The following is a 57,671-nucleotide window of genomic DNA, read 5'->3' as shown; positions in this document are numbered from 1 at the left end:
AAGCACAAAAAGCATTGGATCAACAAGGACTAACTGCCACGACATATGAAGATTATCATGATCTTGTTAATGATCCTAATGTTGAAGTTGTCGTATGTACGGCAAATAACGAAGCTCATTATGAAATCGTTATGGCTGCACTAAAGGCTGGCAAGTTCACATTTTGTGAAAAACCATTAGCACTCGATGCTAAGCAATGTATGGATATTATTGATTCGGAAAAGAAACTTGGTCGTCGTATGTTGCAAGTTGGGTTTATGCGGCATTATGCACCTGAATACGTTCAAATGAAGAAAATGATTGACGATGGTGTCATTGGAAAGCCTTTGATGATGGATCAACGTCATTATAATCAAACCCAACCCGAAGAATATGATTCTTCACGGTCAATTATTGAAACTGCGATCCATGAAATCGACATTGACCATTGGTTAGTAAATGATGATTATGCAAATATTCGGGTATTTAGTCCAAAGCAAACCCGTCATGTTCAAAATGCAAAAATTCAAGACCCGCAAATTGTCATGATCGAGACTAAGACAGGTATTAACATCATCAACGAAGTCTTTGTTCGTTGCCAATACGGGTATGATATTAAGTGCGATGTTATTGGTGAAGAGGGTGTTCTTGAATTACCAACGGTTCCACAAGTTGCGACTCGCTTGAACGCACAATACAGCACCGCAATTTTAACGGATTGGAAAGCTCGCTTTGAAAGCGCATACGACATTGAATTCCGGGACTTTATTAATCATGTTTCGCAAAATGAATCACCTGTAGGTCCATCAGCTTGGGATGGTTATATTGCTGCTGTGACCGCTGATGCAGCACTAGAATCACTTGCCGAAGATGGTGCTAAACAAGACTTAGACTTCCCAGCAACACCAGAATTTTATACCGAAAGTGAAAAAGTCTCCGAATAACTGAGCAACATTGTTTTACGCGGGAGGAAATAAAATGGGTAGAACAAGAAAGCCATTGCGAGCTGCAATTATTGGCCTGGGGCGATTAGGATCTCGACATGCACGTCATTTAGCAAATCAGGTCCAGAATGTTGAGTTGGTAGCCGCTTGTGCTCTAGACGAGAAACAACTGAAGTGGGCCCAAGATGAGCTCGGCGTTAAGACGACCTACACAAACTATAAAGATATGATCGATACAGAAGACCTTGATGTGATTTTTATTGTTGCGCCAACACCATTTCATCCAGAAATGACAATTTATGCCATTAACGCTGGACTAAGTGTTTTTTGCGAAAAACCATTAGGGCTTGATCTTGAAAAGGTTGATGAAATGGCAGAGGTCATTAGGTCGCACCCTGATCAAATCTTTCAGAGCGGTTTTATGCGTCGGTATGATGACTCGTATCGCTATGCTAAGAAAATTGTGGATGATGGCGGGATTGGCAATATCATTTATATGCGTGGATACGGGATTGATCCAATATCTGGCATGAACAGCTTTACGAAATTTGCCACTGAAGCGGATTCTGGCGGTATCTTTGTAGATATGAATATTCATGATATTGATCTGATTAGGTGGTTTACAGGACAAGAGCCTGTTCAAGCTTATGGGCTAACTAGTAATATAGCTGCCCCACAGCTTGCTGACATTGGTGAGTTCGAAACCGGTGTTGCTCAGTTGAAAATGGACGGCGGTGTTATTGCAACATTAATCGGCGGTCGACATGCTGCTCATGGCAATCAAGTTGAGCTTGAAATAATGGGATCAAATGGTTGGTTGCGAGTCGGCGAGCATCCAGACTTGAATCGAGTCACCGTATTTAATGAGAACGGTGTCGTTCGTCCATCACTTCAGAGTTTTGGTGAACGCTTTGACGATGCATTTACTGATGAGGTGCAAGATTTTGTGCATAACGTTATTGTTGGAAAGCAGCCGGAAGTAACAGTAGATGATGGTATCAAGGCGTTGAGGATCGCCAAAGCTTGTCAACAGTCTGCCGATGCAGGAAAGCTAGTCGATATTCGGCTATAAGGACAGACGTTAGCTTGGTTAGAAAGAAGGTATCATAATGGACGTTAGCGGAAGTACTGATAGGAAGAGCAATTCACATACGGGCTTTCTTTGGTTAGCAACATTTATAGCCGCAATGGGATCGTTGCTCTTTGGATATGACACAGGGATTGTTAATGGCTCCTTAGAATTCATGGCAGTAAAGGGTCAACTTGATTTAACTGCATTTCAGCAAGGTATTGTTTCGTCTGGACTAACGCTTGGTGCAGCATTTGGGGCAATTATTGGTGGACCTTTTGCGGATAAAATTGGACGAAAAAAGATTTTAACTATCTTAGGTATCATCTTTTCAGTCGGAGCATTAGGCTGTGCTTTTGCAACAAATATTACTATTTTAATTGTATTCCGGTTTATCTTGGGTTTAGCAGTCGGCTCAGCATCTGCTAACGTACCAGTTTATATTGCCGAAATTGCACCGACTGAGTTACGGGGGAAAATGGTCACTACTGCGCAAGTGATGATTGTTTCTGGCCAATTTGTTGCCTTTGGTGTCAACGCAGCCTTAACTCCTTTAGGTGCAGAAAATGCTGCAATTTGGCGCTGGATGTTAGGATTAGGAACGATTCCTGGTATTATTCTTTGGATCGGAATGTATCTTATCCCAGAATCACCAAGATGGTTGGTTTCGCAGGGAAAGATGGATAAAGCATTAGGCGTATTACGTCGAATTCGTTCAGCTGCTAGTGTTGAGTCTGAAATGAAAGAGATCCAAGACAAGGATAAAGCAGACAAGGAATTAAATGCGGAGCAGGCAACGTTCAAGGAATTAATTAGCAAACGATGGGTTGTACAGATTTTAATTACCGGTGCGATGTTGGGAATTATTCAACAGTTTGCTGGTATTAATTCTATTATGTATTACGGTGGTAAGATCATCCAGGAATCTGGGTTTGACACTACTGTCGCTGCGATTTTGAATGCAGGTAACGGATTTTTGTCAATTGTTGGTGCTGTTTTAGGAATGTTCACGATTGATTGGTTAGGTAGGCGTAACCTAGAGTTTGCGGGGCTAACAATCTGTGGAATTACGTTAGTTGCTGCAGGGGTTATTCATACTGTTGCGCCTAATGCAAGCTGGGCCGGAATAACGATTGTTATTTTGGTTTATCTATACATTATTTTCTTCCAAGGAACATTGGGACCAGTTACCTGGCTAATCAATTCAGAAATCTTTCCGCAAAGATATCGTGGAATTGGAACTGGTATTACCATCTTTGTATTATGGATTGGTAACTTCATCGTCGGGTTGTTATCACCAGTATTACTAGAATGGAATATGTCGAATACATTTTATATCTTTGCCGTTTGTTGCGTATTAGGTATTATCTTTGTTGCATTACGGGTACCAGAGACTAAGGGTGTACCGCTTGAAGAAATTGAAAAGTATTTCCGGACTAAGTATGATAAGTAGTCATCGTAAAATGACTAACATATCGAGTGATGGATACGTAACAGTGATCATATAACGTCTAAAAGAACGTTACATGGAATTATTTCCATGCGGCGTTCTTTTAGTTTCCATAGATGATTTATTACAGTTAATCTAGAAATGCTGTCGTATCAGCACCACAAGATTGGTATTGCTTAATCAAGCCTAACTTTTTAAAAATAGTTTCCTGGTAGGCGATCTTAGCGTTCCACTCTACGGTTTCTAGAATCCGAGTCGCTTCGTGTAGATCAGAACAGGTTATTAAAACACCATGACTATTTAGAAGGAAGATATTCTCTAACGCACCGTCACCAAGTGCGGTTAGGCTCTCGTGAACTTGATCTGCTAGTTCTTGAGAACATGCTTCTTTATAAGGTAAACATTTAATCTTGCCTAACTTCTGATTAACAGCGGTAATTTCAGTTACATTAGGCATGTCTTGACCAATCGTTGCCCAAAACATCGATTCTTCGGCGTGAGAATGATAGACAACTTTAATTCCTGGATTGGCTTCATAGGCACCGATATGCATATTAATTTCACGGGTCAAACGACCGACGCCATCAATTTGTTTGCCAGTTTCAAGATCTACAACTAGAATTTGCGCACCAGATAGCTTTCCAAACCAAGCCTCAGACATAAAGGTTGGTGTCATGATTAAGTAATCGTGATGCTTCTTGATCTGAACGGGACCATAATTGATGTCACGTGGTGCCGTTATTTTCACAGAAATATTGCCACCAGCTACATTCGTGTTCTTACGATTAAACATTTCTCGAGCGACGCTAGCTAAATCACGTCGTTCAGCTTCAAAAACATACGCTTCAGTCATTTTTACACCCCTTAACTTATTGATTATGACGATTTGCGTTTCTTGCTCTCAACATTTCTTTTCGATATTGAGCACGTTTGGCTTTACGCTTAGCATCGAATTTTCCAAATAGAGATTGGTTGCCCTTAAAATAGATGAGTTCGCTAAGTCCCATTACAAGCAGACAAGCACCAATACTGTTTGTACTCAATGCTTCGATAAAGAGAACGACATCGATAAATAGTAATACTGACCAAAACAGCTTCTTTTTGACTTCGTTATTCGTTAGTCGCAATCTGATCACCGCTTATTATCTTTTGAAATATTACTAAAGTTCATGCCGTCTAAGTCATCAAGCTCATCTTGCGAATTAGAATTATCTGAAGATGGCTTAGTTGTGCGACTGAAATCCATATTATCTAAGTCATCTAAGTCAGTGTCTGAAGAGGATGCGCTACTTACAGGAGTAGATACATTGGATGATGTTGCTTCGGTCACACCACTACCTGCAAGAACGTAGCGTTGACTTGGGAGTTTTGCCTTGTTCTGGTCAATGTATAGCCAGATAAATCCAACCAACCATAGAATTGAGAGCCCGATTGCCCACCATTCACCAGTGAACGCCTTTGCGAAGAATAAGCGAAAATCTGGACCTTCAAATGTAGACCAAGAGAGTTGTTGACCTGCGTGAACTTTAACAGTACCAGTTGATTTGGCTAAGTTGGTAATGATTGGTGCAAAGTAGGTTGCTCCGTATAGAAAGACTGGGGTAGTGATGAATCCTAATACGAGCATTCGTAATAGGTTGGCGCCAGTTAATAGCAATGCGGCGACAACGAACGAAAGATTGATGATACCCGCGAAAGGTAAAACAGTATTACCAGGCAAGATCATTGCAAAGATGAGCATGATCGGGACTAAAATTACGACGGTAACCCAAAGCTCGTTTCGCCCGGCAAGAATTGGCCAATCTAAACCAATAAAGACCTCACGACCGTTAAAGTGTTTCTTCATGAAGTCACTCATCGCATCGGCAATCGGGGAAAGCGCTTGCATAAATAACTTTGAAATCATTGGGAATAAAGTCATTGCGGTAGCCGCTTGAATGGCAAGGTTTAAAGACTTGGAGACTGAATATCCAGCACCAAATCCTAATAGCACACCAATGATTGCACCCATGACAGTATTATCACCGAAGACACCGATCTTTTTCTGAAGTGCTGCTGAATCAAACGGTCGATTCATAACAGGAATGAAATCGAGCAATTTATTGAGTGGTTGCAAGATTACGGCAAATAATGTGACAAAGTGTGGGACTGTTACACCGGGCATACCAGTTAAGTCTTCAATATGACGTTGCCACATGTCCCCTGCTTTGAGTTCCAAAACAATTTGGATGCCGGCGACGATAAAGCCATAAAATACGTTGTGAGTGAAATATAAGACGACAACATATGTGAAAATCTTGTTCCAAACATTCCACATATCGACATTTAATGTTTTTGTCCATTTAAATGTGAGCATAATAAAGTTTATGGCAAGTAATAGTGGGAAAAATAGAAATGCGGACTTATAAGACCAAGTGATTGCTGCGACCCCAGTCCAACCAGCATCGATGGCATTTAGACTAAGATGGAAAATTTTGGACATTGCCTTAGCTGCTGGAGAAATTGAATCCATCATGTAATTAACGACCAGTGTCATACCGCTAAAAGCGACACCGAGTGTTAAGGCTGCCAGTACGGATTTCTTGAGCTTTAATCCAGCGATCGTTGCAATAATAAACATGATTAACGGAACGAAGACTGGGCCACCTAAGTTAAGAACGTAATTGACAATTGTTTTTAACACATCCATAAATGAACACCTCCTAAGAATGAATATGGTTCATTGATTATGCTTGCATGGCTTTTAATGCGGCGATAATATCGCGATAAGCAGCTTCCGGATTCTGGCCTGTAAATATTGGCAAACCGTTGACTGAGGCGATATGATGTTTATCGACGATTGCTTGAATTTCTTCGTTTGGTCGAGCAATCCAAACATACACATCATAATTCGCTAAAATATCAGGTAGCTTCTTGAAATCAGTTGCTTCGACTTCGACGCCGGTAATGTGATGATCGTCAAAAAAGTCAACAATGTGCTTCACGACTAGTTCGCTGGAAGCAACTCCGCTCCCACATGCAACAATAATTTTTGCCATAATAATCTACTCCTTTTGAATTATTTGAACTTTTTCGATAGATAATTGAACATCTCTTGCGGGTCAGCAATTTTTGTAAAACGTGTGACGAATTCCTGATTCTGAATTAATGCCATGAATTTCTGCAATAATACTAATTGATCATCTGACTTGGTGATACCAAGGAAAAAGAATGTGCTAGCTTTTTCCTCAGTGTTATAACCCATTTGTAGCATCTGAATAGGTGCCTTAGTCGTCACGACACACACAAATGGTTTGTTGATATTCTCTGGGTTTGCATGTGGTAACGCAATTGAGATGTAATCACTAACAACTCCTGTCGGAAATTCATCTTCACGTTTATTCAGCGCTGCTTCGTACGATGGTTTGACCCATCCTCGTGAAAGTAATTTGGCGGCAACTTGCTGATATAAGTCAACACGGCTTTCAGCATCGAGATTCAGAAAAATCAAATCGGATTGAATCATATCTTGATCGTTCATAACAACACCTTCCTAGCATTTGTAAGCGCATACATTTAGTTCTGGTAAAAAGTAATTGTGATTAATCACTAAAAAAATAAATTGATTTAAGCCAGTATGCTAATATGTTAGTAATCGTTAATACAACATCTCAAAGCAAAATCATATTGCCCCACCAGCTCTTATCAACAATCAGTATATGGTGGCGTTACGGCGTTTTGTAGCCAATTCGACGTAACATGAAACTCATTCAATTTTTTCTGGTTAATTGTTCAAATTAAGCTGAAAAAATTCAGAATTGTTCAATTGGAGGGTAATATGGTAAGTCGAGATGATCGTGTTTTACACATACTTAAGATATTGAATAAGCATCCGAGAATCAGTGTAAAAAGATTAATAGAACTAACAGGCGAAAGCGTCTCTACTATGAGGCGAGATTTGATTGTTTTAGAACAGTCTGGAAAGGTGAAGCGAACGTTCGGAATGGTATCGTTACTGGAAGATACTAATATTGAGTTTGCGTCTCCTTTTCGGTATCGGACGCATGTTGAGGAAAAAAAGGTGATTTGTCGATTGTTGGCGAAGCATGTGATTAAAGACAATCAGGCGATGTTTATCGATCCTAGTACAACCACAGCGTATTTGCCTAACTATCTAACGGAGCGGCAGAATATCAAGGTGATTACGGATAATCTACAATTTGCTGTTGCGGCTAATCAGATGACTAATCTGACACTTTTCTTGACTGGAGGTTCACTACGGCCTAACTCTAACTCGCTATTGGGAAGTCATACGATTCAGGATATTGGCATGTTTCGACCACAGTTAGCGATTGTTTCGTGTAGCACGCTGGACAATACGGGTGCCTATATTGCAGATATGGAACAAGCGGATGTCAAAATTGCGATGATGAGAAGTGCTCGTGAAAGTATCTTGGTTGCTGATCATACGAAGTTTCAGTCTGATAATTCTGACTATATTCAATTAGCAAAATTTCCAGCATGGTCAACAATTGTGACTGATGTTGCACCTGCTGATCATTTTTTGAATGAAATGAAACGACTAGGTGTAAAAGTAATTTATCCAAAAGCTAAGTAGGTAGTAATGGAATGACAAAAGTACCGGCCATTATCAACATGAGTTTGACCCATGTTGATAATGGCCGGTACTTTTATTAGAATCAACGATCTGCGCTAGGAAGCTTTTGATAATATTGCTTATATTTTCGGTAAAAGAAAGTTTTATTCTTGATGCCAACTTGATCCATGATGGTTGCAATTGGAAGCGACGTTGAGGTGATTAGGGTGTGGGCTTGGATTAAACGTTGACGAGTCAATACCTCACTGAAGGTTTGCCCAACTTCTGATTTGAAAACGTTGCTCAAATAATTTTTATTATAACTGTAACGTTGGGCCAGTTCATTTAGGCTAATTGTTTTGTACTCTTGGGCAATGACTTTTAGAATTTTGATGGTTAATAGTTTCGTTTTATTCTCTTGATGTGGTCCAGATACCGGATATTCACGAACCAGTTGAACAAGTAAAATCGATAGATACGACTTAATGATGCTATTTGAAAAATCATTATTAGAGTAGTATTCTTCGATGATTCTATCTAAGGTTGCTTGTACTTCTTGATTCCGTCTCTTGGTAAAAATCAGATAATCACGGTTCTTATTCTGCTTATTAATAACCTGACTAAGTAAAAAGTCATAAAAGATATTGTTACTCCTCCTCAAATCATTCAGCAAACTAATACTAATATTCTTAGTCCGAAATAAAATATTGATCAACAAATCATCCTCACCCAGCGCTTTAATGGAATGTGTAGAGCCGTTATCCAGGAGTAACAAATCGCCAGTGTTGAGTGTAATCTGCTTTCCATCAACGATCTCGGTGGCGCTCCCTTGTAACATATAATTCATTTCCAAAAAGGTGTGCGTGTGGGTTGGATAGTCAGCATAGCGATTGTGACGACTGATATAGATGTCCTTGTTTCTAAAAAAATAATTGCTTAGTACGCGTCCGTGTTCCTTTTGAGAGAGCTCCTGGTTAATGGCATAGGGGGGCATATCCTCGACGAAACGATGAGACGCTTTTTGTTTTTCTTCAATTAACGTTGGCTGCTTCAAAAAGTTTAAAATACGTGTGTTCATTCACAATCCTCCCTGTAAATATGATACCAATGAACCTCGTAAGAGTTATTGTAGCATCTTTATGGTGGCGGTTACAATGTGTTTGTAAACAAATGAAGCCGCTTACTAAAGGAGGGTATTTTAAATGAGTAGTAACAAAAAGGAATCGCACGGTTCAACAATTGCCGTATCAATTACTAATTTTTTGGATTCTGGTTCAATTGTTGCTGGTGCTAGTGGTTTGACTTTATGGACGAAAGCATTGGGATTATCAAGCTTCCAAGTTGGTTTATTGGGTGCTTTGAGTGCCAACGCGTTTGGTTCAGCGATTGGGGCCTTGATTGGTGGGCATCTATCAGATAAATATGGTCGAAAGGTGATCTACACCTACGATATGTTGGTCTACATGGTCGGAACAATTATCATTGCAGCATCTGTTAACTTTCCAATGCTGTTAGCTGGCTTCCTGATTACTGGGATTGCGGTTGGTGCTGGTGTTCCTGCATCGTGGACTTATATTTCAGAAACATCGCAATCAACTAATCGGGCACAGAATATTGGTATTTCACAATTTGCTTGGTCGTTGGGACCCGCAATTATTTTCGCAGCCGGTGTTGCGTTATCGCCACTAGGTGTCATGGGTAATCGGATTTTATTCATTTTCTTAACGATTGTTGCCTTTATTGCATGGCGTCTGCAAAGCAAATTGGACGAATCACAAGTTTGGGTTGAACAGAAACAACATGAACGGGCGACTGGTGAAAAGCCACATCCTTATCGTGATTTATTCTCAAATGCCATTAACTTAAAGTCATTGTTCTTCTTGATTGGTGTTTATATGTTCTGGAACTTGGTTGCCGGGGCAATGGGCTTCTTCATGCCATATGTCTATGAAACTGCCGGTGGATTGACAAACTTACAAGCGAACTTATTACAGGCGGTTCTCTGGGTCTTTACTGCGGTTGCTACCTATGTCGGCTTTGCTCGCTATGGTGACCGTGCAAATCACCGGATCTTCTTTGGTGTTGGTGCCGCGATGGCCGTTGTTTCTTGGGTTGTCTTAACCTTCGCCGGGATGAACTGGACTAGCCTCTGGATCTTCGTTGCTGTTTGGGGAATTTCAGCTGGTATTGGTGCACAAGCATGGTACGCCTTATGGGCAACTGAATTATTCCCAACGAAATATCGTGCAGGTTCTCAAGGTGTTATGTTCTTCGTCGTTCGTGGTTCAGCTGGTATTTGGTCAATCATCTTCCCAACTATCCTGACAACGATGGGCTTCAAAGCCGCCGGAACATTCATGATCGGATTATTGCTTATTTCGTTGATTATTGGGGTTATTTGGACACCACAAACACGTGGTAAGTCACTCGAACAAATTACCAAAGAACGTTATGGTGATGAATTTGAAGATGAAAAGCAGTCAACAACGAAAACAACGATTAATACCAATGCTACTGGAGATGCAAAGTAATGAAATCATATATTGCAGTTGATATTGGTGCTTCCAGCGGTCGCTTGATGCTTGGACAACAAAAGCAAGGTCGATTGACGCTACAAGAAGTTCATCGTTTCTCCAATGGATTCGCGATGAAAGATGGGCATGACCGCTGGGATGTCGACCATTTAATTGATGAGATTTTTAAAGGCCTGGAAAAGGTCAAACAGATGGGCATTAACGACGTTGAGCTGGGGATTGATACTTGGGCTGTCGACTATGTCTTGGTTGGTGAAGATGGCCATAAGTTGGAAGATCCAATTAGCTACCGTGATAAGCGTACGCATAATGCAATCCAACAGTTAACGAGTGATCTACCTAAAGAGTATATTTATGAAAAAACTGGGATTCAATTCCAAGATTTCAATACGCTCTACCAACTTTACAAGGAAAATCATCAACTGTTAGCGAAGACGGACAAGATTATGATGATGCCAGACTACCTGGGTTACGTTTTGACCGGTAATGCGGTTACTGAAATTACGAATGCTTCTACGACCCAGATGTTGAACTTGCGGGTTGGCTTATTCGATAAAGATTTGTTAGGCAAAGTCAACGTGTCACAAGATCAATTTCCACGACTAGTTGAATCTGGTTCAATTCTAGGAAACGTGAGCCACAAATGGCATAACCAGTACGATATTCCGGAAGTGGAAGTCGTGACGGTCGCCACTCATGATACGGCCTCCGCGGTTGTCGGAACGCCAGGTGAAGGTGATCGGTGGGCCTTCTTGAGCTCTGGGACTTGGTCGTTACTCGGAACAGAACTGAACGTGCCAGAAAACGGGCTCCAAGCATTTCATGAAAACTATACCAACGAATGGGGCGCATATGGGACGTACCGCTTCCTGAAAAACATTATGGGATTATGGATTGCGCAATGTGTGCGTCATGAATTGGACGATAAATATAGTTTTGGTGAATTAGCCAAAATGGCCCAACAAGTCAAGCCGTTTCAACAGTTCATTGACATTAACGACGACCGCTTCACTAATCCAGACAATATGGTTAAGGAACTTCAGGACTACTGTCGTGAAACGAAGCAAATTGTTCCGGAGACGCCAGGTGAAATCTTCCAGGCCATCTATTCTAACTTATCGTTGTTCTATGCTAATGAACTGTCTAAGCTGGATCGAATTCTTGGTTACCATATCGATACACTCAATATTGTTGGTGGTGGTAGCAATGTCGCGTTGATGAATCAGCTAACGAGCACACTGGCCAATATTAAAGTTGTTGCTGGTCCGAGCGAAGCAACTGCGGTCGGAAATATCATGGTTCAGATGATCGCTAGTGATGAAGTCGAAAATATTAGTGCGGGACGTCGGCTAATTGCGGAATCGTTCGACTTGAAACGTTATCTGCCAGAAACCAATAAGTATGGCGATATTTTAAAAGAGTATCAACAATTTTTAACTCATAAAGCTAAGGAGATGGTGTAGATGGTTCGGTTAGGACAAGTGATGTACTTGCATAAGGATGCCTACGAAGAATACGCCAAACGGCATGCGGAACTGTGGCCAGAAATGAAGACAGCGCTCAAGGAATATGGTGCGACGAATTATTCAATTTTCTTAAATAAATTAACTGGTCAAACCTTTGCCTATTTGGAAGTACCCGATGAAGCGACCTATAACAAGATTGCAGAGACAGATATTTGCAAGAAGTGGTGGAAGTATATGGAACCACTGATGGACACGAATGAGGATAATAGTCCGGTTACTACTGATTTACAAGAAGTCTTTCATTTAGATTAAATCTAGGAGGAATTACTAATGGTTAAAACTGATGAAGTCGAAAAAGCTTATCAAGTCGCAAAAGAACGTTACGCCGAAATCGGTGTCGACACTGAAAAGGCCATGGAAGCCTTAAAGAAGGTTAAGTTATCGGTCCATTGCTGGCAAGGTGATGACATTCATGGTTTCCTGAATCCTGATCAAGAATTAACTGGTGGGATTGGCGTTTCTGGGGACTATCCAGGGATTGCACGGACACCTGACCAATTAACGGGTGATTTACACGAAGCACTGTCATTAATTCCAGGGAGTCATAAAGTGGCTTTGCATACTTTGTATGCGGTTACAGATAAGAAAAAGGACTTCAATGAAGTCGGTCCAGAAGATTTCAAGTATTGGGTAGACTGGGCTAAGCAAGAAGGCATCGGCTTAGATATGAACCCAACCTTCTTCTCACATCCAATGGTTAAACACAACTTTACGTTAGCTAGTCCTGAAAAATCAGTACGGGACTACTGGATCGAAGTTGGTAAGAAATCACGGGAAATCGCTAATTACTTTGGTCAAGAACTGGGACAACAATCAGTTAACAACTTCTGGATTCCAGATGGTTTCAAGGATAACCCAATTGATAAGCAAACACCACGTGAACGCTTAATTGAATCCTTGGATGAAGTCTTCGCTAAGAAGTATGACGAAAAGAATACGATTGAAGCCGTTGAAGGAAAGTTATTCGGGACTGGGATCGAATCCTACACGGTTGGTTCTCACCTGTTCTACAACAACTACGCCATTAGTCGGGGCAAGCTCTGGACGATCGATGCTGGACACTGGCACCCAACTGAAGATGTCTCTGACAAGTTCTCAGCCTTCATGCCATTTGGTAAAGGCCTGATGTTACACGTTTCACGTCCTGTTCGTTGGGATAGTGACCACGTTGTCGTCTTTGACGAAGCCTTACAACGGATTACACGTTCATTGGTTCGCGATAATGAATTGGAACGGACCAACATTGGTTTGGACTTCTTCGATGCCACTATCAACCGGGTTTCTGCTTGGGTCATTGGTGCACGGGCAACCCAAAAGGCCTTACTCCAAGCAATGTTAGCACCAATTGATGACTTGAAGAAAGCTGAATTGAACTATGACTTTACGAAGCGCTTAGCCATTACTGAAGAATTGAAGTCCTTCCCATTCGGCGCTGTCTGGGATGAATTCTGCTTGAAGAACAATACCCCTGTTGGCACGGATTGGCTTGATGAAATTCATAATTATGAACAAAAAGTTCAATTTCCACGGGACAAGAAGACTGTTAACGCATAATCACGATTGATCAAGAATTCAGCCAGATTCAAAAATTAAGAAGAGAAGGTAATTAATATTATGACAGCATTTATCGATTCACCATATGTACGCAATATGGCTAAAACAACAGAAAATTTATATCGGCACGGTTGGGATGAACGTAACGGTGGTAACGTCAGTCTTCGTTTGACGAAAGAAGAAGTCGAAGCATACACCGGCACCGACAAAGTGTTACGTCAGATTTCAATTGACTTTGATGCGAGCGAACTTGCAGGCAAGTACTACCTGGTTACAGGAACTGGTCGTTACTTCAAGAACATGGTCGAATTTCCAGAACGCGACATGGGCTTGATTCGGATTAGTGAAGTTGGCAACAGTGTTGATTTAATGTGGGGCTTTAATGACGGCGGCGAACCAACGAGTGAATTCCCATCACATTTGATGAGTCACATTGCTCGTCTAAAGAAAGACCCAGATCAACGGGTCATCATGCATTGTCATCCAACTAACTTAGTCGCAATGACTTTCACGATTCCGCTATCATCCAAGCGTTTCAGTCGGACACTCTGGAAGATGCATCCTGAATCAATCGTTGTCTTCCCTGAAGGTGTGGGTGTTATTCCATACATGTGCCCAGGGACCAACGAAATTGGTGAAAAGACCGCTGCTAAGATGGCAGATTACCGGGTCGTTGTATGGCCACATCACGGCGTCTTCGCAGCTGGTGATTCATTGGATGAAACCTATGGATTAGTTGAAACGGTTGAAAAGTCAGCATTGATCTATACGACGATCCGCGCTCAAGGCGGCGAAGTCTTACAATCATTGACTGACAAGGACTTCCGTGACCTCATCAAGCGCTTTAACTTGAAGGCTAATGAAGATTTCTTAACTCCGGATGCAGTTGGGGCAACGGTTGACTAGACTTAACTGAAAGAGGATGACCATCGTGACTAATAACCAAACGCTTGTCCAACACGATTGGTTGAAACGGTGGGCCTTCCTCGGGTTATCACTCCTGATTAATTCGGTCGGTCATGCGCTAACGGTTGTCATGAACCTCGGCAGCGCAGTTTGGACCGCTTCAGCAGTAAACCTGTATCACTTATGGCCATTGAGCTTACAAGCAACCTTATTTACTTGTGGTGTCGTGGTGGTGATCATGAATGCAATCCTAATCCATCAAATTATTTGGCGGCGAATTATCGGTAACTTATTGTTCACCTTACCGTTTAGTGTCTTAATTCAATGGTTTACGGGATTGATTCAGCGAACAGGGATTACAGCGTTACCGCTAGGAATTCGAATAATTATTGATGTCTTCGGTGTTCTGTGTGTCGCACTTGCGACGTCAATCTATCAGCGTGCTAACTTAATCTTGCATCCCAATGATGATTTTATGCAGATTATTCGGTTTCGGTACCTCAAAGGCAATGCAACGATCGCACAGATGGTTCATTACATTCCACCAGTGATCATCATGGTGATTACTTTCTTAATAAGTGGTCAGTTATGGGCCGTCAATGTGGGCACTGCAATTTGTCTGTTCTTTCAAGGAACGTTCATAGGTTATTTCGATAAACACGTCTTTCTTAATTTAAAGCATTATGGCTTAGATACGATTCAGCGTGATTAAGTATCAATGGGGACCTAAATCTCAATCAGAGATTTAGATCTCTTTTTTCATCAGATGCGATGCCAGTAGCAATAGTGGAGGAATGGAGATGCAAAACGAACAAGCAGACTTAGATAAACGGCTTCAAAACGCGGTTTTTGGACTGCCATTATTAAAACCGGATGAGCAGCATCGGTGCCTAGGAACTTTTAGTGAACGAATCGAGCTACGAATTTCTTTTGCAGAAGCGCTACGCTATGACTGTACGCAAGCGCTACATGCGATTCTAAAAACTGATGCAACTTATCAGTTATTACTGAATGGTCAACTTGATATGGATATTATGGGACGGTATATTCGCCTGGCTAACCAGTATGACATGTTGTTTGCCATCAAAAATAGTCAATATTATCACACTGATCCGGATAGTGCGGCGGTGATCTTATGTGCCGACCACGCGCTAAATCGCGATGAAGTCGACGTCCTCGCCCGCTATCCAAAATTAAAGTAGCACAGGCACAAAAAATACGGGCCGAAGTTTAACAGACTTCGACTCGTATTTTGATGTGGGCAAATGTTGCGTTTGTTCTGATGCTTGTCGCTACGGCCTAATGCCAATGCTGTCACTCGGAAAAATAAAAAGTGGTTTTGTCCTCGAGCATTCAGCAGGACAGCCCGCAACCAACTATGATTTCAAAATCGCCTCAATATCCATCCCCAACGCTTCCGCAACGCGGGTCCCATAGTTAGGGTCAGCGCCGTAGAACTGTTTGATTTCCAGCTCTTTAACACCAGGAAGCGTCACTTGGCCCAGACCATCGCGAATGGTAGCAATCAGACGGTCTTGCTCTGCTGGTGTCATTAGGCGATAGAGGTCACCAGCCTGAGTCGTGTAGTCGACTTGATAGTGATAAGGACGCGCACCAGTCGTCCCCTGGACCTGATCAGGTATGATTTCCGCGTCTGGGACTTCTTGCGGGCCACGGCGAGAATTGGGTTCATAGTTCACCTCGTCGCCTTGATTGTCAGCTTTCATGAAGCCATCGCGTTCGTAATTGTGAACGGGGACGACGGGCTTGTTGACTGGCAAATCTTCAAAGTTGGCGCCAAGACGGTAACGCTGGGCATCTTTGTACGAGAACAACCGGCCTTGTAGTAGTTTATCAGGGGAGACCTCAATGCCAGGGACTAGATTAGCAGGCGACATGGCAGCTTCCTCAATATCCGTAAAGTTATTGGTTGGATTCTCGTTAAGCGTCAATTTACCGACTTTAATCAGTGGATAATCATGATGAGAAACGACCTTAGTCACATCAAAGATATCCCAGCGATAATGCAGGCCTTCTTCATATGGAATAATTTGAACATACAAAGTCCATGACGGATAATTTTGTTTTTGAATCGCGTCATATAAGTCATCTTGTAAGTAATCCACGTTTTGAACCATTGCCTTTTTAGCGGCTTTAGCGGTCATATTCTTGACACCTTGATCAGAAATGAAGTGATATTTGACCCAGAACTGTTGATTATCCTGGTTGACCCACTTGAACATGTGGGAACCGTAACCGTTCATGGTGCGATAGGATGCTGGCAAGCCGCGGTCGCCCATCAAATAAGTCACTTGATGCAATGATTCAGGTGAATGTGCCCAGAAATCCCACTGCATGTTTTGAGTGCGGCGATTAGTCTTAGGATCACGTTTTTGTGAGTGGATGAAATCAGGAAACTTCAGGGGATCATTGACGAAAAAGACCGGCGTATTGTTGCCGACAATATCGTAATTACCCGCTTGAGTGTAGAACTTCAAGGCAAAGCCGCGCACATCGCGGACCGTATCCGGATAACCTTTTTCGCCAGCAACTTGTGAGAATCGTAAAATGACCGGGGTTTGTTTACCAACACCATTGAACAAATCCGCCTTCGTGTACTGACTCATGTCGTTTTCCAGCTCGAAGACGCCCTTAGCGCCGGCACCCTTTGCATGGACGACCCGTTCTGGAATTCGTTCACGATCGAAATGGGCAAGCTTTTCTAGCAAATCGTAATCTTGTAATAGTACTGGCCCACGGTCGCCAGCAGTTTGCGAATGCTGATTGTCAGCCCATGGTTGTCCAGCTGCAGTGGTTAAATCCGATGGCTTTTGATTGGTCATAATGACGCACTTCCCTTTCATTAATCAGATTAATTGTGTACAATTTAAATGTACTACGATGATTGTACGTATTCAATCAAAGTGAATGGGTAAGATCATGATTTAAGTAGCAGCTGGTCATAATGACTAGTCTTCAGTGAATGACGGGGGTCAGTAGCCGCCAAGATGCGTCATTTTTGGTACACCCGCCGCGGTTATACTATAATGAGGGTCAATGAACAAGAATAATTATGGAGGCGATAAGATGAGCACAATGGATAACGAACGCACCTACCGATATGTGATTATTGGTGGTGGGATGGTTGCTGGTTATGCAATCAAAGGCATTCGGCAAGAAGATACTAAGGGATCGATTTTAGTCATTTCACAAGAAGCTGATGTTCCTTATGAACGACCAGCATTAAGTAAGAAGTTATGGTTGGATGATGAATTTACCGAAGAGAATATCCGCATCGGTGCTGAAGATTATCCCGATGTGACGTTTGAATTTAAGACGAGCGTTCAAGCAATTGATCGAGAAGCCAAGACGATCGCGTTGGATGATGGGCAGACGATTCATTATGAACAATTATTGTTAGCGACCGGCGGCGAACCTCGTACGCTCAAGGGTCCCGATGATCCACACGTTCTTGTCTTCAGACAGTGGTCAGATTATCGTAAACTTCGTAAGTTTAGTGGTCCCAACAAGCGGGTCGTCATTATTGGTGGCGGCTATGTCGGTACCGAACTAGCGTCATCGCTAACCCAAAATGACACGCAAGTCACGATGATTTTCCCAGAAAAAGCACTGGGTGAGGGGAAATTCCCTGAAAAGATTCGGGCGGAATATGAAGCAACCTTTAAAAACAATGGTGTTGAACTACTCAGTGGTCAGATGGTCGAATCATATCAACGTGAAGGCGACCACCTGACAATCACGACAAAGGACGGCTCAGAAATCGCCGCAGACACCATTATTATTGGTTTAGGCGTGACACCACGGATTTCATTAGCTGAAGATAGTGGCCTGGCATTAGCCGATGGTGGCGTCAAAGTTGACGGTTATTTACAGACCAGCGATGAGGCTATCTGGTCAGCTGGTGACATTGCCTCTTATCCAGATCAAATTCTAGGCCGGCAACGAATCGAACACGTCGACCATGCGCGTAATTCTGGTGAACTGGTCGGACGGAACATGGCGGGGGCGCATGTCCTTTATCAGCATACGCCGTACTTCTATTCCATGATTTTCGATATTTCATGGCAAGCTGTCGGGACGATTAATCCGGAATTGCAAACTGTTTTTGATGATCGCGATAACGGGACGATCGTCTACTTCTTAGATGACGAGCAGCTTGTCGGCGTCTTGATCTGGAACGTTAAGGTTGATCTAGATGATGTCCGAGACTTGCTGGCAAATCCACCGGCTGATAACAAGACTTTAGTGGGCTCGATCAAAGAACAGTAATCCACTTTGGATATAAGCTGCTGAGTAATTGCCCAATGATTGAAATTACGAGTTAGGCTCAAATTAAAAGCTAAATCGTCAAAAAGAACTGGCTGCAAACGGATTTCCGCTTGTAGCCAGTTCTTTTAACATAGCCAATTCTAGAGTGCATCGATGAAGTTCTTGGCGATTTGTAGTGGTCGGGTGATGGCGCCACCGACGACCACGGCGTGACAGCCGAGGTCTAAGCAACGTTTCATCTTGGCCGGCGTGTCAACTTTGCCCTCAGCGATAACGGGGTGTGACGTTGTCTTGAGGACCGCTTTCAGATAAGCAAAGTCATCATCGGCAATGTTGGCGCCCTTAGTTGCTGGCGTGTAGCCGTGCATGGTGGTGCCAATGATGTCGAAGCCGAGCTCGTCTGCTAAGCGAACGTTTTCGAGCGTATCTGTATCTGCCATTAACAGGGTGTCTGGAAATTCAGCCCGCATCGTCGCAACGATGTCAGCGAGCTTTTCACCATTCGGTCGTGGTTGTCCAGTCACATCGCATGCGACCGCAGCACAGCCGGTTGCAGCGACAGCCCGCATCTCTTTAATAGTTGGGGTAATGTAGACCGGTGAATCGGGATAGTCTACTTTGTTGAGGCCGATAACCGGTAAATCAACTTCGTCTTGAATCGCTTGGATATCAACGATGGAATTGGCACGAATACCGGCGGCCCCAGCTTCCTTAGCAGCAAGCGCCATTCGCGACATAATGAACGAGCTATGCAGTGGTTCATCTGGCAAGGCTTGGCACGAAATGATTAGTGAGCCCTTTACTTGATCTAGGAATGTGTTTTTCATAAAAAAGACCGCTTTCTACTATAAATTAGGATTAGTTTTTGAAATATTTTTCGTAAATTGCCTTGGCGCCCGCTTCCATTTCTGGGGTTGGTTGGCTCATTGGCTTCTTGACGACGCCTGCATCAACGCCCAGGTGCTTCATCACTAATTTCAGAGTTGGGTAAATGTCGTTGGCAATTAAATCAGTAATCATATCGTTACTGATATGTTGTAATTCACGTGCCTTTTCAATGTCGCCAGCTTCAAAGGCATCCATTTCAGCCCGGACTCGTGGTGCGTTCAAGTTATAAGTTGAACCAATGCAGCCATCTACATTCAATGCTAATGCTGGTAACAACATTTCGTCAAAGCCAGATAAGATCAGCTTATCAGGGAAGGCATTACGAACACGTTCGAGTAAGTAGAAATCAGCGTTCGTGTACTTAATTCCGATAATCTTTGGATTTTCAAAGAGTTCTGCGAATTGATCAGTAGTTAGGGCAACCCCTGTTAAAGCTGGAATGGAGTAAATCAGTAACTTGTTATCCACGTCTTTGAGGATTTCGTTGTAGTAATTTTTAATCTGTTCAAATGTAAAGTTGTAATAGAATGGCGTTACAGCTGATAATTTTGGATAGCCAAGGTCAGTTGCGTATTTGGCAAGTTCTTTAGCTTCCTTTAAGTTTAGTGAACCAACTTGGGCCACCAAGTCAATTGCACCATTGGCTTCGTCATAGACAGTCTTCATAACCTGTTTCTTTTCGTCAGTGTTCAACATGAAGGCTTCGCCAGTACTCCCACAGACGTATAACCCATCGACTTTGTTAACATCAATGTTGTAACGAACTAAAGCACGAATGCCATCTAAATTAATGTTACCGTCTTTATCAAAGGCCGTCATTTGTGCTGCATATAATAATTTTTTAGTCATAATTATAAAACTCCCTAAACTTAGATTCTTGATGTGATTTGTAATAATCATTTGGAAATTCAACCGCTTACAGGGAGTACTATACCGAGTAATAAAAATTATTGCAATATAATATTTTGGTAATTATTATCATTTTCACCGGAAAACGCTTACATATCAATAGAACGCCTGATATTAAATTTCTTTTCCGGTTGATACAAAAATAATTATTGTGGTATCGTAAGGCCATTCATTGCAATTAAGAATGGTGAGGATGATGATTATGACTGAATTATTTTTAACATTTGATATCGGGGGAACCTCGATTAAGTATGGGCTAATTGATCAACAATTACAGCTGAGCCATCAAGGTAAGTGTCTAACTGAACAGAACAAGGATGGTTTTATTCTTAAACAACTATTGAAGGTGACTGCTAGTTATCAAGCACAGTATCCACTGACTGGTATTGGGGTCAGTACGGCCGGCATTGTCGGTGCAGCTGGAGAGATTCAATACGCTGGGCAAACGATTCCAGGATATCAAGGGACCCCCATTAAAGCTGCGCTAGTAGCACAATCTGGACTACCAGTAGTCGTTGTTAATGATGTGGATGCTGCGCTGCTAGGCGAACAACTGACTGGTGCTGCAAAGGGAGCGACGTCCGCATATTGTGTTGCGCTAGGGACTGGTATCGGTGGCGCATATGTTGAAAACGGCCAATTAATGACTGGGGTGCATGCGACAGCTAACTCGATTGGGTACATGTTATACGATTCAAAAACACAGACGAATTATGAACAACGGGCTTCAACGCTGACGCTTGAACATCAGTTAAAACCATATGGAATTAGCGTTAAGGACGCTTTTAGTGAAGCAAAGATTGGTCATGCGCCTTATGACCAAATGATCAAGACATGGGCAGAAGAAGTTGCGACGGGGATTGCACCAGTTCTTCTGTTGTTCGATCCAGAAGTACTATTACTTGGTGGTGCAGTTTCGTTGCAAGGACAATATCTCGTTGATTTGTTAACTAATGCACTAAGTCCGCTGTTACCACCAAAATTAATTCAGACCAAAATTCGGGTTGCGAAATTAGCCGATAAAGCCCAATTGTACGGGGCTGTGGCTGGTTTGTATAAGCAATAATTATTTTTATTTAAAAAGAAAGCGTTTACAACTATCGTTTTGTATGTTAAGTTAATAGCGTAATAATCATTTTAACAATTCAACCGCTACTAAAATTGTGCAACTAGTATTCACAGACAAGGCAGGTGCCTTGTGTGAACACCTAGTTTGCAAGATTTTGAGTAGCGGTTTTTTATTTAGGTAAATTTGAAAGGTGGCTTTATATCATGCAGGTTGGAATCAACACCGCTGTTTATGAAGATGAAGTTAAGGCGGGGGCAAGTCAACTTGATTGCATTAAAACATTAGTTGGGCGAAATGAGATTGGCGCTGTGGAAGTTCGGGGTGAATTCTTTAAGCCAACGACTAAGGACACCGAGTTAGCAGCGATTAGCCAACTGTGTCGAGATAATCATTGGGATCTGTACTATTCAGTTCCAGAAGAACTGTTTGGCCCGAACGGATATAATGCCAGTTTGCAAACTAATCTGGACATGGCAGCGAAATACCAGATTAAATCATTGAAGTACAGTTTGGGGAAAGTCTCCTTGATGTCATCATCAACCTTGTCGCAGTTACGGCAACTCCTGAAGAGTAGTCAGACACAGGTCACGATTGAGAATCAACCAAATGACAATGGTCAGTTAGCAGTCGTTGAAACGGCCCTCGACTGGATCAAGCAACAGAAGTTACCGCTGGGATACACTTTTGACTCCGGTAACTGGTATTGGATCGATCAACAGCCGGAGCCAGCATTTACAACGCTAAAATCTGCCATTACAGTTTTTCATCTTAAAGATATCAAGAATCAAAATACGGTGATGTTGGGTGACGGTGACACTGATTGGCGGCAATTATTAAAAGCGCTGCCTGAAACAACTCCTGTCTTCATTGAATACAATATTCAGAGTCAAAATTTACCGGAACAAATTGCGTTGGTCCAACAAGCGTTAAGTTAGCGAGGTTCAATCAATATGAATTATCTTTTGCAATTGGTTTTAATTTTAGTGCTAACCAAGTTGGGCGCACATCTGGCTAATAGATTTAAATTACCAACTGTGATTGGTGAATTGTTGGTTGGTGTATTAGCCGGACCAGCCGTCTTTCATATATTGACGTATGGCACGTTTATTCATTATTTTGCAGAAATCGGTGTCATTATTCTGATGTTTATTGCGGGACTTGAGGGGGATTTAAAACAATTATTCCATTACTGGAAACCCGCATTGACCGTTGCAACATTAGGTGTAATTTTCCCAACTGCGGCAGCCGTTCTCCTGTGTGTGGGCATGTTCGATTTCTCGTTAAAAACGGCGCTTTTCTTGGGACTAATTCTGAGTGCCACTTCGGTCAGCATCACCGTACAAGTACTTAAGGAAATGTCGTACCTAAATACACGTGAAGGGGCCATCATTTTAGGCGCTGCGGTTGCGGATGATATTATCTGCGTCGTCTTATTAGGAATCAGTACGAGTTTGTTTGGAACTGCCAGTACGCAAAATTCATCGATTATTGGCATGGTCGTCCCCAAAGTGTTGTTCTTTGTGATCGCGATCGCATTGGCTAAATGGCTCGTTCCAGTCTTTCTAAAGATAGCTAGCAAAATTCAATCTTCTGAGAATGTGACGACTGGCGCGTTAATCCTTTGCTTTGGCTTTGCATTCTTAGCAGTTGAAATGGGAATGAGTGACGTGTTAGGGGCCTATATTGCGGGGCTTGCAATTTCAGAGACTAACTTTAAGGAACAATTGGCCGCTAAGATTGAACCGATTGGTTATGCCGTTTTTATTCCAGTGTTTTTCGTAAGTATCGGACTCGAAATTACATTTAAGGGCATGCAAAATGATCTTATATTTATTGGATTATTGCTATTTGTTGCCATCTTAGGAAAACAAATTGGTGGTGCAATCGGTGGCAAATTATTTGGATTGACTTGGAATGAAGCCAATATTGTCGGGGCTGGAATGGTTTCACGTGGTGAGATGGCATTGGTTGTTGCGAATGTTGCCGTCTCTGCAGGCCTGATTGACCATAACCATTACACGGCAATGATTGTGGTAACCGTCATGGCAACACTCATTGCACCGTCAATGCTCAAAGTATTCATTCAACGTGGTAAGCGTGTGGTATCAGGGATTCAATTAAATAAAACAAGTGAGGCGAAATCATGAGTAAAGTTGGATTTGGAGCTCTAAATTGGATTGTGTTAGGAGCTTATTTATTAGCAATGCTGGGTGTTGGGGCGTATTTTACTAGAAAAGCTAGTAAAAATACGGATTCGTTCTTTAAAGCAGAAGGACATATTCCAGCATGGGCAGCCGGGTTCAGTATTTATGCAACAACGTTAAGTGCGATTACATTTATGTCGACGCCTGAACAAGCCTTTTTAAGTGATTGGGCGTACGCTATCGGAAGTTTTTCAATTTTAATCATTATTCCTATCTTAATTAAGTTCTATATTCCGTTCTTCCGTAAGTTGAAGGTGACGACGGCGTATGAATATTTGGAAGAACGCTTTAGCCCAGTAATGCGGGCCATCAGTAGTTTGTTATTCGTTCTGTATCATATTAGTCGTGTGGCGATTGTGATTTATCTGCCAATTATTGCAATTACCTCGGTTTCAAATATCAATCCAATTTTGATTGCCATCGTCGTTGGTGGTTTATGTATCCTATACACCTTCTTAGGTGGGATTGAAGGGGTTATCTGGAGCGATGTTATTCAAGGTTTCTTACTACTTGGTAGTGCCTTGTTGATCTGTGTACTCGGTATTTTCTACATCAAAGGTGGTTTTGGTACGATCGTCAACGATGTTGTGACGAACCACAAATTCATTTCTGGTAATGATTTCAATATCGGTGATTTATCCAAATTCGTCCCATTGATCTTAGCTGGTCAAATTTTCAACAGTCTCTATCAATACACTGGTAGTCAAGATGTTGTTCAACGTTACCAGACGACTGCAACGATCAAAGATACGAACAAGTCGATGTATACTAATGGTTGGCTAGCGCTGATCACAATTCCGCTATTCTTCGGAATGGGCACGATTTTATATAGTTTCTACCAACATAGTGCCAGCTTACCGGCCGGATTTAACACTAGTGCTGTTGTGCCATACTTTGTGATTACGCAAATGCCAGCTGGGGTTGCTGGGTTAGTGATTGCCGGAATCTTTGCGGCTGCTCAATCAACAATTGCTTCAAGTTTGAACGCGATTTCGTCATGTGTGATTACTGACTTCAAACAACGGTTCTTTAACGACAAGTTCAAGAACAGTAATGACGTGACATTGGCCCGTGGCATTATTATTCTAGCAGGTTTATTAGGGCTTGCAGTTGCCATTTACCTCTTGATGGGTAATGCTTCGCAGATTTGGAATCTCTTCTTATCGGTTACTGGTATCTTCGGTGTTCCGATTGCTGGGATCTTTGCAGTTGGGATCTTCACTAAGCGCGCTAATACGGTCGGCGTTTTAACTGGATTAGTCTTGAGTGTGGGATTATCATTCTGGGTACAAGCAATGAATATCTCTTCATTATTGGTTGCCTGTGTTGCGTTTGTCTCATCCTTCATTCTAAGTTACGTTATCAGCTTGTTATTCCCAAGCCATAACCATGATGTGACTGGTCTGACAGTATCAACGATCAATGAAGCCTACACTAAAAAACAGTAGTCAGTAGGATGCGTCATTATTTGAAATTCATTTCTGATGTCATTAACTGACAGTTATTAAAGCCGAAGACTCGATTATCTCAATGTTGGGAGATAGTCGAGTCTTCATGGTTCGTATTGTTGACAAATCGATAGTTTAAAAGGGGGTCATTACATGAAGCTTGAAACATTGGTGCTACACACGCCAGAAGGTGAGCCGTTTACCATGTGGCGTTACCAGCGCGACCAATTTACGTTATTTCCAGATGAACGGCAGTGGCCACTGGCCTTGATATTTCCAGGTGGTGGCTTTGCCGGTTATTCTGAACGTGAAGTTGAAGCCGTGGCGCTCAAGTTCTTGGCCAAAGGATATCAGGCAATTGTCGTTAAGTACAACTTAACCGCGGACGGGCCATTTTATCCGACAGCGGCGACGATTGGGTTAACCGCCTTGAGCTATGCGCAACAACATGCTCAGGAGTGGGACGCTGACCCGCACCATATTACTGCAGTTGGATTTTCTGCCGGCGGTCATTTAGTTGCGGTGATGACGGCCTTGGGTGCTCGTGCTGACTTCTTACAACAGCATGGATTTAAGTCTAAAAGTATACTGCCATTTGCACAAGTTCTCAGTTACCCAGTGATTGACTTGACCCTGGGCTTTCCAACTAATCATGCTGATTTAATGGCGGTTACGACGGATGAGACTTACTGGCATGCTCAGAGATTGGTGACTGCCCAAACGCCGCCGACTTTCATCTGGGCAACACGGACTGACGAACTTGTTCCGGTCGTGAATAGCATTCAATATTTGAATGCGTTAGTTGAACATGACATTCCGTTTGAAAGTCATATTTATGCATCGGGTGTTCATGGATTGGCTTTCGGTGATTTGGCAGATTCACGATATTGCCATCCCGAAGATTTGGCACCGCAAGTTCAGAACTGGTTTCCAATGATGTTGCGCTGGCTTCGCACACAGTATGCCAGTCAGAATCCAACCGAAATTTAGGAGGTGGATCAAAATGAAATATGAGCAAGTCTCATTAGCGACACCCCACGGCTTTGCCTTCAAGCTAACTTGCTATTGGAAAACGCAATTAAAAGAAGATGCTGATCCGCGTCAGTGGCCCATCATTTTAATCTTTCCCGGTAGTGGTTTTGTTCAGATGACTGAACGAGAAGCGGAACCAATTGCGCTCGCGTTTAGTGCACAAGGGTATCAGACTGTAGTCGTCGATTATAATTTGTTGGATCGTGGCCCGATTTATCCCAATGCGATTGACGTTGGTCTGACGGCCTTACAATATGCCCGAGATCAAGGTCCTAAGCATTATGGCGATGCTCACAAAATAATCCTCATGGGCTTTTCAGCCGGGGCGCACGTTGCGGCATTAACTAACGCGTTCGGTAAAGATGAATCCTATCTACAGGAGCACGGGTTTGGCTCGGAATCGCTAACCTCAGCGTTGCAAGTCTTGGGTTATCCGGTCATTGACTTGGCGGCCGGGTTTCCAGCGACTCGGGATGAGGCAGTTAAGATTAGTCCAAATGAGCGCTATTGGGCGACTCAAAAGTTAGTGACGGCAGCGACTCCGCCAACTTTTATTTGGAATACGTGTGCGGATGCAGTTGTCCCGTCATATAACAGTTTATTGTACGCGACAGCTTTGGCTCAGCATGGTGTTGACTACGAGATTCATACTTTCACGCATGGCAAACACGGGCTATGTTTGAGTACGGTAGAGACGAGTCGCTACAATTATCCAGAAGATATTGAAGTCCGAGCTGCAGAATGGGTACCGTTAGTCTTGAGTTGGCTGAGTGAGATGCTTGGCTTAACACATGTCGATCTGAAGTAAGTAGGTGAGTAGATGCAACGTGAGCAAAATGACTTAGATGCCCGTCTTCAAAATGCGATGTTCGGCCTACCAGTCTTGAATCCAGATGAACAGCACCGCTATCTGGGAACATTCCATGAACGAATTGAACTGCGCATAACGTTTGAGCAAGCGCTACGCTATGATTTTACCCCAGCACTGATAGCGCTATTTAAAAATCCAATTACCTATCAATTGTTACTGCACGGACAACTAGATATGGATGTTATGGGACGCTATATTCGATTAGCCAATCAGCAACAAGTCCGCTTTGCAATCAAGAATAGTCAGTTTTATCATCACACTGCCAGCAGTAGTGCCATCATATTATGTACGGATCATGCTATTGATCGAGAAACAATTGATGCACAACAACGGTGTCCTAAAATTGTCCAACCGTAATCAAAATGAGCCCCTTAACGGCGGCTCATTTTTAGTGTTTACCGAATTTATTATCCGTAATCAAATCAATCGTATGGTTCATTTGGTCGCGGTACTGGGCGTTCTCCAGCAGCATTGCGGCAATGATATCCAGTTCATAGGTAATGGCAAATTGGGAGTTAACAAAGCGCGAGTTGTTCACAAATTTGCTGTTTTTGACTAGCAAAGTGAGGTCACTGAGTTCGGCCAACCGGCTTTGCTCATCGGAAGTAATGGCGATGACCTGCGCGTGTTTCTTCTTCGCTAATGCGACTGAGCTATTCACTTCGATCGTGGCGCCAGTAAGTGAGATGGCTAAGATCACATCGCCGGGTTGCATGATACCACCACTAATGTACATGATATGGGTGTCCGTCATCGAAAAGGCGGCGATGCCCATCCGAATCAGACGTTGGGTCATCTCTTGAGCCGTATAGCCTGAGCTGCCTAAGCCATACAGATAAACCCGTCGCGCCTTGGAGATTAAATCGACGGCAGCGTGAAGGTTGTCAGAATCAAGCCGCTCACGGGTCCCACTGAGAATTTTTTGATAATAACTATAGACTTGATCTGCAACAGTGTCCTGAGTGCTGACCGTCGCGACTGGATTGCTAGGACTTTCTGCTAGCAAGATTTTAAAGGCATAGAAACTCTCACACCCCATTTTCTTCACAAAGCGGGTGATCGTCGCATTACTCACATCAGCGTCCTTAGCGAGGCTCGAGATGGTCATTTTTTGAACTTGTTTCGGTTCCTGAATGACTTTTAAGGCCACCTTGCGTTCTTGCCGTGAAAGCGAGGAGTAAGCTTCTTCAACTGTGTTTACGATACTCATGATTGAACTCCTATCATATTTCTCTTATGCTAACGCTACAATAGCATAGTTTGAGTGGAATAGGAATGATCAATGATGCTCAATATTGGGGGTGAAATGGCCATCTCCATGAGAAAGTTTTTGAATTAGAGCACGTACAATCTTGGGATGAAATCGAAAGTTAGTCTTAGGGGCTAGCTGTCAGTTAAGAAGTAGTCAGTGGTGAAGATGATGGCTGGGAATATGGATGATTGTTGATTTCAGATTATAGCGTCTGATTATCAGGATGAAATTAACTGTTTATAATTTATACTGATAAATTCAAAAAGCGCTTTACTTATTCCATGAATTCACCGCTCGACTTGAATGAATGCTGATGAAACTAAGCATATCATTACTGGCTTTTGTTATAATAGGGTGTGAGATATAACAGTCAAAACTGATGGTTTAGAAGTGCCATTAAGCGTATTTTTAGCCGCAGTGCGTGACAATGTGGTAAGAAAGCAATTACTATTAGCAGGAGATCGATAGTAATACGGGTGAAGAAGAAACATGGAAAATAAATATCAAAAAGTTAAGGATTCCTTGCGTGAGGCAATTCTAGCAGGCGAATATGCCATCGATGAAAAGCTGCCAACAGAGTCAGAGTTGATGGCGCGTTTTTCAGTATCGCGATACACGATTCGGCGGGCTGTCGGTGATCTTGAGACGGAACACTATATTTACCGAATCCAAGGTGGTGGGATGTTTGTTCAAGACTGGCGGAAAGACTGGTCCACAGACAACAACAGCAAGATCATTGGTGTGATTGCGACCCACGTGGCTGATTACATTTTCCCACAAATTATTTATGGGATTGACCAAGTGATTTCAGATGGCGGCTATTCGCTATTGCTGGGGAATACCCATAATAATCATCAACGGGAACGCAAAAACCTGATTAATATGCTGAATAGCAACGTTGCTGGCTTGATTATCGAGCCGACCCAGAGTGCGCTGGATAATCCGAATATGGATCTGTATCAGGAAATCAAGGATGATGGGATTCCGGTACTCTTTATTAACGCCAGCTACCCTAATTTGGATTTTCAGGCAATCACGACCAACGACCAGGATGCTGAACAGCGTATGATCGAATACCTGTTTGAGATGGGGCATGAGAGTATCCTGGGCATCTTTCAGGTGGATGATATTCAAGGCGTGCACCGGATGAATGGCTTTGTTAAGGCCTATCAGGAGCAGCCCGAGATTTCATATAAAAGCAATATCTTAATGTATCAGTCCGGTGACAATTTTGATAAGCTCGCCCAACGCTTGGATGCTTATTTGCAAAACCCGTCCAGGCCGACTGCAATCGCTTGTTACAATGACCAATTAGCGATTCGCGTGATGGACTATCTCAAAGGTCGCGGGCTAAAGTTGCCAGCAGATATTTCAATCGTGGGATTTGATGACTATCACATGTCTCAATATATGAGTCCTGGCATTACAACCATGAACCACGAGAAGACGACAATGGGAGAAGATACGGGTAAGCAGATGCTACGCCTATTGAACAAGCAACCGGTCGAGTCGATCAAATATGATCCGCAATTAATTGTTCGTGACTCGGTCGCCGATTTAAACTAATTGGATAAACGATCAGCTAATCGTCTTAATCAACTTATGATTAAGGCGATTTTTTCGTCATGTTAAAAAAATAATGAGCGAAAAATACTGTTAACAATAGGGTTAGGCTTGTTATTCATACGAATAAATTAATTTGTTGTTGATTTATACGGATAAATATATTAGACTGTAGTTGTTCGAAAATGAAAGCATTTTTAAATATTAGTCATTAATCAGCGACCGACGCTGATTATATTTAACCCGTAATTGAAAGGGCTTTCTAAATCATTTGCAATTATTCAACAAATCCATATACGAGGAGGAACAACTTTGGATAAGCAGAAAAAAGTCTCAAGTAAATTTATTTTCTTCTTTGGTTCGTTTGGTGGCATTCTCTTTGGTTATGACATTGGTGTGATGACCGGGGCCTTACCATTTTTGAAGACTGACTGGGGATTGACCAACGCGACTCTGGTTGGCTGGGTAACCTCAGCAGTGATGTTCGGTGCGATTTTTGGGGCTGCGATTGCGGGCCAGCTTGCTGATAGATTGGGACGGCGGCGCATGATTCTGATGTCGTCATTGATCTTCGCAATCGGTTCGATTCTTTGTGGGTTTTCACCAAATAACGGGACCTACTATTTGATTGGTATGCGGATTTTCTTAGGACTTGCAGTGGGTGCGGCATCTGCCCTGGTTCCTGCATATATGTCAGAAATGGCGCCAGCACGATTACGTGGGAGCCTGTCCGGGATCAACCAAACGATGATTGTTTCTGGGATGCTGATTTCTTACATTGTCGATTACGTCTTAAAGGATTTACCAGAATATTTATCCTGGCGTTTGATGCTTGGATTGGCAGCGGTTCCAGCAATTATTCTGTTTCTCGGTGTTGTGAAGCTGCCAGAATCACCACGGTTCTTGATCAAAGCGGATCGTTTGGATGAAGCACGGCAAGTCTTATCCTTTGTTCGTAAACCAGATGAAGTCGATGCTGAAGTCAAAGCGATTCAAGCAACTGCTCAGACTGAAGCCAGCAACTTAGAAAAGACCTCTTGGTCAACTTTATTTAACGGTAAATATCGTTATCTTGTGATTGCGGGTGTCGGTGTGGCTGCCTTCCAGCAATTCCAAGGTGCGAACGCGATCTTCTATTACATTCCACTGATCGTCGAAAAAGCGACAGGGAGTGCCGCCAGTTCAGCGTTGATGTGGCCCATCGTTCAAGGAGTTCTCTTGGTTCTTGGCTCACTGCTCTACATCTGGATCGCTGAAAAATTCAATCGGCGGACATTGTTGATGTTAGGTGGATCAGTCATGGCCTTGTCATTCCTCTTACCAGCCGTTATCAATAGCCTGGTACCGAATGCTAGTCCGATGATGATCGTTGTCTTCTTATCAATTTATGTTGCTTTCTACTCATTCACTTGGGCACCACTGACTTGGGTACTGGTCGGGGAAGTCTTCCCACTCGCAGTACGGGGACGTGCATCAGGCTTAGCTTCTTCATTCAACTGGATTGGTTCATGGGCAGTCGGGTTATTATTCCCAATCATGACAGCCTCAATGTCACAAGAAGCAGTCTTTGCCGTCTTCGGTGTCATCTGTGTCTTAGGGGTGTTATTCGTTCGCTTCTGTGTTCCCGAAACACGTGGTCATTCACTTGAAGAGATCGAAGCAGCCGGCACGAATCATCACAAACAAGCACCAGTCCAACAGACGAGTCATTAATTAGGAGGCAAGTTAGATGAATTTAGTTGAAACAGCCCAAGCAATCGAAGCTGGCCAAGTTTCTTTAGGAATTGAACTTGGCTCAACACGAATCAAAGCCGTTCTGATTACGGATGATTTCAATACGATTGCGTCAGGTAGTTATGTTTGGGAGAACCAATTTGTTGATGATATTTGGACCTATGCGTTAGAAGACGTCTGGGCCGGAATTCAACAGAGTTACACCCAATTAGCGGCGGACGTTCGTAGTAAGTACCATACGAGTTTGAAGCATATCAACGCGATTGGTATTAGTGCCATGATGCACGGGTACCTAGCGTTTGATAAACAAGAAAATTTATTAGTCCCATTCCGGACTTGGCGTAATAACATTACGGGTCAAGCCGCGGATGAATTAACCCAATTGTTTGATTTCAACATCCCACAACGGTGGAGTATCGCGCATTTATATCAAGCGATTTTAAACGATGAAGAACACGTCAAACAAGTGGATTTCATTACCACGTTAGCTGGGTATGTGACCTGGAAATTGTCTGGCGAAAAGGTGCTGGGCATTGGTGATGCATCCGGTGTATTCCCAATTGATGAAACGACCGGGACGTACAATCAAGCGATGCTCACTAAGTTTAGCCAGCTCGATAATGTAAAGGCTTACCCGTGGGATATTCACGAAATTTTACCGCAAGTCTTACCAGCGGGTCAGGTAGCTGGAACTTTAACGGATGCCGGTGCCAACTTGCTTGATGTGAGTGGCACGCTCGAGGCTGGTAGCGTGATTGCGCCGCCAGAAGGGGATGCCGGTACCGGGATGGTCGGAACCAACAGTGTTCGCAAACGTACGGGTAATATTTCAGTCGGGACTTCGGCGTTTTCAATGAATGTTCTGGACAAACCGTTGTCCAAAGTCTATCGCGATATTGATATCGTGATGACACCTGATGGTTCGCCGGTTGCCATGGTGCACGTCAATAACTGCTCATCTGATATTAATGCCTGGGCTTCGATTTTTCGTGAATTTGCGGCTCGGTTAGGTCTGGATCTAAAACCGGATCGGCTGTATGAAACGTTGTTCTTGGAATCGACCCGCGCTGATGCGGATGCTGGCGGTTTAGCGAACTATAGTTATCAATCTGGTGAGAATATCACTAAGATTCAAGCGGGACGGCCCCTATTTGTACGGACCCCCAACAGTAAGTTTAGCTTGCCGAACTTCATGTTGACGCAATTATACGCTGCGTTTGCCCCACTACAACTGGGAATGGACATTCTAGTGAATGAAGAACATGTTCAGACGGATGTCATGATTGCTCAAGGTGGCCTATTCCGGACACCAGTGATTGGGCAACAGGTCTTAGCCAATGCGCTGAACATTCCAATCACCGTCATGAGTACCGCTGGTGAAGGTGGACCATGGGGTATGGCAGTTTTGGCCAATTTTGCTCGCCGGTCGGGTGAGACCAGCCTCGAAGACTTCTTAGATCAAGAAGTCTTCAAGAAACCTGAAAGTATGACCTTAAGTCCAGAACCAGAACGGGTCGCTGGGTACCGCGAATTTATCCAGCGCTATCAAGCCGGCTTGCCGGTCGAAGCAACCGCTGGCCAAGCCATCAACGATTAGAGAAGAGGATTAATTGAATGCTAGAAGCACTAAAACAAGAAGTCTACGAAGCCAACATGCAGCTCCCAAAGTTAGGGTTAGTGACCTTTACTTGGGGCAACGTCTCGGGCATCGACCGGGAAAAAGGCTTGTTCGTCATCAAGCCATCTGGCGTCGATTATGACGAATTGAAACCAAGTGATTTAGTTGTCGTTAACTTAAAAGGGGAAGTCGTGGAAGGGGATATGAATCCTTCCAGCGATACGCCGACCCATACAGTGTTGTATAACGCTTTTCCAAATATCGGCGGCATCGTTCATACCCATTCACCATGGGCCGTTGCTTATGCTGCCGCACAAATGGATGTGCCAGCAATGAATACGACTCACGCGGATACATTTTATGGTGACGTGCCAGCTGCGGATGCCCTGACGAAGGAAGAAATCGAAGCTGATTATGAAGGCAATACTGGTAAGACGATCGTGAAAACGTTCAAGGAACGGGGACTCGATTATGAGGCAGTACCTGCTTCGTTAGTCAGCCAACACGGTCCGTTTGCTTGGGGCCCGACGCCTGCCAAAGCCGTTTATAACGCCAAAGTGTTGGAAGTTGTCGCGGAAGAAGATTATCATACCGCCCAATTAACGCGGGCAAGCAGTGAGTTACCACAGTATTTATTAGATAAGCATTATTTACGTAAGCATGGTGCCAACGCTTATTACGGTCAAAATAATGCCCATTCTAAGGATCATGCCGTTCGTAAATAATAAGTGATTAATTAAATTTTAAAAACACACAAATAGATGAGGAGTGCTTAATTATGTTATCTGTACCTGATTATGAATTTTGGTTTGTTACCGGCTCACAACACCTGTATGGTGAAGAACAATTGAAGTCCGTTGCTAAGGATGCGCAAGATATCGCTGACAAGCTGAATGCCAGTGGTAAATTACCATACAAAGTGGTCTTCAAAGATGTAATGACGACCGCTGAAAGCATTACGAACTTCATGAAGGAAGTTAACTATAACGATAAAGTTGCTGGTGTCATCACCTGGATGCATACGTTCTCACCAGCTAAAAATTGGATTCGCGGAACGGAACTGTTACAAAAGCCATTACTGCACTTAGCAACACAATACTTGAACAACATTCCTTATGCTGATATTGATTTTGACTACATGAACTTAAACCAAAGTGCGCACGGTGATCGTGAATATGCCTACATTAACGCCCGGCTTCAAAAGCACAACAAGATCGTTTACGGCTACTGGGGCGATGAAGACGTTCAAGAACAAATTGCACGTTGGGAAGACGTCGCGGTCTCTTACAATGAAAGCTTCAAAGTCAAAGTCGCTCGGTTTGGCGATACGATGCGCAACGTGGCCGTTACTGAAGGCGACAAGGTCGAAGCTCAGATCAAGATGGGCTGGACCGTTGATTACTACGGTATTGGTGACTTAGTTGAAGAAATCAACAAGGTATCGGATGCCGATATTGACAAGGAATACGCAGACCTAGAATCTCGTTATGAAATGGTTCAAGGCGACAATGATGCGGATACCTACAAGCATTCTGTTCGGGTTCAATTAGCCCAATATCTTGGCATTAAGCGGTTCTTGGAACGCGGCGGCTACACTGCCTTTACCACGAACTTTGAAGACTTGTGGGGCATGGAACAATTACCAGGTTTAGCTTCACAATTGTTGATTCGTGATGGCTATGGCTTTGGTGCTGAAGGTGACTGGAAGACCGCTGCTTTGGGCCGCGTCATGAAGATTATGTCACACAACAAGCAAACGGCCTTCATGGAAGACTACACGTTAGACCTACGCCATGGTCACGAAGCCATCTTAGGGTCACATATGTTGGAAGTCGACCCATCGATTGCAAGTGACAAGCCACGGGTTGAAGTTCATCCATTGGACATTGGTGGTAAGGCCGACCCAGCTCGGTTAGTCTTCACTGGTTCTGAAGGGGACGCCATCGATGTGACCGTCGCTGACTTCCGTGATGGTTTCAAGATGATCAGCTACGCAGTTGACGCGAACAAGCCAGAAGCTGAAACACCGAAGTTACCAGTTGCTAAGCAGCTTTGGACACCTAAGATGGGCTTGAAGAAGGGTGCCCTCGAATGGATGCAAGCTGGTGGTGGTCACCATACCATGCTTTCCTTCTCATTAACTGAAGAACAAATGGAAGATTACGCAACAATGGTTGGCATGACCAAAGCATTTTTGAAGTAATGTCAACGTCACAAAATGGTTGTGGTTGCTACTGGCAATCACAACCATTTTTTATTAAGAGTGGAGTGATCGATATGATCAAGAGTGAAAAGGCCAAAATGTTGGCCGGCGAATTATTCAATGTGTATGATCCAGAGCTGGTCAGCGAACGAGCAGCTGCACGCCAACAAGTCGAAGCGTTTAATCAGTTAGGCGAGACGGATCCGCAACAAAGCCGAACGATAATCAAACAGTTATTTGGCGCAACCGGCGAGAAAGTCGAAGTTCACGCGACCTTCCGCTGTGATTACGGCTACAACCTATACGTTGGCGAAGACTTCTTCGCGAATTATGACTGCGCGATTTTAGATGTGGCACCAATCCATATCGGCAAACATTGCTTGTTGGGACCCAAAGTCCAAATCTATTCCGTTAATCATCCGGATGACCCGAAGTTACGCCGCAATGGTGCGATGGGAATCGGCAAGCTGGTCACACTGGGCGATGACTTATGGGTTGGCGGTGGCGCCATCATTTGTCCAGGTGTCACCTTGGGCAATAATGTGATCGTCGCTGCTGGCAGCGTCGTTACGAAATCATTTGGCGATAATGTGGTGATTGGTGGCAATCCGGCGCGGGTGATTCGGGAGTTGCCGGCGGAGTAATCGTGCTGTGAATTTGTGAAATTAAGCAGTGATTAATTTTTAATCATATATTTGAGGTGCGGAGATGGCTAGTAGACAAACTGATATTGACGCTCGTGTTCAGAATGCGGTGTTTGGTTTACCATTGTTAAAACCAGATGAGCAGCACCAATGCTTAGGCACATTTTATGAACGAATTGAACTTAAAATTACGTTCAGTGAAGCGTTAAGATATGATTGGACGGATGTTCTTGAACAGCTGATCAAAAAGAATATCAAGTACCAAATGTTGCTTCATGGGCAACTCGATATGGATATTTTAGGGCGATATGTGCGATTAGCCAATCGGTATGAGCTGTTATTTGCGATAAAAAACAGTCAGTATTATCGTCATACTAAGGATAGTGCGGCAATTATACTGTGTGCTGATCATGCATTGAATCGTGAACAAATTGACATTATGTCACGATATCCCCGGAAATAGGTACTAGGTAGAAATAACGTGCTAAATTTTAAAGGACCTCCCAAGTCACACGACTTGGGAGGTCCTTTACGTCTTATTTTTGATTATTCGTTATTTCAATGGCGTCCATTTCCAGTTTTCAACTTCAGGAATATCAGTACCTTCAGCGCGAATATAATCATGATGCTTGTCCAAGATGTCGTTCATTTCTTGAATGACGTGCGCACCTTTTTCGGCATAAGCAGGTGTTGCTAATAATGCAGCTTTGACTAAGTGGAAACGGTCAAGTTCATTACGAACACGCATGTCGAATGGGGTGGTAATGTCCCCTTCTTCACGATAACCATGAACATGTAAGTTGTGGTTATGACGATCGAAGAAGAGTGTCTTTACTAAGTCATCATAGGCATGGTATGCGAAGATGACTGGCTTATCCTTAGTGAAGAAGGCGTCAAATTCGGCATCTGATAAGCCCCGCGGATCATCCTTCTTCAGCTTCAGAAGATCAACAACGTTAATGAAGCGAATCTTCATTTCAGGGAAGCGTGCATGCAGGATTGAAACCGCAGCTAAGCTTTCGGTTGTTGGTTCGGAACCAGCAGTTGCAAAGACCACGTCTGGTTCTTCGCCGTTATCAGTGCTTGCCCAGTCAACGACACCCAGACCATCGCGAACTAAGTGTTTAGCTTCGTCCATCGTGAACCATTGTGGACGAGGGTGCTTGCTGGCAATAATCAAGTTGATTAATTGCTTACTTTGAATTGCCTTGTCAAAGGTTGCAATCAACGTATTGGCATCGCCTGGAAGATAAGCGCGTACATATTCGGTCTTCTTTTCGGCCAAATGTGAAATGATACCTGGATCTTGATGGGAGTATCCATTATGATCTTGCTGGAAGGCCGTTGATGAGGCAATCACGTTCAATGAAGGCACATCAGCCCGCCATGGAGTTTCTTCGTGAGAATTCCGTAACCACTTGAAATGTTGCGTCAACATTGAATCCACAACGCGTAAGAATGATTCATAACTTGCAAAGAAACCGTAACGACCAGTTAAGTTGTAAGCTTCCAACATCCCTTCGTCCATGTGTTCTGACAACATGGAATCAATGATCCGGCCTTGAGGGGCTAACAAAGCATCGTTAGGCTCATGGATTGGTTCCATCCATTGCCGCTTAGTATCTTCAAAAGCAGCGCCTAATTTGTTAGACAAGGTTTCATCAGGGCCCCAACCACGGAAGTTCTTGTTATCCTTATTTAATTTAATCAGATCACGGATGTACTTACCAAGCTCAGTCATATCTGAGCCATCTTCCTTGCCATGATCCTTGTTATCCAAAGCATAATCATCAATATTTGGTGTAATTAAATCTTTAGTTAACTTACCACCGTTGGTAACGGGGTTGGCTGCCATTCGTGCTTGGCCTTCCGGAATGATTGCCGCAATTTCTGGTTTTAACGTGCCGTTTTCATCAAATAATTCTTCTGGTTTGTATGACTTGAGCCAGTCAACCAGCTTGTCGGCGTGTTCCATATGGTTACGATCGACAGGAATTGGAATTTGGTGGGCCCGGAATGAACCTTCAATTGGTTCGCCGTCCCAGCTCTTAGGGCCAGTCCAGCCTTTAGGTGCCCGGAAGACGATCATTGGCCACTTAGGACGAGATTCATCATTGTTATCCTTGGCATTCTGACGAATTGCGTGGATTTCTTCAATGACTTTATCCAATTCTTCAGCCATGAGGTGATGCATCTTAGCAGGATCCGTTCCTTCAACAAAGTGTGGATCCCAGCCGAGGCCTTTGAAGTAGTCTTCTAGTTCTTCATGTGATTCACGTGAAAGTACCGTTGGGTTAGAAATCTTAAAGCCGTTTAAGTTCAAGATTGGTAAGACGGTCCCGTCAGTAATCGGGTTGAGGAACTTGTTAACTTGCCAAGAAGTTGCCAATGGGCCAGTTTCGGATTCGCCGTCACCAACAACCGTTGCTGCAATTAAACCAGGGTTATCAAGTACCGCACCAGCACCATGCAGGATTGAGTAACCAAGTTCGCCACCTTCGTGGATTGAGCCCGGTGTCTTAGGATCGGCATGGGAAGCAACCCCACCTGGGAATGAGAACTGTTTGAATAAGCGCTTCATCCCAGCTTTATCTTGTGTGATCTTAGGATAGGTTTCAGTGTAAGTCCCATCTAAGTAAGAGTTTGAGACCATGACTTGACCACCGTGACCAGGACCTTCGATGTAGAACATGTTGAGTCCGTACTTATTGATTGCCCGGTTCAGATGGGCGTAGATAAAGTTTTGACCCGCAATCGTGCCCCAGTGGCCGATTGGGTGGACTTTAACATCAGTTGCCTTTAAGGGTTCCTGAAGTAGTGGATTGTTCAACAGATAGAGTTGACCAACTGAGATGTAGTTCGCTGCGCGCCAGTATTCATCAACACGCTTTAAGTATTCATCTGAAGAGTAATCAACGGATTTGGATTTAATTGCTTCACTCATTATTTTGCAACTCCTTTGCAAATATTTGTTTTATTTATCATTACGGTTATTATGATAGCGGTTTCAAACATAAAGTCAAGTGGAATTTGGCAAATTTATGTGGTGCGTATTAAAAGATGCTCAGACTCACCGCCCAACAACGGGCTTGTCTAAGCATCTTTTTTGATTGATTATTTGCCGCTGATTAATGAAATATCGGCCAAGCGGATCTGTTTTGCTAAGCGGCTATCTAGTTGATCGTCAGTGATGATTGCATCAACGTTATCGATATCAGTGGTCTTATATAGTGCGTTCTTTTCAAATTTAGTGTGATCGGCCAAAATGACCTTCATTCGGCAATGAGCCATCATTTTTTTGGAAACTTCAACTTCCTCGATGTAATGATTGGTAATACCAGCTTGGAGGTTGACGCCGCCACAGCCAAAGAAGCCAATATCAGCATAGAGATTGTCGATGTTGTCTAACGTGATTGGCCCTGATAGAGAGCCTTCACTTGTTCGCATTGTGCCACCTAGTAGAACGAACTGAATGTCTTTAACGAATTGCAATGAATTTAAAACAAAAGTCGAGTTGGTAATTACGGTTAAATTAGTTAGTTGACTGTGCTTGATTTTTTCGGCAACTTGAAATGCGGTGGTGCCGTAATCAAGAAAGATAGATTCGCCGTCGTGGATAAGCCGAAGTGCATTAGTAGCGATTTCTTTCTTTTCAGCGACAGCTTCATGCTGTCGCTTTCCATACTTGGTTTCGTTAACGCTTTGCGGTGTCGTTGCACCACCACGGATTGCTTGGACTAGTCCTTGCTTATCAAGTGTATAGATATCCTTACGAATCGTTTCACGTGAGACATCAATTTCTTTACTAATATCCGTGATTTTGATCGTCCCCTGCTGCCTCAATTGATCTAGGATGTATTTTTGACGCTGCATAATTTCCATCGGGCTTAACCTCCCCAAAAAATAAAGTATTTTCTATTTGTAATGATATCATATATTTTGCATTTATTTGCAAGATGTTTATCTAAAGTGAATAAAATTCTTAATCAATCGTCACATATGAAAGCGCTTAACGAATTATTATATATGACTTTGTGAATGCAATAACTTGGTTTTTATGACGTATATTGCCTTGCCAAGTTATCGTTGCAAAGAACGATTAAAAAGTTTTTTAAAGAAAAGTATTGCAAAAGATTTGCAAAATGATACAATTTGAATTGTTGAAAGCGATTACATTAAACATAAACACGAAGGGAGCGACTTATTTTGAGTGAAAATCTTGTCGAAGTAAGTGATTATTTAAGAGATCAGCTGATTTTCTTGCATACTTCTTTTAAAACGTCGAGTGATCTATTTACTGCTATTAATAAAGCAGCTCAGGAAAATGGCTTTGTTACTGATCAGTTTTTGCCAAAAATTATTAAGCGGGAAGCAACTTTTCCAACTGGTTTGCAATTAGAACATCGGGGAGTCGCAATTCCCCACACTGATGCAGATACGATTAATAAAGAATTTGTTGCTGTGGTCATTAATGATGAGCCAATTGAGTTTAGCCGGATGGATGATCCAGATCAGACTGTAGGTGCAAAGCTAGTCTTTGTACTTGGATTGAATAAGCCACATGCCCAATTAGATATGCTTCAAGCGTTGATGGGAATCATTCAAGATAATGAGTTAGTAAATTCATTGGAAAATGCGAATGATGCTGATCAAATCCATCAGCTATTAAGTTAAGACAAAAATATATTATATCAGGAGAGATTATCATGAAAAAATTAAATGTATTAGTAGCTTGCGGTGCCGGAATTGCAACATCAACGGTGGTTATGAAGAAGGTTGAAGATTTATTTGCAGAGAATGATATTGATGCTAACTTGATCCAAATCAAAATTGCTGAAGCTGCTTCCAAGCAGGATGATGCAGATATGCTGATTTCAACGACTGTATTGCCAACTGAATATAAGATTCCAGCAATTAAAGCAATGGGATTCTTAACTGGCCTTGGCGTTGATAAGCTGCAGGATGAAATCTTAACTAAAGCTCGCGAAATTCAAGCACAATAATTAAGAGCTAGGGTTTTAAGCAGGAGGATGCGTTATGAAAGTATTATCTGATGTTGTTCAAAGCATCATTAATGTCGGCCCCAGCGTTATGCTTCCCATTATCATCTTTATTGTTGGGTTAATCTTTCGAGTTAAACCGGGTAAGGCATTAACTTCTGGGATCACGGTTGGTATCGGGATGATTGGAATTAATTTAGTTATCAATTTATTGACGACTAGTGTTGGCCCTGCCGCACAAGCGATGGTTAAGCGCTTTGGGTTTCATCTGACAATCATTGATGCTGGATGGCCGGCTGTTTCCGCTGGGACATGGGCACAGCCAATCTCAGCGATTATGATTCCAATTATTTTAGTTGTTAACGTTGGTTTGATCCTATTAAATCTCACTAAGACACTAGATATCGATATTTGGAACTACTGGCACATGATTGCAGCAGCTGCTACGGCATACGTTGTGACGAAAAACTGGTGGTTTGCAATTATCTGCGGGATTATTTATGAAATCGCCGTCTTGGTCATTGCCGATAAAACCGCGCCAAAAGTTGCTGAATTCTACGGTCTGGAAGGGATTAGCTTCCCAACTGGGTCTGCCGCAGCCTATGGATTACTTGGTATTCCGATTGGCTGGGTTGTCAGCAAAATTCCTGGAATCAGAAAATGGGACGTTGATCCACAAACGATTCAGAAGCGTTTCGGGGTCTTCGGTGAACCCATGGTTATGGGGATTGTAATTGGGATGTTACTTGCTGCTTTGGGTGGTTATAGCGTACCAAATATTTTGAAGCTTGGAATGTCAATGGGTGGTGTTATGTTCTTAATGCCACGGATGGTTAAGATCCTAATGGAAGGGTTAATCCCAATTCAAGAAGGTGCTCAAAAATTACTTCAGGAGAAGTATGGGAACCGTAAGATTTACTTAGGGATGGATGCCGCACTTTCGACTGGATCACCAGCGACTTTAGCAACTGGGTTATTAATGGTACCGATTACGTTATTCTTAGCGATCATTTTACCCGGTAACCGCGTATTACCATTCGGTGATTTAGCGACAATTCCATTCTTTGCGGCTTTAATTGTTCCTAGTCGTAAAGGAAACATTGTGCATTCAGTACTCTCTGCAACTATCGTCATGGTATTTGCATTATTGATGGCAACGGACTTCGGTCCAACGTTAACTTCGATGATGCACGGGATTGTAGCCTTCCCTAAGGGCGCATCGGAAGTGACCAACCTAGATACTGGTGGTAACATCTTGAACTGGTTGATTTTGAAACTATCACAATTAGTACAGCCGCTATTTAATTAATAGAGATTATCCGTAGAAAGGAAAATAGATTATGGATACTGTAAAAACAAGTAAAACTGATGAAGCAAACGGGACAAAGACTATGGAAGCCGTTGTTAAAACGGAATCTGGTTATGACAATATGGAATTAAAGCAAATCCCAATTCCTGAAGTAACGGGTGATAAAGTATTACTGAAAGTTGCTTATACTGGAATTTGTGGGACAGATATTCATACTTTCAAGGGCCAATATGCAAACGCCGTAACGCCATTAGTTTTGGGCCATGAGTTTTCAGGAGAAGTTGTTAAGGTCGGACCTGATGTTACAACATTGAAGCCAGGTGACCGAGTAACTAGTGAAACAACCTTTGCAACGGATGAAACGTGTGTCTATTGTCAAAACAAGGAATACAATCTGTGCCCTAATCGTGTCGGAATTGGAACTAAGGCAAACGGATCGATGGCCAATTACGTGTTAACACGTGAAGAAAGCGCCCACGTATTACCAGACAACGTGTCCTATAAAATGGCCGCAATGTCAGAACCGTTAGCTTCATGTGTGCATGCCATGTATCAAAAGACTCCATTCACTTTACATGATACTTTGTTGATTATCGGACCAGGACCAATGGGCTTACTTTCATTGCAGATTGCCAAGGAAATTGGTGCATTTGTAATTGTATCTGGGATTACTAAGGATGCTGATCGGCTACAAATCGCCAAGGAATTAGGTGCAGATATTGTTGTAGATACTCAGAAGGAAGATCTATCTAAAGTTGTAATGGACGCAACGGATGGTATTGGTGTTACCAAGGTCTATGACTGTTCTGGGGCAACGCCAGCTGTTAACGCCGCTTTACCATTAATCCGTAAGGGCGGGACTTTCCAACAAGTTGGTCTATTTGCAAAACCAATGAATGAATTAGATGAACGTTCAATTATTCAGCACGAAATTACCTACCGTGGTTCTCGTTCACAAAACCCATATGACTGGTCAATTGCTTTACATCTTGAAAGCAAGGGTGCTATCAATCAAGACGCAATGATCACAAAGGTCTTTGATCTGGAACATTGGCGTGATGCGTTTGACGCGATGATGGCCGGTAAAGAGCTTAAAGTCATGATTGCTTCTAATCCAGATGACCCAGATTTAGCAGATTAATACCAAAAAATAATTTAGTTGATTCCAAAAAAGAGAAATCGTTGCGATTTCTCTTTTTTGTCGTGGACTTTTTTAGATGTTCTTATACAAGTATTTGAACAAGTCGTTTTTACTATTCAATTTATATAAATTAGTCAGCCAGTCCTTTTGCTGCAATTGTTTCATCAAATCGCTAATGAATGACAGATGTTTTTCGTAATCGATTGGTGCTAGTCCGATAATCAACCGGACCATTTTTTGATCATTAATAACGGGTAGCGGATGATCGAGTAAGAAGAAAGTTGCGCCCAGACTATTCACCCCATCTCTTGGGGCTGCGTGCGCTAGCATAACCCCAGATCCGATGACCATGTAAGGACCATTGGTTTCAGTCAAATTAATGATTTGGTCAACATAGTTTTTCTCAATACTATAATCTTCGAGTAGCGGTGATAATGAGGCTCGCACTGCCTGTTTCCAAGATTTTTGATGAGTTAGAAAACCGACGTGCTCCGATGGTAGCAGTTTAATCAGTTCTGATAGGTTCTCTTGGGAATTAGCTAACAACGGCTCTTGAGTTAACTGGTTGAGGTAATCATTTAGAGCTAGCTTAAGACCCATTGGATTACGGATCATGGCGTAGTTGCTAACAATATCTAACAGTGTATCTACATTGAAAATTTTTAGTGTGTCAGAGGTTGCCAACCCGGCTTTGATGATAGCGTTGTCGATGATCTTCCATTCCAGACTAGAAGGAAAGGCAGATACCGTGGTTATGGGAATATCACGACGAGCTTGCAGCTTTATCGTACTGATGACTAGTTGAACATTATCCAAGTCAGAATTCTCGTATTGAAGTACGTTCATCGGACTCGAAAAGTGAATACCACGATAGCGACTTTCTAATTGCTGGAGTAACAGGCGACTTGTACCAATACCACTAGAGCAAACAACAAGTACTTCATTTTGTGTTGAGGGACTTGTTTTTTGTTCTCGAATGGCCCCACCAAAATAAATCGCAATTAACGCAATCTCATCGTCGGAGAGTGGCTGATGGATATATTTTTCAAAAGGAACGACTACTTTACGAGTAATTTCGAAAGTATGGTGATAGTGCTGTTGAATATCTTTCAAATCAGGATATTCGAATGGCATATTGTAATGAGCACGATAATAGGTCGAGAGCAGGTGAACTGTTAAGCTATCACTAATAGATTTGATGGAAACATGTGCCCCAGAAAGATGATTGAAATTAGAAATCATTCGGACGGCAAAGGGTTTTAGTTTTTGAATTAACTCATCGTTCCAATTGACGTGTGAAAATTGACTCGAATTAATCAATTTGACCAGATAGTCTGCTTCACTACTATTGCTGATATGGAAATCATTTAAAAAGCTCTTAGCCCAAATATGATCCAAAGTCAGGTCCTTTGGTGCTACTGCTGAAGTCGTTAATTGGTTAGTCACATTTTGAATGTTATTTAAATACCAACGTAGAAATAGCTGGATCATTGTAGAGGCATCGTCGGTCAAATACTTTCCGGTAATCCGTTCGAAGAGCTTAATTTGTTTGCTAATGACGGTTGATTTAACAAAGGAATCGTCGATTCGACTGATAAGTGGTTTTAACTGATTAGCATGATCGTAGACCCATTTACGTATCGCTACTGGAGAGCCGGTAATGATTTTCCCGGATTCTGTATTAGCCACTTTTAACTGATAGGCAACTAGCTGGGTGCGCAGAAGCTTGGTGTCACGGATGATTGTATTTCGGGAAACGTTGAATTGACAGGTTAAATCGGCTAATGAGCGGCCATTGGAATTTAGAATACTGAAAGCCACGAGTAGTTGACGTTGTGTAGCCGTCGTCGTTGCAATCTGGTTTGACGCATCGGTTCGGGCCGTCTGTTGGAGAAATCTAACAGTATCCTTTGGAAGATAGTAGCCTAACTTTTTAACATTAGTTATCGGAAACTCTGAGTGTTGATCGAGTTCATCATTAACTTTGTTGATGAGATAAAACAGACTGCGACGCGAAATATGTAGATGTTGTTGTAAAAAATCAGCGGTAAGGTAGCCATTTGCTGTTAATAAGACAGCTAATAACTCGTTGCCGTGTTTTCGTTTACTAAAATTGAGAACCAATTGAGTCGCTCCCTCGAACTGAAATATTAAAACACTAAAATACCAAGACACTAAAGTACCAAGATACCAAAGTACCAAAGTTGCACTATTGCTAAAATCATTGTTGCACTTGTGGCGAATTTGTTCAAGTCTATACTGATCATTGTTAGATAGATATGAACCAAATAGAAGGGAGGACAAAACGATGCTTTTGGATTTATTGAATGTACAAACAGTCCAGGTCGTAGAAGGCACCGATATGGATTGGCAGCAAGCAATCAAATTAGCAGCAGAACCATTGCTTAGTAATAAAACAATTGAGAAAGAATACGTTAGCGAAATGCTGAACGTTGTGAAATCTGAGGGCCCCTACATTAACATTGGTCCCAAAATTGCACTAGCTCATTCCAGACCAGCTGGAAATGTGCACAAAATTGGCTTATCTATTTTGAAGACGAATCATAGCATTAATTTAGTTAACAACGATCACCCAGTCAATTTATGGTTTGTATTAGCGGCTGTCGACAATAACAGTCATTTAGCAGTTATTAAAGAACTAATGGAACTGCTGACAGACGAAACAGCAGTCGCTGATATGCTGAATGCAACTAACGAATCTGAAATTTTGAAGATTATTGCGCACGAACAGGAATTACAAAAATAGGAGGGTTCTATTATGAAATTTTTAGCCGTTTGTCAAAGTGGTCTGGGAAGTAGCTTTATGGTCCAAATGAACATTCAAAGTATTTTGAAAGATGAAAATGTTCAAGAAGATATTCAAGTAGATCATTCGGATGTGGGTAGTGTGGGCGCTGATTCTGCCGATTACTTCTTTGTGGAATCAACACTACAAAGTGCCTTGGGTAGTATCCCAGAAAACAAAGTGGTGTTACTGAAGAGTTTAATTGATAAACAAGAGGTTCGTGATCATGTCAATAAGATCTTGGATCAAGAAAACATTGCCCATGACTAGCGTTTGAAAGGAGGAGGACCACATGAAAACTGTACTGAACTTATTTGTTGGTATTGTGACGCAACCGTCCATTTTAGTAGCGCTCATTGCGATGTTAGGACTGCTGCTGCAAAAGAAGAAAAGTACTGAAGTCGTACAAGGGACAATTAAGACTTTTGCAGGATTTCTTGTTTTAACCGGTGGTGCAGGTATTCTTGAAAATGCATTGTCGCCATTTGCATCGATGTTTAAATTTGCGTTACATGTTCAAGGGGTTGTTCCAAGTAATGAGGCGGTGGTCGCCATTGCTTTAGTCAAATATGGGTCAACTACTGCACTCATCATGTTGGTTGGGATGATTGTCAATATTCTTTTAGCACGGTTTACTCGTTTTAAATACATTTTCTTGACGGGGCAAGCGATGCTATATGTTTCTTGTTTAACCGCTGTCGTTTTAGTAAGCGCTAACATTGGTACTGGGTGGCAAACAATCCTATTAGGTGGATTATTTGAAGGTACCTTGTTAACCGTTACGCCTGCATTAACGCAACCATTTATGCGGAAGATCACCGGTGGAGATGACGTTGCGATGGGGCATACCGGTAACATTGGGTACGCACTTTCTGGATTGATGGGCAAGTGGTTTGGAAATGCTAAGAAATCTACTGAAGATTTGGTTATTCCGAAGAGTTTAGGCTTTCTACGTGACTCGACAGTATCAATTACGATTCTGATGGGAATTGTCTATATCATTTTAGCAATTGTGACTGGACCTGCTTATATTGAAGCAAAGCTAAGTAATGGAACTAATTACATTGTCTATGCACTGGTTCAAGCCGGAACATTTGCTGCTGGGTTTGTTGTTGTACTGCAAGGTGTACGGATGATTTTAGCTGAAATTGTTCCTGCATTCCAGGGGATTGCAACTAAGTTAGTTCCTAATTCTAAGCCAGCACTGGATGTACCAATTATCTTTCCGTACGCGCCAAACGCCGTTCTATTAGGATTCTTTGTAAGCTTTATCGTTGGGACATTGAGTATGTTTGTCATGATTGCTATGGGGACAACAGTTATTATTCCAGGTGTAGTTGGCCATTTCTTCTGTGGTGCGGCTGCTGCAATTTATGGTAATTCTACTGGTGGACGACGTGGCGCGATTATTGGTGCAACGGTTAATAGCTTGTTGATCAGTTGGTTGCCATTATTCATTTTACCAGTACTCGGAAGCTTGAAGTTGGCTGCGTCAACATTTGCGGATACAGATTATCTTATTCCAGGGATCTTGCTTGGTAAGTTGGGAAGCTACGGCAGCGTCGCAGTTATTACTGGTATCATCTTATTCACTATTATCGTCATTCTATGCAGCATCTTCTTCACGCAACGTGCTAAGCGTACAAGTGATCAAACAAAGTAAACAGCAGTCAAAACGATTACCTTCAATAATTTATAAAAATTAATAATAAAGGGGATAGATTCAATTATGAAGTTTTTCTTGGACACTGCTAACACCGAAGATATTAAACGGTATGCAAAGTTAGGGCTTGTTGATGGTGTGACCACCAACCCAACACTCGTATCACGCGAAGGACGTGATTTTGAAACAGTCATTAAAGAAATTACGGGGATTGTTTCAGGACCCGTATCAGCTGAAGTCACGGCGACAAAGGCTGAAGAAATGATTGAACAAGCTCGTAATGAAGTCAAATGGGCATCCAACATTGTTGTTAAAATTCCGATGACGGAAGAAGGCCTCAAAGCCGTAAAAGTGCTAAGTGAGGAAGGTGTCAAAACCAATGTAACGTTGGTTTTCTCGGTATCACAAGGTTTATTAGCCGCTAAGGCCGGTGCAACTTACATTTCGCCATTCTTAGGCCGCTTGGATGATATCGGTGGTAGTGGGATCCAGTTAGTTAAGGACTTACGGCAAGTTTTAGATACGTACGGATTTAAAACTGAAATTATTGCAGCAAGCGTTCGGGGCCCACAACACGTTCAAGAAGCTGCGCTGGCTGGTGCTGATATTGCGACGATTCCAGCAGCCGTTTTCGGTAAGCTTTGGTCGCACCCATTAACGGATAAAGGCTTAGCAAGCTTTGCAGCTGATTGGTCAGCATTTCAAGCAGCACAAAAATAATTAACATATTGGCTTAGGAGGTAAGGGTAATGTTTGATAAAGTTGACGAATTGGGTGTCAATACCATTCGAACGTTAAGCATCGAAGCGATTCAAAAAGCAAATTCTGGGCACCCAGGATTACCGATGGGTGCGGCACCAATGGCGTATGTGTTATGGACAAAACATTTAAAAGTTAATCCGCAGACGCACATGGATTGGGTCAATCGTGATCGATTCATTCTTTCAGCAGGACATGGTTCTGCAATGCTATATAGCTTATTACATTTAGCGGGATATAATGTCTCAATTGATGATCTTAAGCATTTTCGGCAATGGGATAGTCGTACGCCGGGACATCCAGAATATGGACATACGGATGGCGTTGAGGTCACAACTGGCCCACTAGGACAAGGCTTCGGAATGGCTGTTGGAATGGCAATGGCAGAAGCGCACTTGGCTGCTCAGTATAATCGAGTGGATTTTCCAATTATGAATCACTATACCTATACCATTGTTGGTGATGGCGATTTAATGGAGGGGATTTCTCATGAAGCTGGTTCGTTAGCGGGTCATTTGAAATTAGGGAAGTTGATCGCGCTTTATGATTCAAATGGGATCTCCTTGGATGGTAAGACGTCTCAGGCCTTTACAGAAAACGTTGGTGATCGTTTTAAAGCTTATGGTTGGCAACATCTAGTTGTTGAAGATGGTAATGATCTTGATGCGATTAATGCCGCAATTGGGCTGGCTAAGAAGACAACTGATCGGCCTTCCTTGATTGAAGTAAAGACGGTGATTGGCTACGGTGCACCAAAGCAAGGTACTAACGCGGTGCACGGTAATCCGATTGGCGAGGATGGAATCAAAGCGGCTGAAAAAGTATATGGCTGGAATTACTCGGATTTTGAAGTGCCAGAAGCCGTTACAGATCGATTCAAAGCAACGATCCAGGAAAAGGGTGCCCATGCGGAACGGCAATGGCATCAACTATTCGAACGATATGAAGCAAAGTACCCGAAACAGGCGCAAGCTTTTAAGGCTGCCTTTAATGGACAGCTTCCTACTGACTTGAAGAATATTTTACCACATTATCTGGCTTCGGATGCACTTGCTAGCCGTGCCGCAAGTGCTAACGCTATTAATGCTATTGCTAACGCGGTACCGACGCTGTGGGGTGGTGCAGCTGATCTTTCAAGTTCGAATAAAACGATGATCTCAGACGCAAAGGACTTTCAGCTGGACTCTTATGATGGTCGTAATATCTGGTTCGGGGTCCGTGAGTTTGGAATGGCCGCAGCCATGAATGGGATCGTCCTTCATGGTGGGACGCGAGTCTTTGGTGGAACATTCTTTGTCTTTACTGACTACTTACGGGCAGCGGTACGGTTATCAGCGTTACAACACGCACCAGTCATCTATGTTCTGACACATGACTCAATTGCAGTTGGTGAAGACGGACCAACCCATGAACCGATTGAACAATTGGCTAGTTTACGGTGTATGCCTAATGTCCAGGTGATCCGACCAGCTGATGGCAACGAAACTTCAGCTGCCTGGGAACAGGCTTTGCGGACAACGGATAAACCGACTGTCTTAGTGCTAAGTCGGCAAGCTTTAAAGACATTACCAGTATCAGTTGATATAGCATTTGATGGTGTTGAAAAAGGAGGGTACGTGGTTAAAGCGGCCCAAAAATCTATACCAGATGGGTTATTAATTGCGACGGGTTCAGAAGTCAACTTAGCCTTAGATGCACAACAACAATTAGCTAAGCAGAATCATGATGTATCGGTGGTCTCAATTCCTAGCTTTGATCGGTTTGCGCAACAGTCACCAGAATATCGTGCTAGCGTACTTCCAAGTTCAGTGACTAAAAGGGTCACGATTGAGGCTGGTTCGACATTTGGCTGGGATCAATTTGCAGGTGATCGTGGTGTCAAAATTGGTGTCGATCGTTTTGGCGCATCTGCACCAGGCGACTTGGTACTGGATAAGTATGGCTTCAATGTGGACAACGTTGTAAAGGCTTATTTAAAGCAATAATTGGTTAAGCAGAAACGAGACAATTTGTCTGGTTTCTGTTTTGCGTTAACCAGTTGAAGCAATTATGGGATTGGAATCTGAAGCGTCACACATTTGGAAAGTTTAGTGTCCATAGGGTGACATAAAATATTGTCTGTTGTAACGGACGGAGATAGAAATTCACAAGTATGTAAGCGCTGTATTATTAAGATGTCGAAAGGGGAAGCTGATCAATGAGTAAAGAAAGAGAGCACAAATTAATTTATCTATTGGTTAACAAAAGGGATTTTGTCACAGCTAAGCAATTGGCAGATGAAATTCATTCTTCCGACAAGACGATTTATCGAATTGTTTCAAAAATTAATAGTCGCTATGGCGAGCAACCATTGATTATTTCAGAAAGAGGACGGGGCTATAAGTTAGATTATCAGCGGTATCTGGATAGTGATCAGCCAGGTGCTGATATGGAAAGTTTATCCATTGTTTCTCCTGTTGAGAGACGAAATAAAATAATGAAGCGCCTGTTACTGGTAGCACCAAGACGTGTTCGAACGAATGAATTGTTTGAAGAATATTTTCTGAGTGCTTCGTCGCAGATAGCCGATGAAAAAATAATTGCAGAAATACTTCAACGATACAATCTAACATTGGTGAAGAAAAATGGCTATCTAAATATTGTCGGTTCGGAGTTGAATATTCGCGATGCAATTCAAGGCTTGATCAATGATACAGGTATCGTAGATTTGAACCAGATTTTAAATGATGATAATTTTCCTCGTAAATATGATGTGCGATTTGTATTCGAGCAGATTAGATATATTGAAACACATATTGAAAGCCATATCCCTTATCCATATAATCTAAACCTATTTTCACATATGTATATCCTGCTTGATCGTGCTCGAAATACCAAAATGCCAGTCAGCAAGGTCAATGATGATGTGTTAGACAAGTATTTAAAGGATTCATCGGTAGATAGTCGACTCCTAGAAGTCAGTCAGCAGGTGATTAAAAATACTGAGGCGTATATCAGTGCCAAACTGCCAAAAATTGAAGGCTACTACCTATATCAATATTTAGTCTCTTCACGGATAGTTGGGTTTGTTCCAAATACAGTTGGTGATCATAGCAAGGTTCAACTCGTGACTGACGACCTGATTGCAACTGTTGAGTCATTAACCGATAAGAATTTTCATAATTCTGATTTGGTCAGCCGCTTGAGTGAGCATATTCGACCAATGCTTAACCGGTTGGATAACCATATTAATATAAATAATAATTTGCTGGACCAAATTAAGATTGAATATCACGCAGTATTTGAGGCTGTTAAGACTGCCATTAATCAGCTAGCTGATAAATACAATTTAGCACAAATTAATGACAATGAAGTTGGATTCTTAACGTTATATTTTGCGAGCGAGCTCGAAAAACATAAGAAACACATTGAGACCTTAATTATGTGCACGACTGGGATTGGAACATCGGAATTATTGAAGTCAAAGATCATTGCGAACTTTTCAACGCTTGATATTGTGGATGTGATTGCAACGGCCTCGTTAGATGATGCATTGCGTAAATATCCACAAATCAAGTTGGTTATTTCAACTGTTCGACCACTACATGCAGTGGCAGTTCCAGTAGTTATTGTCAGTGCGATGTTCAATATGGAAGACCGGAAGAAGCTTAATGAGGAGGTCAAGAATCTACAATGAAATCCGAAATTCGAAAGCTTGTTCTTTGGGACTTATACGCAACGACAAAGCCTAGTTTGTTTGATCAAGTCGCAGCCTTATTATCGGAACAACAGATTGTTCGATCGCCAAAACAAGTTATTGACTTGTGGGAACGGCGAGAGCAAATGGGGAGTACGATGATCGATCACTTATTGGCGGCACCGCATGCACAGGCTGATTTAATCAAGCAAAATACCATGGTCTTAGTGCACACACGCGATCCAATTTCATATTGGGATGGAGATGAGACTGCGCAGAACTTTATCTTCTGCTGTGTTCGACAAGATATTTCTAAGGTAGCGGCGGATAGCGTTACTGCCACACTTAGGTTAGCAATATCTGAGAAAGCACAAGATGCGTTTCAACACGACGCTAAGTCTCAAATTATAACGGCATTGAACTTTTAAAGGAGGAGAAGTCTATGGCTGAAACAACCGTTACTTCGGTGATTGATAGCAAAACTGTATTAACACATATGAATGCAACTAATAAGGATGAAGCATTGCAAGAATTAGCAACTGCACTAAGTAATGCGGGTTATTTAAGTGATACTGAAAGTTATATTCACGATGTGTATCAACGTGAAGCAGAAGGATCTACGGGAATTGGTAATTATATTGCAATCCCACATGGTAAAAGTGATGGAGTTTCTAGAATCGGCGTTGCAATCGGAATACTGGATCATGAAATTGATTGGGAAACAATTGATGATCATGGTGTGAAGGTAATTATCTTGTTTGCAGTGGGTAGCGATACTGAAGGTGCTAAGGAACATTTAAAACTGTTATCACTCTTTGCGCGCAAACTTGGTCGTGACTCAGTAATAGAGGCCTTATTAAAGGCTGACGATGCTGAGGATGTTAAAGCGGCATTTAACAATTAGGAGGAAATTTAAAATGAAAATTGTAGGTGTTAGTGCTTGTACCGTGGGGATTGCCCATACTTATATCGCACAAGAAAAAATTGAAAACGCCGCCAAAAAGCTCGGCGATGAAGTCAAGATTGAAACTCAAGGGACGATTGGTGTCGAAAATGAATTAACCGATGAAGAAGTTAAAAATGCTGATATCGTCCTATTGGCGGTCGATGTCAAAATATCTGGCGAAGAGCGATTTGCAGGCAAGCGAATTGTCAAAGTACCAACTGAAGTTGCCATCAAGTCACCAAATAAACTCGTTGCAAAATTACACGAAGTTGTCGCTGCCAAATAGGAATATGCGCTTAGTCTTGATGTGAATGTTGGGGAGATGAAAATGATGAAAGAATTAATTGGTAAAGCAAGATTTAAGGAACATTTGTTAACCGCGATTTCTTATATGATTCCAATTGTTTGTGGTGCGGGATTTATCATTGCCATTGGGATGGCATTTGGTGGTAAATCACAAGACGCATTAGTCATCGGAAAGTTTAACTTTTTCCAAGCGATGGCAACTATCGGTGGTAAAGGGCTTGCAATGTTACCGATGATTATTTCGACAGGAATTGCATTTTCAATTGCCGGTAAGCCAGGGATTGCGCCAGGTTTGGTGACCGGATTGGCAGCAATTGCAATTAGTGCTGGTTTTATTGGCGGTATTATTGGTGGCTACGTTGCGGGTTACTTTGCATGGTTAGTGTTGACATATGTCAAAGTGCCAAATTGGGCGAAGGGCCTTATGCCAACGCTGATCGTCCCGTTCCTCGCTTCAATAGCTAGTGCGTTGTTAATGGTTTACGTATTTGGTACCCCAGTTGCTTGGTTTACCGGATGGCTAACCAGTTTCTTAAAGGGTATGGGATCCGCCTCGAATCTTATTTTAGGTGCTGTTATCGGTATCCTAAGCATTGTTGACTTCGGTGGTCCAATCAATAAGACTGTTTTCGCATTTGTTTTAACTTTACAGGCACAAGGTATTAATGGACCAGTAACGGCATTACAACTGGTGAATACAGCGACACCTATCGGATTTGGACTAGCGTTCTTTATCGCTAAGTTGTTGCGGAAAAACATCTATACAAAGCCTGAGATTGAGACTTTAAAGTCAGCGGTACCAATGGGTGTTGTAAACATTGTTGAAGGCTCAATTCCGATCGTTATGAATGATATTTTCCGTGGGATTATCGCAGCTGCACTTGGTGGTATGTGTGGTGGTGCGACAACTATGGTACTTGGAGCGGATGCAACGGTTCCTTTTGGTGGCTTTTTAATGTTACCGACAATGTCCAAACCGTTGGCTGGTTTAGCTGCAATTGCAATTAATGTCGTTGTTACTGGTGTTGTTTATGCCTTTATTAAAAAGGATGTTCCAATTGAAGACGAAGTTCAAGAAGATAGCATCGATGACGAAAAAGATATTGATTTAGACGATATTCAGATTTCGTAGGAGGAATTTAACTAATGTCAAATGTACAGATTTCACCGTCATTAATGACGATGGATTTAGATAAATTTAAAACGCAATTGGAATTTTTAGACCAGCATGTAGATTCATACCATATTGATATTATGGACGGACACTTTGTCCCTAACATTACACTTTCACCATGGTTTATCCAAGAGGTAAGAAAAATCAGTAAGCGACCAATGTCAGCACATTTAATGGTGACGGATGCGCCATTCTGGGTCCAACAACTGATTGATATTAAATGCGAATGTATCTGTATGCCTGCTGAGGTAATCAATGGACTAGCATTTCGATTGATTGATCAGATTCATGATGCCGGTTTGAAGGCCGGAGTTGTACTAAACCCTGAAACGCCAATTTCAGTCGTTGAACCATATATTGAATTGTTGGATAAAATCACGATTATGACGGTTGATCCTGGATTTGCTGGACAGCGATTCTTAGCGTCTGCACTACAAAAAATCGTCGCATTGAGAGCGTTACGTGACCAGAACGGATATAAGTATTTGATTGAAATGGATGGTTCATCAAATCGTGCTCATTTTAAGATGATTGATGAAGCAGATCCAGACATTTATATCGTTGGACGAAGTGGTCTGTTTGGACTAAATGATCATATTGACACTGCTTGGTCACAAATGGTTAAGGATTACGAAGAAACTACTGGTAAAAAACTCAATAAATAGGAGAACACAATCAATGAAATTTTTCTTAGACACCGCCAACACCGAAGACATCAAACATTTTGCAGCGTTAGGGTTAGTAGATGGCGTGACAACCAATCCGACGTTAGTTTCTCGTGAAGGTCGCGATTTTGAAACCGTTATCAAGGAGATCGCGCAAATCGTGTCAGGTCCAGTTTCAGCTGAAGTAACGGCAACCAAGGCTGAAGAAATGATTGAACAAGCCCGCAATGAAGTTAAATGGGCATCCAATATTGTGGTTAAAATTCCGATGACGGAAGAAGGGCTTAAGGCGGTAAAAGTCTTAAGTGATGAAGGAATTAAGACTAATGTAACGCTGGTATTTTCCGTGTCACAAGGCCTGCTTGCGGCCAAAGCAGGGGCAACCTATATCTCGCCATTCTTAGGCCGCTTGGACGACATCGGTGGTAATGGGATTCAACTAGTTAAGGATTTACGGCAAGTCCTGGATACTTATGGATTTAAGACTGAAATCATTGCGGCTAGCGTTCGGGGGCCACAGCACGTTCAAGAAGCCGCGTTGGCTGGTGCTGACATTGCCACGATTCCAGCAGCTGTCTTCGGCAAGCTGTGGTCACATCCATTAACGGATAAAGGCTTGGCAAGTTTTGCTGCTGACTGGAAGAAGTTTCAAGAAACACAAAAGTAATTGTTGTGACGGCTTAGGAGGTAAGGTAATGTTTGATAAAGTTGATGAACTGGGCGTGAATACGATTCGGACGCTAAGCATTGAAGCAATTCAGAAGGCTAATTCGGGGCACCCGGGTCTGCCGATGGGGGCGGCACCAATGGCATACGTCCTATGGACAATGCATTTGAATGTTAACCCGCAGACCCATATGGACTGGATTAACCGCGATCGGTTTATTCTTTCAGCCGGCCATGGTTCAGCGATGCTTTACAGTTTATTGCACTTAGCCGGATATGATGTCTCAATTGATGACCTGAAACACTTTCGGCAATGGAATAGTCGAACCCCGGGACATCCGGAATACGGACATACCGATGGCGTTGAGGTGACGACCGGACCATTAGGACAAGGTTTTGGTATGGCAGTGGGGATGGCGATGGCAGAAGCGCACTTGGCTGCTCAGTACAATCAACCTAATTTTCCAATCATCGATCATTATACTTACACTATTGTTGGCGATGGTGACTTGATGGAAGGTATTTCCCATGAAGCTGGTTCATTGGCAGGTCACCTTAAATTAGGAAAATTAATTGCCTTATATGATTCAAATGGAATTTCCTTAGACGGCAAGACGTCACAGGCTTTTACTGAGAACGTTGGGGACCGGTTTGAAGCTTATGGCTGGCAACATTTAGTTGTTGAAGATGGCAATGATCTTGATGCGATCAATGCCGCTATTGAGTTAGCTAAGAAGACCGCTGATCGGCCTTCCTTGATTGAAGTGAAGACGGTGATCGGATATGGTGCACCAAAGCAGGGTACTAATGCGGTGCATGGTAATCCGATTGGTAAGGACGGAATTAAAGCGGCTGAAAAAGTATATTGCTGGAATTACTCGGATTTTGAAGTGCCGGAAGCCGTTACGGATCGGTTTGAAGCAACCATTCAGGATAATGGCACTCATGCGGAACAGCAATGGCACCAACTATTCGAACAATATGAAGCTAAGTACCCAGAACAAGCACAAGCGCTAAAAGTGGCATTCAAGAATGAAATGCCGGCTAATCTAAAAGAGATTTTACCGCACTACCAAGCAGGCGATGCTTTGGCGAGTCGTGCAGCAAGTGCTAAGGCTATTAACGAAGTCGCAAAGTCAATTCCGTTTCTCTGGGGTGGTGCGGCTGACTTATCCAGTTCAAATAAAACGATGATCTCAGAAGATAAAGATTTTCAGCCAGATTCTTATGATGGTCGTAATATCTGGTTTGGAGTCCGTGAGTTTGGAATGGCCGCAGCCATGAATGGAATTGTCCT

56 protein-coding genes (2 of these 56 running past the window's edge) are annotated in these 57,671 nt (G+C 42.6%); 43 read left to right on the top strand and 13 right to left on the bottom strand.

Features of this window, described 5'->3' with window-relative positions; translation table 11 throughout:
• The 3 genes in view from MZO40_RS11120 to MZO40_RS11110 are tightly spaced (at most 37 nt apart) and all read left to right on the top strand, a layout consistent with a single transcriptional unit that may run on beyond the window.
• On the top strand, positions 1-923 hold the 3' portion of the coding sequence (locus tag MZO40_RS11120; RefSeq protein WP_252133282.1) for a Gfo/Idh/MocA family protein. Its footprint begins 130 nt before the window's first position; 923 of the gene's 1,053 nt are visible here — the last part of the coding sequence; the start codon falls outside the window, past its left edge; the stop codon is at positions 921-923.
• Between the two features lie 34 nt (positions 924-957).
• A complete protein-coding gene (locus tag MZO40_RS11115) occupies positions 958-1,995 on the top strand; it encodes a Gfo/Idh/MocA family oxidoreductase (protein ID WP_105960864.1) in 1,038 nt (345 codons plus the stop codon).
• 37 nt (positions 1,996-2,032) lie between these two features.
• The gene (locus MZO40_RS11110; RefSeq protein WP_050338131.1) at positions 2,033-3,445 is read left to right on the top strand and encodes a sugar porter family MFS transporter; all 1,413 of its coding nucleotides are present in this window, start codon (positions 2,033-2,035) and stop codon (positions 3,443-3,445) included.
• A gap of 127 nt (positions 3,446-3,572) precedes the next feature.
• Here the strand turns inward: MZO40_RS11110 and MZO40_RS11105 are convergent, their stop codons facing one another.
• Genes MZO40_RS11105 through MZO40_RS11085 form a run of 5 tightly spaced genes read right to left on the bottom strand, consistent with a single transcriptional unit; the run spans position 3,573 to position 6,962 of the window.
• Positions 3,573-4,295: a class II aldolase/adducin family protein gene (locus tag MZO40_RS11105; protein ID WP_050338132.1), complete on the bottom strand. Its 723-nt coding sequence runs from the start codon at positions 4,293-4,295 to the stop codon at positions 3,573-3,575.
• A gap of 16 nt (positions 4,296-4,311) precedes the next feature.
• Positions 4,312-4,569, bottom strand: coding sequence for a hypothetical protein (locus MZO40_RS11100; RefSeq protein ID WP_050338358.1), 258 nt, complete (start codon positions 4,567-4,569; stop codon positions 4,312-4,314).
• 5 nt (positions 4,570-4,574) lie between these two features.
• Positions 4,575-6,131 (bottom strand): PTS galactitol transporter subunit IIC, encoded by a 1,557-nt coding sequence (locus MZO40_RS11095; RefSeq protein WP_050338133.1) that lies wholly within the window; start codon positions 6,129-6,131, stop codon positions 4,575-4,577.
• A gap of 37 nt (positions 6,132-6,168) precedes the next feature.
• The gene (locus tag MZO40_RS11090; RefSeq protein ID WP_050338134.1) at positions 6,169-6,480 is read right to left on the bottom strand and encodes a PTS sugar transporter subunit IIB; all 312 of its coding nucleotides are present in this window, start codon (positions 6,478-6,480) and stop codon (positions 6,169-6,171) included.
• A 20-nt stretch (positions 6,481-6,500) separates the two neighbouring features.
• The gene (locus tag MZO40_RS11085) at positions 6,501-6,962 is read right to left on the bottom strand and encodes a PTS sugar transporter subunit IIA (RefSeq protein WP_105960865.1); all 462 of its coding nucleotides are present in this window, start codon (positions 6,960-6,962) and stop codon (positions 6,501-6,503) included.
• A gap of 297 nt (positions 6,963-7,259) precedes the next feature.
• On the opposite strand from MZO40_RS11085, the gene MZO40_RS11080 reads away from it, so the two are divergent.
• Complete coding sequence (locus tag MZO40_RS11080; protein WP_050338136.1) at positions 7,260-8,039, top strand: DeoR/GlpR family DNA-binding transcription regulator; 780 nt, start codon at positions 7,260-7,262, stop codon at positions 8,037-8,039.
• A gap of 82 nt (positions 8,040-8,121) precedes the next feature.
• Here the strand turns inward: MZO40_RS11080 and MZO40_RS11075 are convergent, their stop codons facing one another.
• Positions 8,122-9,096, bottom strand: a complete 975-nt coding sequence (locus tag MZO40_RS11075; protein ID WP_105960866.1) for a helix-turn-helix domain-containing protein — start codon at positions 9,094-9,096, stop codon at positions 8,122-8,124.
• A 124-nt stretch (positions 9,097-9,220) separates the two neighbouring features.
• On the opposite strand from MZO40_RS11075, the gene MZO40_RS11070 reads away from it, so the two are divergent.
• From MZO40_RS11070 to MZO40_RS11040, 7 genes are all read left to right on the top strand, one after another.
• Positions 9,221-10,549 (top strand): MFS transporter, encoded by a 1,329-nt coding sequence (locus MZO40_RS11070; protein ID WP_050338138.1) that lies wholly within the window; start codon positions 9,221-9,223, stop codon positions 10,547-10,549.
• Complete coding sequence (gene rhaB, locus MZO40_RS11065) at positions 10,549-12,015, top strand: rhamnulokinase (RefSeq protein ID WP_105960867.1); 1,467 nt, start codon at positions 10,549-10,551, stop codon at positions 12,013-12,015. Before MZO40_RS11070 ends, rhaB begins: the two co-directional genes overlap by 1 nt.
• Positions 12,016-12,330, top strand: coding sequence for an L-rhamnose mutarotase (gene rhaM, locus MZO40_RS11060; RefSeq protein WP_021337415.1), 315 nt, complete (start codon positions 12,016-12,018; stop codon positions 12,328-12,330).
• An 18-nt stretch (positions 12,331-12,348) separates the two neighbouring features.
• Complete coding sequence (locus MZO40_RS11055; RefSeq protein WP_105960868.1) at positions 12,349-13,632, top strand: L-rhamnose isomerase; 1,284 nt, start codon at positions 12,349-12,351, stop codon at positions 13,630-13,632.
• Between the two features lie 60 nt (positions 13,633-13,692).
• On the top strand, positions 13,693-14,538 hold the full coding sequence (gene rhaD / locus MZO40_RS11050; RefSeq protein WP_050338140.1) for a rhamnulose-1-phosphate aldolase: 846 nt from the start codon (positions 13,693-13,695) through the stop codon (positions 14,536-14,538).
• 16 nt (positions 14,539-14,554) lie between these two features.
• Positions 14,555-15,250 carry a YitT family protein gene (locus MZO40_RS11045; protein ID WP_050338141.1) on the top strand — a complete coding sequence of 232 codons (696 nt, stop codon included), beginning with the start codon at positions 14,555-14,557 and terminating at the stop codon, positions 15,248-15,250.
• Between the two features lie 88 nt (positions 15,251-15,338).
• Positions 15,339-15,740: a YueI family protein gene (locus MZO40_RS11040; protein WP_050338142.1), complete on the top strand. Its 402-nt coding sequence runs from the start codon at positions 15,339-15,341 to the stop codon at positions 15,738-15,740.
• 174 nt (positions 15,741-15,914) lie between these two features.
• On the opposite strand, the gene MZO40_RS11035 is transcribed toward MZO40_RS11040, so the two are convergent.
• Entirely contained in the window at positions 15,915-17,381 is a 1,467-nt protein-coding gene (locus tag MZO40_RS11035) for a catalase (protein ID WP_105960869.1), read from the bottom strand.
• Between the two features lie 244 nt (positions 17,382-17,625).
• On the opposite strand from MZO40_RS11035, the gene MZO40_RS11030 reads away from it, so the two are divergent.
• Positions 17,626-18,828 carry an NAD(P)/FAD-dependent oxidoreductase gene (locus tag MZO40_RS11030; protein ID WP_105960870.1) on the top strand — a complete coding sequence of 401 codons (1,203 nt, stop codon included), beginning with the start codon at positions 17,626-17,628 and terminating at the stop codon, positions 18,826-18,828.
• 140 nt (positions 18,829-18,968) lie between these two features.
• Here MZO40_RS11030 and MZO40_RS11025 read toward each other — a convergent pair whose 3' ends face one another.
• A complete protein-coding gene (locus MZO40_RS11025) occupies positions 18,969-19,655 on the bottom strand; it encodes an N-acetylmannosamine-6-phosphate 2-epimerase (protein ID WP_010015006.1) in 687 nt (228 codons plus the stop codon).
• Positions 19,656-19,686: 31 nt separating this feature from the next.
• Entirely contained in the window at positions 19,687-20,565 is an 879-nt protein-coding gene (locus tag MZO40_RS11020; RefSeq protein WP_021338136.1) for an N-acetylneuraminate lyase, read from the bottom strand.
• Between the two features lie 262 nt (positions 20,566-20,827).
• On the opposite strand from MZO40_RS11020, the gene MZO40_RS11015 reads away from it, so the two are divergent.
• The 7 genes from MZO40_RS11015 (at position 20,828) to MZO40_RS10985 (ending at position 27,606) form a co-directional block, all read left to right on the top strand.
• Entirely contained in the window at positions 20,828-21,691 is an 864-nt protein-coding gene (locus MZO40_RS11015; RefSeq protein WP_252133281.1) for an ROK family protein, read from the top strand.
• 206 nt (positions 21,692-21,897) lie between these two features.
• A complete protein-coding gene (locus tag MZO40_RS11010; RefSeq protein ID WP_105960872.1) occupies positions 21,898-22,629 on the top strand; it encodes a sugar phosphate isomerase/epimerase in 732 nt (243 codons plus the stop codon).
• A gap of 15 nt (positions 22,630-22,644) precedes the next feature.
• Positions 22,645-23,841, top strand: coding sequence for a cation:proton antiporter (locus tag MZO40_RS11005; protein WP_252133280.1), 1,197 nt, complete (start codon positions 22,645-22,647; stop codon positions 23,839-23,841).
• Positions 23,838-25,346: a sodium:solute symporter gene (locus tag MZO40_RS11000; protein WP_105919569.1), complete on the top strand. Its 1,509-nt coding sequence runs from the start codon at positions 23,838-23,840 to the stop codon at positions 25,344-25,346. The genes MZO40_RS11005 and MZO40_RS11000 overlap by 4 nt, the downstream gene beginning before the upstream one ends.
• Before the next feature lie 153 nt (positions 25,347-25,499).
• The gene (locus MZO40_RS10995; RefSeq protein WP_105919570.1) at positions 25,500-26,336 is read left to right on the top strand and encodes an alpha/beta hydrolase; all 837 of its coding nucleotides are present in this window, start codon (positions 25,500-25,502) and stop codon (positions 26,334-26,336) included.
• A gap of 13 nt (positions 26,337-26,349) precedes the next feature.
• Positions 26,350-27,186, top strand: a complete 837-nt coding sequence (locus MZO40_RS10990; protein ID WP_105960873.1) for an alpha/beta hydrolase — start codon at positions 26,350-26,352, stop codon at positions 27,184-27,186.
• Positions 27,187-27,198: 12 nt separating this feature from the next.
• Positions 27,199-27,606 (top strand): YueI family protein, encoded by a 408-nt coding sequence (locus MZO40_RS10985; RefSeq protein ID WP_050338151.1) that lies wholly within the window; start codon positions 27,199-27,201, stop codon positions 27,604-27,606.
• A gap of 31 nt (positions 27,607-27,637) precedes the next feature.
• Here MZO40_RS10985 and MZO40_RS10980 read toward each other — a convergent pair whose 3' ends face one another.
• On the bottom strand, positions 27,638-28,459 hold the full coding sequence (locus MZO40_RS10980) for a MurR/RpiR family transcriptional regulator (RefSeq protein WP_088770357.1): 822 nt from the start codon (positions 28,457-28,459) through the stop codon (positions 27,638-27,640).
• A gap of 531 nt (positions 28,460-28,990) precedes the next feature.
• On the opposite strand from MZO40_RS10980, the gene MZO40_RS10975 reads away from it, so the two are divergent.
• From MZO40_RS10975 to MZO40_RS10945, 7 genes are all read left to right on the top strand, one after another.
• Positions 28,991-30,067 (top strand): GntR family transcriptional regulator, encoded by a 1,077-nt coding sequence (locus MZO40_RS10975; RefSeq protein WP_216681032.1) that lies wholly within the window; start codon positions 28,991-28,993, stop codon positions 30,065-30,067.
• A gap of 309 nt (positions 30,068-30,376) precedes the next feature.
• Positions 30,377-31,777, top strand: coding sequence for a sugar porter family MFS transporter (locus MZO40_RS10970; RefSeq protein ID WP_050338154.1), 1,401 nt, complete (start codon positions 30,377-30,379; stop codon positions 31,775-31,777).
• 16 nt (positions 31,778-31,793) lie between these two features.
• Positions 31,794-33,395 carry a xylulokinase gene (locus MZO40_RS10965; RefSeq protein ID WP_105961040.1) on the top strand — a complete coding sequence of 534 codons (1,602 nt, stop codon included), beginning with the start codon at positions 31,794-31,796 and terminating at the stop codon, positions 33,393-33,395.
• A 17-nt stretch (positions 33,396-33,412) separates the two neighbouring features.
• A complete protein-coding gene (locus MZO40_RS10960; RefSeq protein ID WP_050338156.1) occupies positions 33,413-34,141 on the top strand; it encodes an L-ribulose-5-phosphate 4-epimerase in 729 nt (242 codons plus the stop codon).
• Between the two features lie 53 nt (positions 34,142-34,194).
• Positions 34,195-35,619: an L-arabinose isomerase gene (gene araA, locus MZO40_RS10955; RefSeq protein ID WP_105961039.1), complete on the top strand. Its 1,425-nt coding sequence runs from the start codon at positions 34,195-34,197 to the stop codon at positions 35,617-35,619.
• Positions 35,620-35,693: 74 nt separating this feature from the next.
• Positions 35,694-36,263, top strand: a complete 570-nt coding sequence (locus MZO40_RS10950) for a sugar O-acetyltransferase (RefSeq protein ID WP_105961038.1) — start codon at positions 35,694-35,696, stop codon at positions 36,261-36,263.
• A 64-nt stretch (positions 36,264-36,327) separates the two neighbouring features.
• Positions 36,328-36,726: a YueI family protein gene (locus MZO40_RS10945; RefSeq protein WP_050338159.1), complete on the top strand. Its 399-nt coding sequence runs from the start codon at positions 36,328-36,330 to the stop codon at positions 36,724-36,726.
• A 90-nt stretch (positions 36,727-36,816) separates the two neighbouring features.
• Here the strand turns inward: MZO40_RS10945 and MZO40_RS10940 are convergent, their stop codons facing one another.
• Both MZO40_RS10940 and MZO40_RS10935 read right to left on the bottom strand, forming a co-directional pair.
• Positions 36,817-39,207 (bottom strand): phosphoketolase, encoded by a 2,391-nt coding sequence (locus MZO40_RS10940; RefSeq protein ID WP_105922940.1) that lies wholly within the window; start codon positions 39,205-39,207, stop codon positions 36,817-36,819.
• Between the two features lie 170 nt (positions 39,208-39,377).
• Entirely contained in the window at positions 39,378-40,145 is a 768-nt protein-coding gene (locus MZO40_RS10935; RefSeq protein ID WP_056952980.1) for a DeoR/GlpR family DNA-binding transcription regulator, read from the bottom strand.
• A gap of 324 nt (positions 40,146-40,469) precedes the next feature.
• On the opposite strand from MZO40_RS10935, the gene MZO40_RS10930 reads away from it, so the two are divergent.
• Genes MZO40_RS10930 through MZO40_RS10915 form a run of 4 tightly spaced genes read left to right on the top strand, consistent with a single transcriptional unit; the run spans position 40,470 to position 43,713 of the window.
• The gene (locus MZO40_RS10930; protein WP_050338162.1) at positions 40,470-40,937 is read left to right on the top strand and encodes a PTS sugar transporter subunit IIA; all 468 of its coding nucleotides are present in this window, start codon (positions 40,470-40,472) and stop codon (positions 40,935-40,937) included.
• 32 nt (positions 40,938-40,969) lie between these two features.
• Positions 40,970-41,266 carry a PTS sugar transporter subunit IIB gene (locus MZO40_RS10925; protein WP_050338163.1) on the top strand — a complete coding sequence of 99 codons (297 nt, stop codon included), beginning with the start codon at positions 40,970-40,972 and terminating at the stop codon, positions 41,264-41,266.
• 34 nt (positions 41,267-41,300) lie between these two features.
• Positions 41,301-42,572 (top strand): PTS galactitol transporter subunit IIC, encoded by a 1,272-nt coding sequence (locus MZO40_RS10920; protein ID WP_050338164.1) that lies wholly within the window; start codon positions 41,301-41,303, stop codon positions 42,570-42,572.
• A 31-nt stretch (positions 42,573-42,603) separates the two neighbouring features.
• The gene (locus MZO40_RS10915; RefSeq protein ID WP_375710941.1) at positions 42,604-43,713 is read left to right on the top strand and encodes a zinc-binding dehydrogenase; all 1,110 of its coding nucleotides are present in this window, start codon (positions 42,604-42,606) and stop codon (positions 43,711-43,713) included.
• A gap of 72 nt (positions 43,714-43,785) precedes the next feature.
• Here MZO40_RS10915 and MZO40_RS10910 read toward each other — a convergent pair whose 3' ends face one another.
• Complete coding sequence (locus MZO40_RS10910) at positions 43,786-45,915, bottom strand: BglG family transcription antiterminator (RefSeq protein WP_228733498.1); 2,130 nt, start codon at positions 45,913-45,915, stop codon at positions 43,786-43,788.
• 106 nt (positions 45,916-46,021) lie between these two features.
• On the opposite strand from MZO40_RS10910, the gene MZO40_RS10905 reads away from it, so the two are divergent.
• The 13 genes from MZO40_RS10905 to tkt (MZO40_RS10845) all read left to right on the top strand — a co-directional run.
• Entirely contained in the window at positions 46,022-46,480 is a 459-nt protein-coding gene (locus tag MZO40_RS10905; protein WP_105961036.1) for a PTS sugar transporter subunit IIA, read from the top strand.
• Between the two features lie 12 nt (positions 46,481-46,492).
• Entirely contained in the window at positions 46,493-46,789 is a 297-nt protein-coding gene (locus tag MZO40_RS10900) for a PTS sugar transporter subunit IIB (protein ID WP_065674916.1), read from the top strand.
• A 22-nt stretch (positions 46,790-46,811) separates the two neighbouring features.
• Positions 46,812-48,182, top strand: coding sequence for a PTS ascorbate transporter subunit IIC (locus tag MZO40_RS10895; RefSeq protein ID WP_050338169.1), 1,371 nt, complete (start codon positions 46,812-46,814; stop codon positions 48,180-48,182).
• 66 nt (positions 48,183-48,248) lie between these two features.
• The gene (gene fsa, locus MZO40_RS10890; RefSeq protein ID WP_050338170.1) at positions 48,249-48,902 is read left to right on the top strand and encodes a fructose-6-phosphate aldolase; all 654 of its coding nucleotides are present in this window, start codon (positions 48,249-48,251) and stop codon (positions 48,900-48,902) included.
• Positions 48,903-48,931: 29 nt separating this feature from the next.
• A complete protein-coding gene (gene tkt, locus MZO40_RS10885; RefSeq protein ID WP_252133279.1) occupies positions 48,932-50,926 on the top strand; it encodes a transketolase in 1,995 nt (664 codons plus the stop codon).
• Between the two features lie 212 nt (positions 50,927-51,138).
• Positions 51,139-52,617: a PRD domain-containing protein gene (locus MZO40_RS10880; RefSeq protein WP_252133278.1), complete on the top strand. Its 1,479-nt coding sequence runs from the start codon at positions 51,139-51,141 to the stop codon at positions 52,615-52,617.
• Complete coding sequence (locus MZO40_RS10875; protein ID WP_105961033.1) at positions 52,614-53,045, top strand: PTS sugar transporter subunit IIA; 432 nt, start codon at positions 52,614-52,616, stop codon at positions 53,043-53,045. The genes MZO40_RS10880 and MZO40_RS10875 overlap by 4 nt, the downstream gene beginning before the upstream one ends.
• A gap of 14 nt (positions 53,046-53,059) precedes the next feature.
• Positions 53,060-53,521 (top strand): PTS sugar transporter subunit IIA, encoded by a 462-nt coding sequence (locus MZO40_RS10870; protein WP_105961032.1) that lies wholly within the window; start codon positions 53,060-53,062, stop codon positions 53,519-53,521.
• Between the two features lie 13 nt (positions 53,522-53,534).
• Complete coding sequence (locus MZO40_RS10865) at positions 53,535-53,849, top strand: PTS fructose transporter subunit IIB (protein WP_105919599.1); 315 nt, start codon at positions 53,535-53,537, stop codon at positions 53,847-53,849.
• 36 nt (positions 53,850-53,885) lie between these two features.
• Complete coding sequence (locus MZO40_RS10860; protein ID WP_371878180.1) at positions 53,886-55,001, top strand: PTS fructose transporter subunit IIC; 1,116 nt, start codon at positions 53,886-53,888, stop codon at positions 54,999-55,001.
• A gap of 14 nt (positions 55,002-55,015) precedes the next feature.
• Entirely contained in the window at positions 55,016-55,708 is a 693-nt protein-coding gene (gene alsE / locus MZO40_RS10855; RefSeq protein WP_065674910.1) for a D-allulose 6-phosphate 3-epimerase, read from the top strand.
• A gap of 13 nt (positions 55,709-55,721) precedes the next feature.
• Complete coding sequence (gene fsa, locus MZO40_RS10850; protein WP_105961030.1) at positions 55,722-56,375, top strand: fructose-6-phosphate aldolase; 654 nt, start codon at positions 55,722-55,724, stop codon at positions 56,373-56,375.
• Positions 56,376-56,403: 28 nt separating this feature from the next.
• Positions 56,404-57,671 carry the 5' portion of a transketolase gene (tkt, locus tag MZO40_RS10845; protein ID WP_105961029.1) on the top strand. 730 nt of this gene lie beyond the right edge of the window, so 1,268 of the gene's 1,998 nt are visible here — the first part of the coding sequence; the start codon lies at positions 56,404-56,406; the stop codon falls past the right edge of the window.

It is taken from the genome of Lactiplantibacillus sp. B652, from assembly GCF_023806745.1.
GTDB lineage: Bacteria > Bacillota > Bacilli > Lactobacillales > Lactobacillaceae > Lactiplantibacillus > Lactiplantibacillus pentosus.
This window is presented reverse-complemented; position numbering and strand designations above follow the sequence as displayed.

What these genes read in the sequence shown, in the direction of transcription:
- MZO40_RS11115 (WP_105960864.1), top strand. Translation starts at nt 958, where the DNA reads ATGGGTAGAACAAGAAAGCCATTGCGAGCTGCAATTATTGGCCTGGGG.
- MZO40_RS11110 (WP_050338131.1), top strand. Translation starts at nt 2,033, where the DNA reads ATGGACGTTAGCGGAAGTACTGATAGGAAGAGCAATTCACATACGGGC.
- MZO40_RS11105 (WP_050338132.1), bottom strand. Translation starts at nt 4,295, where the DNA reads ATGACTGAAGCGTATGTTTTTGAAGCTGAACGACGTGATTTAGCTAGC.
- MZO40_RS11095 (WP_050338133.1), bottom strand. Translation starts at nt 6,131, where the DNA reads ATGGATGTGTTAAAAACAATTGTCAATTACGTTCTTAACTTAGGTGGC.
- MZO40_RS11090 (WP_050338134.1), bottom strand. Translation starts at nt 6,480, where the DNA reads ATGGCAAAAATTATTGTTGCATGTGGGAGCGGAGTTGCTTCCAGCGAA.
- MZO40_RS11085 (WP_105960865.1), bottom strand. Translation starts at nt 6,962, where the DNA reads ATGAACGATCAAGATATGATTCAATCCGATTTGATTTTTCTGAATCTC.
- MZO40_RS11080 (WP_050338136.1), top strand. Translation starts at nt 7,260, where the DNA reads ATGGTAAGTCGAGATGATCGTGTTTTACACATACTTAAGATATTGAAT.
- MZO40_RS11075 (WP_105960866.1), bottom strand. Translation starts at nt 9,096, where the DNA reads ATGAACACACGTATTTTAAACTTTTTGAAGCAGCCAACGTTAATTGAA.
- MZO40_RS11070 (WP_050338138.1), top strand. Translation starts at nt 9,221, where the DNA reads ATGAGTAGTAACAAAAAGGAATCGCACGGTTCAACAATTGCCGTATCA.
- rhaB (WP_105960867.1), top strand. Translation starts at nt 10,549, where the DNA reads ATGAAATCATATATTGCAGTTGATATTGGTGCTTCCAGCGGTCGCTTG.
- rhaM (WP_021337415.1), top strand. Translation starts at nt 12,016, where the DNA reads ATGGTTCGGTTAGGACAAGTGATGTACTTGCATAAGGATGCCTACGAA.
- MZO40_RS11055 (WP_105960868.1), top strand. Translation starts at nt 12,349, where the DNA reads ATGGTTAAAACTGATGAAGTCGAAAAAGCTTATCAAGTCGCAAAAGAA.
- rhaD (WP_050338140.1), top strand. Translation starts at nt 13,693, where the DNA reads ATGACAGCATTTATCGATTCACCATATGTACGCAATATGGCTAAAACA.
- MZO40_RS11045 (WP_050338141.1), top strand. Translation starts at nt 14,555, where the DNA reads ATGACCATCGTGACTAATAACCAAACGCTTGTCCAACACGATTGGTTG.
- MZO40_RS11040 (WP_050338142.1), top strand. Translation starts at nt 15,339, where the DNA reads ATGCAAAACGAACAAGCAGACTTAGATAAACGGCTTCAAAACGCGGTT.
- MZO40_RS11035 (WP_105960869.1), bottom strand. Translation starts at nt 17,381, where the DNA reads ATGACCAATCAAAAGCCATCGGATTTAACCACTGCAGCTGGACAACCA.
- MZO40_RS11030 (WP_105960870.1), top strand. Translation starts at nt 17,626, where the DNA reads ATGAGCACAATGGATAACGAACGCACCTACCGATATGTGATTATTGGT.
- MZO40_RS11025 (WP_010015006.1), bottom strand. Translation starts at nt 19,655, where the DNA reads ATGAAAAACACATTCCTAGATCAAGTAAAGGGCTCACTAATCATTTCG.
- MZO40_RS11020 (WP_021338136.1), bottom strand. Translation starts at nt 20,565, where the DNA reads ATGACTAAAAAATTATTATATGCAGCACAAATGACGGCCTTTGATAAA.
- MZO40_RS11015 (WP_252133281.1), top strand. Translation starts at nt 20,828, where the DNA reads ATGACTGAATTATTTTTAACATTTGATATCGGGGGAACCTCGATTAAG.
- MZO40_RS11010 (WP_105960872.1), top strand. Translation starts at nt 21,898, where the DNA reads ATGCAGGTTGGAATCAACACCGCTGTTTATGAAGATGAAGTTAAGGCG.
- MZO40_RS11005 (WP_252133280.1), top strand. Translation starts at nt 22,645, where the DNA reads ATGAATTATCTTTTGCAATTGGTTTTAATTTTAGTGCTAACCAAGTTG.
- MZO40_RS11000 (WP_105919569.1), top strand. Translation starts at nt 23,838, where the DNA reads ATGAGTAAAGTTGGATTTGGAGCTCTAAATTGGATTGTGTTAGGAGCT.
- MZO40_RS10995 (WP_105919570.1), top strand. Translation starts at nt 25,500, where the DNA reads ATGAAGCTTGAAACATTGGTGCTACACACGCCAGAAGGTGAGCCGTTT.
- MZO40_RS10990 (WP_105960873.1), top strand. Translation starts at nt 26,350, where the DNA reads ATGAAATATGAGCAAGTCTCATTAGCGACACCCCACGGCTTTGCCTTC.
- MZO40_RS10985 (WP_050338151.1), top strand. Translation starts at nt 27,199, where the DNA reads ATGCAACGTGAGCAAAATGACTTAGATGCCCGTCTTCAAAATGCGATG.
- MZO40_RS10980 (WP_088770357.1), bottom strand. Translation starts at nt 28,459, where the DNA reads ATGAGTATCGTAAACACAGTTGAAGAAGCTTACTCCTCGCTTTCACGG.
- MZO40_RS10975 (WP_216681032.1), top strand. Translation starts at nt 28,991, where the DNA reads ATGGAAAATAAATATCAAAAAGTTAAGGATTCCTTGCGTGAGGCAATT.
- MZO40_RS10965 (WP_105961040.1), top strand. Translation starts at nt 31,794, where the DNA reads ATGAATTTAGTTGAAACAGCCCAAGCAATCGAAGCTGGCCAAGTTTCT.
- MZO40_RS10960 (WP_050338156.1), top strand. Translation starts at nt 33,413, where the DNA reads ATGCTAGAAGCACTAAAACAAGAAGTCTACGAAGCCAACATGCAGCTC.
- araA (WP_105961039.1), top strand. Translation starts at nt 34,195, where the DNA reads ATGTTATCTGTACCTGATTATGAATTTTGGTTTGTTACCGGCTCACAA.
- MZO40_RS10950 (WP_105961038.1), top strand. Translation starts at nt 35,694, where the DNA reads ATGATCAAGAGTGAAAAGGCCAAAATGTTGGCCGGCGAATTATTCAAT.
- MZO40_RS10945 (WP_050338159.1), top strand. Translation starts at nt 36,328, where the DNA reads ATGGCTAGTAGACAAACTGATATTGACGCTCGTGTTCAGAATGCGGTG.
- MZO40_RS10940 (WP_105922940.1), bottom strand. Translation starts at nt 39,207, where the DNA reads ATGAGTGAAGCAATTAAATCCAAATCCGTTGATTACTCTTCAGATGAA.
- MZO40_RS10935 (WP_056952980.1), bottom strand. Translation starts at nt 40,145, where the DNA reads ATGGAAATTATGCAGCGTCAAAAATACATCCTAGATCAATTGAGGCAG.
- MZO40_RS10925 (WP_050338163.1), top strand. Translation starts at nt 40,970, where the DNA reads ATGAAAAAATTAAATGTATTAGTAGCTTGCGGTGCCGGAATTGCAACA.
- MZO40_RS10920 (WP_050338164.1), top strand. Translation starts at nt 41,301, where the DNA reads ATGAAAGTATTATCTGATGTTGTTCAAAGCATCATTAATGTCGGCCCC.
- MZO40_RS10915 (WP_375710941.1), top strand. Translation starts at nt 42,604, where the DNA reads ATGGATACTGTAAAAACAAGTAAAACTGATGAAGCAAACGGGACAAAG.
- MZO40_RS10905 (WP_105961036.1), top strand. Translation starts at nt 46,022, where the DNA reads ATGCTTTTGGATTTATTGAATGTACAAACAGTCCAGGTCGTAGAAGGC.
- MZO40_RS10900 (WP_065674916.1), top strand. Translation starts at nt 46,493, where the DNA reads ATGAAATTTTTAGCCGTTTGTCAAAGTGGTCTGGGAAGTAGCTTTATG.
- MZO40_RS10895 (WP_050338169.1), top strand. Translation starts at nt 46,812, where the DNA reads ATGAAAACTGTACTGAACTTATTTGTTGGTATTGTGACGCAACCGTCC.
- fsa (WP_050338170.1), top strand. Translation starts at nt 48,249, where the DNA reads ATGAAGTTTTTCTTGGACACTGCTAACACCGAAGATATTAAACGGTAT.
- tkt (WP_252133279.1), top strand. Translation starts at nt 48,932, where the DNA reads ATGTTTGATAAAGTTGACGAATTGGGTGTCAATACCATTCGAACGTTA.
- MZO40_RS10880 (WP_252133278.1), top strand. Translation starts at nt 51,139, where the DNA reads ATGAGTAAAGAAAGAGAGCACAAATTAATTTATCTATTGGTTAACAAA.
- MZO40_RS10875 (WP_105961033.1), top strand. Translation starts at nt 52,614, where the DNA reads ATGAAATCCGAAATTCGAAAGCTTGTTCTTTGGGACTTATACGCAACG.
- MZO40_RS10870 (WP_105961032.1), top strand. Translation starts at nt 53,060, where the DNA reads ATGGCTGAAACAACCGTTACTTCGGTGATTGATAGCAAAACTGTATTA.
- MZO40_RS10865 (WP_105919599.1), top strand. Translation starts at nt 53,535, where the DNA reads ATGAAAATTGTAGGTGTTAGTGCTTGTACCGTGGGGATTGCCCATACT.
- MZO40_RS10860 (WP_371878180.1), top strand. Translation starts at nt 53,886, where the DNA reads ATGAAAATGATGAAAGAATTAATTGGTAAAGCAAGATTTAAGGAACAT.
- alsE (WP_065674910.1), top strand. Translation starts at nt 55,016, where the DNA reads ATGTCAAATGTACAGATTTCACCGTCATTAATGACGATGGATTTAGAT.
- fsa (WP_105961030.1), top strand. Translation starts at nt 55,722, where the DNA reads ATGAAATTTTTCTTAGACACCGCCAACACCGAAGACATCAAACATTTT.